The sequence below is a fragment of the Paenibacillus sp. L3-i20 genome (assembly GCF_022180385.2).
Classification (GTDB): domain Bacteria; phylum Bacillota; class Bacilli; order Paenibacillales; family Paenibacillaceae; genus Pristimantibacillus.
In genome coordinates this window covers 627843-685513 of record NZ_BQME02000001.1, presented here as the reverse complement: position 1 = coordinate 685513, position 57671 = coordinate 627843, and the positions used below count along the sequence as shown (strand labels likewise).

Here is a 57671-nt window from a genome sequence, read left to right as displayed (position 1 = left end):
TTAGGTTTAGTGATATCCGTAATGTAAACGCGGGAGTTACTAATTTGATAAATATACCGTCCGTCTGTCTTGGCCCAATCTGCTTCATCAACACCATTTACTTGAATATTTGTTTTGGAGAAGTCATCCGGTGGGGAAGGTTCCATGGAAGGGGTATCTTCGACTGAAGTCGTACTATTGGTTATCCCTGTTAAAGAACCTTTTTCATAATAAGTATTAGCATTGAAATCTTCAAGCAACTCTACCAGTTTGTCGGCAGAGCCAATTGCAGGCAACTCTTTCGGTTCATTAATTGAAATGATTCGTTTAGTCCCATCCCAGCTAACGACTGTTCCCAATGCTTCAGTGATGGCTCTTAGGGGAACCATCGTCACACTATTTACAGTTCGTGGAGCAATAGTGAGATTTATTGATTTACCATTAGCTTTCATTGACTTGGAGCCTATCGTCAGCTCTGCACATCGCTCATTACGAATGATCTTAACGATTTTTACTCCTTTTCCGGACTCCGAATAAGTAACTTTGGCTTTCAAGGCTTCGGTGATCTCTCTGAGGGGAACTAAAGTTGTGCCATTCTCGATAATAGGTAACGTTTTTAAAGGTAATGTGATGCCTTTAATTTGAACAACAATCTCTGCTTGTGCTTTAACTGAACGCTCGAAGGTTACATTCAAAGCAGGCAATAAACAAAGCGTCATTGTTAAAATTGCAGCTATGATCGTTTTTTTCTTCATAGTTAATTGCGCTCCTTTACTCATTATTTACAAGACGAAAGTCGAACTTGACTATAGAGCGATGAGTTAAATTGTTGGGTATTACTGTTTAAACGCAAACGATATGGAAATTGTTTCAATTTTGATGAAATGAAATAAAGCGTCGTTTTTGAGCAAATATATATTCAAAAATGGGCTTGACCTAGAGAATGTATCATTCAATCTGGCTGCTGGGGTTCTCCGACGGTGCTAATGGAGGTAGTGATTGGAGTAACAGGGCGAGGTAAACTAATACAACCATGGCTTAATGATGGAGGAGGAAACATCCTTCAAGCAACGTTAACTATACTCCTTCTTGTTGGCATCGTTTGGCTCAATTATTTGATGGTACGGCGTGTGCCGATCAAGCGTAAACTAGTGTAATCAATTAAAGATAGTTTCTCATAAACCTTTGCTTTTTTTTGCAAAGGTTTTTTTGCGATTTTTGTTGCTATTCTTTCATTCATAGCGGAAAATAGAAATAGGTAAAATTTGACGAACATTGTCGAATTTTAGGTAAATTAAATCGCGAATAGTTAGTCAGAGGTGTTGGGAATGAGTAGAAAGCGAAGCTATATATTTAGCTTAGTCCTTATTGTACTCTTTTTTACCGGAGTAGTTTTATGGACGCAGTCTGCGCAAGCGGAAAGCACGAAGAATACAAAGTCAACGGAAACGATATCAGAATGGCAAATGTTATGGGAGACGAAGGATGAGGAACTCAGTATAACAGAAGTAAGCGCTTCATCCCAAGATAAGAGATGGTTTACAGTAAAAGCAAACGGGAAATATCCCATTGTTCCAGAGGGAGTAACTTCCGCATGGCTTAAACTCCAGTTACCTGAGATGACTCAGATGCGTCCTGCAATTGTATTGGATAAGTTATATTCAAATGATATTGTGATGTATGTTGAGCAATCGAAAATATATGAATTACATAGAAGTTATGCTTATGATCGGAATCAAATAGTAGTACCTTTTTCATTTTCCGAATCAAATAAGACTATTTATATGAAAATGAAGAGTAGCTTTGGGAGAATTGGTCTACATAATGAAGTAATTGTGGGCGAGTACTATGAACTTTTTAAGAAGGACACAAAGAATGAATTACTTGATGTTGTAATTGGTTCTTCATTGATCTGCATATCATTTTTTATGCTTATTAGTATACTTTTTTTGAATCGTTCCTTTCTACCAGGATGGACCTCATTATTTCTTGTAATGTTGTCTATAGGATTAATGATACTTAGTGATTCCTCACTTGCAGATAGATACTTTTCTGAATATGGCAACTTATTTTATTATCTGTTTGATGTAGCTTCAACAATATTATTGCCATCGCTATTTATATTTTTCGAAAAAATATTCGGTAAAGGACCTTACGGTATAATATCTAAGCTTAATAAGATACAACTATTTCTAGTCCCAATTAGTTTAATGTTATTGTTGTTAAGCACGATGATTGATTCAGTAGGTTATTTTTATCCAAAGTTTAGCATTATTTATTTAGGGTCAATGATAGTAATCGGAAATATTTTACTCATTATTTCTTTAATTTATTATTGTTGGCGTGGTAATAGAGAGGCTTTAATTATGGCTTTTGGTCTTGGGATATTTGCATTTGTGGGTTTAACTGAGGTGATATGGTATTTTATGAGTGATAAGTTGCATAGAATGTACTTTTGGAAGTTTGGAGTTATTCTTTTTTTAGCTTCTTTAATTATTTTGTTAGTTCGACGAATTATGAGAAATTATGAACAAGCGTTAAAGTACTCAAAACAAATAGAAATATTTAACAATGAACTTGAGCGTTCAGAAAAAATTGAAATGATTAGTCATCTTGCAGCATCCATCGCCCATGAGGTAAGAAATCCTTTACAAGTTACAAGAGGTTTTCTGCAAATATTAGGAAAGAATTTGAAAGAAGAAAAATCTATAAGCTACACATTATTAGCTATTGAAGAGTTGGATAGGGCATCTGAGATCATTACAGATTTCTTAACTTTTGCCAAACCTGATTTGGAAGAAATGATGCAGTTGGATATTTCAACCGAGATTTTGCAAATCGAGGCTATATTAGCCCCGCTAGCAACGATGCAAGGAGGAAGTATTCGTGTGAAAACCGAGGATGGGCTGGAAGTAAAGGGGAATTCATCGAAATTTAAACAAGCACTAATTAATATTATCAAAAATAGTATAGAAGCTTTTCGGGAAGATGGAGTAGTAACGATTACTGTTCACAAAAATGTAGAGAAAAATGGGGTAACAATTAGAATTAAAGATAATGGAGAAGGTATTGACGAACTGGACCTGAAACATTTAGGTGAACCATACTATTCAAAGAAGACTAAAGGTACAGGATTGGGGTTAATGGTAACTTTTAGAATTATTGAAGCAATGCAAGGGAGAGTTACAATTAATAGCATTATTGGCCAGGGTACAGAAGTATGTATTGATCTTCCAGTGTATAATTCATAAAGTAACAAGAAACCGTTCATCTATCTTAGAAGAACGGTTTCTTTAGTTATTTATTAAATCCAGCGTGAGCCTTGTATTATAGTATTGTGCAATTGAGATGGATTTTGGGGCAAGACGAGATAATATTTTTCAGAGTTTTCTTCAAGCACCTCGATTTCAATATGATCCGGAACGTCGACTCCAAAGGCATCTCTAATAGCTGCTTTTGGATCAGTAAGTAGTTGATGCTTGAAGTAGTCGTCTGCCCATGCTCTCTCAATTATTTGATTTTTAAGTTCTTGTTCATTTAACATAATGGTCACCCTTCCGAATATGTATACGATTTCCAATATAGTCTATCATTAAAATTCGACATTTTCTACTACTATTTTACTATATTCAACAATATATAGGTCTAAAGATAGTAGTTCTAATGACGTGTTATTTTGAAAACATATAATTTAATCCTCCACCAAGCAGCTTTCGCTTATTGTCATCAATTTGTTCTGCTATTTTCTGCAAACTATCTACCATGTAGAAATGGTATTCAATTAATGGTTTAATCGATACTTGCAGATTAATTAATTGAACATGGGTCTGCTCAGCGATTTCGGCAAATGATTTCATACAGCCGAGAACGTAGATTTGAATGTCAACTTTATCTTTGGTCAACATTTCGATAGTTGTTTCTTCACTAATTCGAGAAGCGATCATTGCAAGCAAGCCATTATAGCTGCCATCCTCCATGTCCTGTTTCCAATCTGCCCAATCATCCAACATTTGCAACGTCGTCAAGACTAAATCAACAGCGGTTTCTAAAGCTTTGATTCTCTCAGTTTGTCCAGTAAGAAGTAAAGCGCCAGTACTGGAAATTTTAACAGGTCCTGCTTTACCTGCTGTACGGATGGGATCGTTTATAAAAAAGTTGCGATCACCTTCATTCACAACACTGTCCGCCCAAGTGGTTAAGTAGCGCTCATAGTAGCTCCAGAAAGGGCTATTAGAAGGGAAAAGATCCATCAGGTTATTAAACATATGTAAGTAAAAGAGATTCCCTAATGCTAGCAGCTGCTTATGATTTGAATGATCCTTATCATCCATGACATCATCTTGAATAAAAAAGTAAAGCATGCCATATATATTGACTAGCACAATTTTTTCACACTGCGTGTCTGATAGGTCGGTTGCTTCTTTCATCCAATAGGGGAGTAGAGTACATATAAAGTCAGTATCGTTATTATGCATCACAGGATTAAAAGCTTGTGCATATTGAAGTCCTATTTCGTTAAGCGGAGGAGGAAACCCAGCTATGTGCTCCTTGGCATGATTAAATACGAGCTCGAGTTGATCCTTGTAACGTGTATACCATTCCATCGTGCACAACACTCCAATGAGAGAATATATTAGATTAAACTGAACTTCGATTATAATTAGACTATAGCATGAGAACCGATTTTTCATTGTAAAACTTAACAATTTAGGTAGATAGTTTAGCAATTCTTTTGCTCATATAGGTTGAGTAAACTATAAAAATCCAGTAGAATGAAGATGGGATGATTGTTGTTCATTTTTTATACACAACTTCTATTTGTTGAATCAATGTATTACTGGACTAAAGTAGGGGAATCATCCAGTACTTGAGAAGGTATGAAAAATGGTTCTTTTACATTAAAGTTAATACTAATTGAGAGTTCTTGGATAGCGGAGGTTATAAAGCATGAGTAGGGATAAAGAGATATATGTGCTATTAACAGATACCGGAACTGTCCTAACTAAAATTATTAGATCCTTCACAAAGGATCCACTCAACCATGCTTCGATTGCATTTGATCAGGATTTGAACGAGGTGTACAGCTTCGGACGCAAAAATCCTAGCAATCCTTTTTTTGCAGGTTTCGTTAGAGAGGACATTCGCGGTGATTTTTTCGAAGAATCAATGTGCGCCCTATACAAAATAAAGGTTTGTCAGACTACCTACAATAGCATCCGATTACAAATTAAACATTTCGAGCAATATCAGGATCTGTACAAATATAATTTGGTTGGCATGCTCGGTGTCGTATTCAATATTGAATGGGAACGCAGATACTCGTACTTTTGCTCTCAGTTCGTAGCAACCGTATTCGACCGAAGTGGAGTTAGTCTCGTTGAGAAGTCTCCCTTGCTTGTCACACCTGGTGACTTGCAGAATACACCAGAGCTTGAGTTAGTATACCACGGCAAGTTACACTCGTATGCAGGTTGTGAGCCAATTACGGCAAGCACTTTCCGGACAGCATAAACAAAGGGATCTCTTTCCATTAGAGGTCTTTTTTGTTGTTTTATTTATTTACTTTCTCCCCACTTCTTATAGCAATTTGGCAATTGGGTAGACTATTTAAGTCGTTTGTGAGAATCTGTATATAGGAGGGATTGCTCATGAAAGGTCAAGGAATGCTTATATCTGCTTTTGTATTCGCGTTAGTTATCGCGATTTTTGCTGTTATTAATGTGGAATCGGTTCAAGTTAACTTCCTATTTGCAAAAACAACGACGCCACTTATTCTTGTTATTCTCGTATCGACACTTTTAGGTGGACTTACAGTTGGGTTATTCGGTATGATTCGGATCTACAAACTGCAGAAAACGGTGAAAACACTTGAAAAACAAGTTGCTGACGGGTCCATCGAGGCAGAAGCGTTTGAAGCATCTTATTCAGAAATTAATGCCAATAGGAATTATGCGGAGATACCTTCTGAAGAAGTAAGTAATGAATTAATTGAGGATACAAAAAAAGACGGATAAGGGTAAGCAGATGAAATATATGTACACGTACGCTAGACATGAAGATGAGGCTCAATTATGTGATATGGAGCTTCGCAGCTTATTCGGTAATAATTCGACTATAAGTGGAAAAGTTATTGAAAGTACAGAGGGAAGGGCGATTTCAATTAATCGCAGCCCATTTTTCAAAAGAAAATTAACGACAGTTTTAGAAACATCATCTTTGTCCGAGTTGGAAGCGTTATTGCCCGTTTATGATTTGGAAGGCGATTCGTTTAAAGTTGCTTATACCGATGGCGATGAATCATTTACTTATGAAGAGCAGCGTCAACTGGAACGGACGGTAGGAGCATCTCTGATTGGTCAAGCGGATATGCGGGAGCCCCGTCGTCGTCTCGGTCTAATGCGATTCCAAGGGCAATGGCTATTCGGTCCATGTGAAGATAATGAAGCGTTATGGCTCAAACATCAGCGCAAGCCGCAAAATTATTCAACAGCGCTGCCTACGCGGGCAGCTCGTGCACTTGTTAATATTGCAGCAGGTCCGAATCCTGCTGGCAAGACGATGATTGACCCTTGCTGCGGCATGGGAACGGTGCTAATTGAAGCTTTATCCATGAATATTAATATAGAAGGCATGGATATGAATCCATTGGCAGCAAAAGGAGCTCGAATCAACCTAGCTCACTATGGTTACCCAAATGTTGTGCAGCTTGGCGACATGAGATTGCTGACAGGTAAGTATGATACAGCAATCGTCGATTTGCCCTATAATTTATGTTCAGTATTAGAGGGGGATGAACAGCTTGAGATGCTTCGTGCAATTAAACGAATAGCGGAAAAAGCTGTAATTATAACGACCGAAAATATCGATCAACAACTGAAATTAGCCCATTTTGAGCTGAAGGATTACGGTGAGCTTCGTAAAGCCTCTTTTACACGGTATATAAGTGTAGTAGAATAAAGATGATGTGGAACATAAAGTGAGGTGAACCTATGTCTACGAATGAACAGAACCAATCAGAAGAGCAGCCGAAGAAGCTGACTCAAGCAGAGCGTGCTAAGCAGTTGCTAGCTCAGAAAAAACAAGGCCAATCTGGCGGAGCGCCAGGCCAAAAAAACTTCTCAACCGGGACTCAGGAACTGCGGAGTCAAAATACGAAAAAAGTTAACAACCAACGCAAAAAAATGGGTGTATAACATCAGAGTGTACACTTGCTTGCAACTGTACATCATTCGAAGGATAGAACGTCAGATGCGGTCAATGACTGCATTTGGCGTTCTTTTTTTAAAGAAAAAATGACGGTGTGAATGGGTTGGGAATGAACATTTACATTAGCATTCCAGACGCTCATGGAATAGGATATAGCCTAAAGTGAGGTATGCCCTTTTGTGAGGATATCACACAATTGTGGTCGTAACTGTCATCTGAAATGGCGTATGAGATGACGCGAGTCCCCGCATAATGAGGGTAACGACTTCACCATAGTCATTTTAGATGGAGGGATACACAATGGCAGTCAAGACAACTACGCTAAACGTATATTTGTTAGCAGGCGTCAAGACAACGACAGGTTCCTTCAATGCTTGTAAGGAAAAGCTGGAGGAACAACTTACATCCGAAGGTATTCAGCCAGCAATTCATGTCTTATACCCGTATGGGGACGCTAGTCGTAATTGGGTCAGACAAGTTTTTGAAGTGAAGACGGACCTCTCTAACCGAATGAAGGCAGGTCGAATTGGTGGTCGCAATGTATGGCAGCAGATTAAAGATAATGTCACCTCTGATCGGACGCTTTTAATTGGACACAGCGGGGGTGGAGCGGCAGCGTATCAGGCAGCCAAAATGCTGGAGGAAGAAGGTGTGCTGCGCGACTTTCGTATCGTTCAGGTTGGTTCTCCGCGCATGCCAATTCATCCAAGATTACAGGAGAAGGTTAGTTACTTTCATTCCATCGATAGCTTGGGTAAGATGAATGACCCAATAAGTCGAATCGGAAGCTGGGGTGGTTGGAATAGAGCAGGCCGAATGTTGCCGCAATGGAACAGCTATAAATATGCTCCCGGTTATGTGGAAGGTATTCCAACGGTTGGAGGTCATGCGGACTATTTCCGAAATACGGAGCCTTATATGGATACAGAGGCGGTATGTAATTTGGACAAAACGATTGGCCGTGTTCGTGCATGGTTGAAAGGGTGGCTCTAATCCTTTAAACTTGAAGTAAGCTAAGGCTTACGAAGTAAGTTTGCTGCGCAAACTTTTGAAGGAGGAGAGTTACCCATGGCAAACACCCATACTTTTTCTAAGGGTGAAGAAATAGCAAATGCAATAACACACGGTATTGGGGCGCTGCTAAGTGTAGCCGCATTAGTACTGCTTATTGTGTTCGCTTCAATAAAAGGAACGGCCTTACATGTTGTCAGTTTCACCATTTACGGATCAGCGATGCTGCTCTTATATTCTGCTTCTACGCTTGTCCACAGCTTTCCCAAAGGAAAGGCCAAGCGAGTGTTTGAATCGCTGGACCATTCATTTATTTATGTGTTTATTGCAGGCACTTATACACCAATTTTGTTTCATATCGTTCAGGGTGCGTTAGGGTGGGTATTGTTTGGCATCGTTTGGGGAGTTGCTGTTGTTGGTGTCATATTCAAATCAATATTCCCGTCTAAATATTTGTTTACCTCAACCATTCTCTATATTGCAATGGGCTGGATCATTGTATTCGCATGGAAGCCACTAACTGCACATCTTGCACCAGGCGGCTTGACTCTGCTTGTTACTGGAGGCATTCTATACACGGTTGGAACTATTTTTTATATGTGGCGAAGCTTCCCTTATCACCATGCGGTATGGCATTTGTTTGTACTAGGTGGTTCAATCGTTCATTTCTTTGTTATTATCCAGTACATACTTCCTGCTTAATCATAAGTTTAAGGATCAATGACTGGACACCAGCCCGGAGGCTCGGCGCATAATGCGGCTGCGACTTCGGGCTGTTCTTTTGCCAAGTCGTTAAAATAATTTGATAACAGATGATTTCCAGATACAGAGCCCATACGGAAAGAACGCAGTACTTCCCCTTTTACATGCAAATAAAAGTAATTCCCCTTCGTTTTTGGTGATTGGTAAACAAGCGGTGGAAGATGAGGGACAATATCAAATTCGTTTTGGAAACGCCAGTGAGTAGGGACGGAATAATTATAAACTTTTGCGAAATTGGGATCACCGACTCGAGGCGCACCGAAGGTATAGACAATAGGTGCAGTGAAAGGTGTATTGCGAGCAATATCAAGGGCCGCCAGTGTAGCTAATGATCCGCCAAGGCTATGACCAGTAATAAATAAAGGTCGCTCAGCATCTAATTGCCCGAGTAACGAATGAACGGCATCTCGAGCAGACATGTAGATATCAGTAAAACCTTTATGGGTTTGACCAGCATTTCTGACCGGACGGTACGGGGTCTGTTGAGCAATGAAGTCAGACACCCAGTCCACAGCGGAGCCGCTGCCTCTGAATGCGAGTATAATGCTTTGTTCTGAAGCGATGACGAAACCGAATCGCTCTGGTCGATTGTCATAAGCCTTTGCACTAAATTCGCCAATTAAGCTATAAGTGCGGGGGACTAGAAATAAGCCGTCATCTTTATTGTTGAATTGAATATAAGTTTGTCCACAAACGGCAGCCAAAAAAATGGCAGTTTGTAAATCGGGCTTTTGCCCTTTGAAGTAACTTTCCCCAGCCATCATTATTTCCCTCCGATCAATTACATCTGACACTGATGTAATAATGTATGAGAGAGGCTTGGGATGGGTACCAGCGGAATAACATAATTCAGCAACATACATGGGGAATTTTATGGCTGAAACATAAAAAACGTTCCCGATTTCGCAGCAGCAAACGCTACATACGTTTTTTACGGGAACGCAACAATTGATGCGAACTGCCAGTACTATCTTCTGGTTTGGAGCTTCCTAATGAATGCTTTTTACGTTTACTATGACGAGCTGAACGTCCTTCTTGCTCTAATGGTTCTGAGAACAGTAATGGCCCACTTCGTCTGTTTAGTAAATCGCCAGTCCAACCCTTTTTCCAGAGCCAGATATAAATGCCGATTGTAATTAACGTTATTCCTATTACCATCGCTGTGAATCCCCATCGATGCTTTTGGAAAGGCAGCCAGTCGAAGTTACTCCCCATTAGAGTACCCGCAATCGTTGCAGGAAGGAACAGAACAGTGAAGATGGTTAATGTCTTCATTATATCGTTGCCGCGGAAGCTTGAGATTGCATCATCCATGGAGATTAATGTATCGATCTCAAGTGCATAATGCTTCAGAAGAGTATCGATCCGCTCCAGCTTATAACTAATTTTCACGAAAGCATCTTTATCGGTAATTTCTTCCCCAAATGATTCTTTTGCAGCTCCGTGTACTTCTCGAATGGGGATAAATAAGTGGCTCCAATGCAGCAAGTCATATCTTCGCTCGAATATAACATCAATCAAGCCAGTCCGATTCTGAATTCGCATCGTTTTTTCTAATTCGCCGAGTCTACGCTCGAAGCCGTCTAAGCCTGAATGGAACGGTTCAAGCATAACACTAATCATTATAAAAAATGCTTCAGGCGCAATTTGGCAGCCATCATATTTTGGCGTGTGTGAACCGTTCTGCAAACGCAGCGGAATGCGCATATCTTCATGCATCGTAATGAGTCGTTTACTAGATAACCAGAAGTGGAACGACTGAACGTCTGATTGCTCTTCAGACACTTGTATCATTAATGTCCCGCACAAAATAGGTCCAATGCCTGGGAAATCATCTACGGAGATATGGTTGGTACGTCTTCCCGCACATTCATCAATCCAAGTGGCACATTCAACAAATTGTTGCTTGAGCTGGGCAATTTGTTCTTCGGCAAGCGCCTGCTGGTCGCTTTCTTGTGATTGTTTCACTTTGCGCTTTGAGGATATCGCTTCTTCAGCCCTCTGCACCGATTTCCTGCTTGGCAGAGGTTTCTGCTCTTGGGGCAGATGACTTGCCTGTTGTACGACATGCCAAGTCCAGCCTGCGGGATATCGCAGCATATGTTGAATCATCTTCCCCTCACCTCTTGTCCGAAATTCCTCACATATACTCATCATCATACCCTGAATATAAGGCGGTGTACAACCTTTCATGAGTTATCCGACCTTATTTGTCAAAACTTTCCTTCATTCGACATTTTCGATTGATATCATAGTTGAATGGGCATACCAATGTTATGGCATTAAACAAGATCCAAGCGGCGGGGGTATCATTATATTATGGCCAAAAAAATTGGTTTGTTTGACAGTGAGCAGCAAGTAGTAGATGTAATTAATCAATTAGAGCAAGGAGGATTTACGGGAGGGGAGATAAAAGTATTGACCAAAGATATGAGTCACTCCAGACGAATTGAGTCGGAAACTGATATTCATGCTGATGAAATGCATGAGCTAGCAAATACCTATAGCAGTGATGGCGACGACAGCTATGTTGGGGTTGGAACAACAAATATGTATGGTGCTGCGAATGTAGTTGGTGGATATGGACTTGCAAGCTTCGGAGGTTCTCCGGCAGTAGGCGGTATTTATTCGTTTGGTTCGTCGTTCCCGTTTTTAAACTTCAATGAATTAAGCGCTTATCGCGCTTTAGGATTGGAGAAGGATGAAGCGGAACTATGTCACAGTGGGGTGGAGAATGGGGCTGTTGCTGTCATCGTAGAGACGGATGAGAGCAAATCGCTAATGGATAAGGATGACGGCGCTGATCTATCGAGACTAAGCGTCGCAGAAGGAATTTTCCGAACGTACGGGGCAACACGTATTGCGGATGGGAAGTAAGGGAATGGAAAAGTAAGTGATAGCATAGTTGATACAATAATTATGTCATGTCCAAACATAAGTTGGACGTATCGGATGTAAACGACAAAAAGCCTGGAATGGTCTTCTAATGGACCATATCCATGGCTTTTAGCATCCGTTACTTTTCAGCGAGCGATGCTCTAGACAAAGAAACGATTTCGGTTAACGGATGTTCTCCCCCTTTCCCCTGAATGATATCCAGTAAAAGATGAGCAGCTAACATGCTGTAAACTGTACCATTCCCGCCATAACCAAGGCTGTAGTATACGTTAGCCCACTTTGGATCTTCTCCGATGAAGGGAAGATTATCTTGCGACTCTCCGAAAGTTGCATTCCAGTCATATTCGTACGTCGATTTGGCATCCGGAAATAAAGCAAGAAGCTTCTCCATTAGTTTGTTGCTTCTTCGCTTGAGTGTTTGCTTGCTATGTACAGGATGTTCTGTCTCTTCATCAAGGCCACCCACAACGATACGATCATCTATTGTCGTTCTAAGGTACAAGTAAGGCCTTGCCGTTTCCCACAGCATAAATCGTTTGTGCCAGCTCTCTAGATGAGGCTGAACGTCTGTGACGATGACGTAGGAGCGATTCAGATTAGCTTTAATAAGTCGTCCCCTTAATTCCTCAGGCTCATATCCTACAGCATAAATGACATGTTGAGCTTCAATTGTATAGCCTTGTGAGGTATGTAGGAGGTGAATTCCGTCGCTTTGCGTATCATGGTTATTGATGTCGGTTCCTTCAAATATACGTGCGCCGGAGGCAGCAGTTGCTTCAGCGAGAGCGTTAACGAATTGATACGGATTAACCTCTGCATCACCGTGTGTGACAATACCACCTGGTTTGCTGAATGGGAAGTGATGAGCGATTTCTTCTTGGGACCAATACTCGACATCGAATCCACAAGTGGAAAGCGCCTCATACTCCCTTTTTAACTTAGGCAAATCCTGCTCGGTGGAAGCAAAGTAGAGACTGCTTCTATTTCTAAAGCCTACATCGACTGGCAAACTTTGCGCAGCAGCAGCTAACTGCGCTACAGCCCCTTTGCAGCACTTGTAAAACGTTTCTGCTGGGCCTCGCCCGATTTGTTTCATTAAGTCAACGAGCATAACGTCATTACAAAATTGCAGTAGCCCTGTATTAGCGGATGTACTGCCTTCAGCTATTTTTCCTCGTTCCAATAGCAAAGTATCTACACCATTAGCTGCAAAGACATGGGCGCAAGTTACTCCTGACATGCCTCCGCCTACAATCGCAACGGTTGTTTTACAATTTTCCGTTATCGTCCCATAATTTTTTGTTTTGGATAACGTCGTTGGCCAATAGAGTCGGCCAGTATGAAGTTCCTTCATATGATCCCTCCTGATGATAGTATGCCCATCATTTCAGAAAGAAAAGGTTAATTACTTAAAGATTTCCGGTATTCGGAAGGTGACATTCCGTATGTATGTCGAAATTGCGTCGAGATACGTGAAAGATAGGCGCGATTATACCCTAACGAATCCGCCATATGTTCGATCGATACAATCTGGGTATATTGACTGTTTAGGTAATTTACGACGCGTTGATATACATATTCGTTTCCATGTACAAATAAGCTCTCTGTCCCTGATCTAATCATCATCACCTGCTTTTCAAATGGATATCGGCTCTATGATCACTGAATTAGTTTCATCATAGTATGGACAATAACACTTAGTGAAGTCACATAAGTACATATTGAGGACACTTTCAGCCATTCCGTTTTGAAGCTCATTAAACTATACTGGTGCTATGGGCAACGACTACTATTTTAATAGAGGGAACGTGATCGCACATGGCTGAAATAGAGGCATTGGTACAGAAGTTTATCAATCTTTATGGCGGTGAAGAAGCGGGAATTGCAATATTTCATGCTCCTGGTCGTGTCAATTTGATCGGGGAACATACGGACTACAATGGTGGATATGTGCTTCCAGCAGCGTTGACATTCGGTACTACGCTATTAATTCGCAAACGTGAAGATAAGAGGCTGGGGCTCGCAAGTACAAATTTTACTACGTTCAATCATTTTTCTATAGATTCCGTGATGTATGATCATGCAGATGATTGGATGAACTATCCAAAAGGTATAGTGAATGAGCTGCATCGACAACATATTGTTTTCAATTGTGGTTATGACTTGCTTTATCATGGTGAAATTCCGAATGGAGCAGGTCTATCATCCTCTGCATCGATAGAAGTTGTTACGGCATATGCTCTTCTTTCCATGGAGGATCTGCCTAAGGATAAAGAGAAAATTGCGCTGCTTTCTCAAAGATCGGAAAATGAGTTTAACGGCGTAAAGTGCGGCATTATGGATCAGTTTGCAGTAGCAAATGGCAAAAAAGATCATGTTATTCTGCTCATGTGTGATACATTGGAATATAATCTCATTCCATTTCAATCCCACGGTTATAAGTTAATTATTAGTAACACGGGTAAACGCCGAGGATTAGTGGACTCTAAATACAATGAACGTCGCAGCGAGTGTGAACAGGCTGTTAATGATCTTAGATCCCTTTATCCAGAGCTTAAGCTGCTGGGTGAGCTTACTTTGGAGCAGTTTAATAGCTCTAAGGGACTGATAAGAGATGATGTCGTACGTATGCGAGCTCAGCATGTTTTGGAAGAAAATGAGCGGGTTATACAAGCAGCAGCTGCGCTTAACGTTAACGATATGTTAAAGTTCGGGAACTTGATGAATGATTCTCATGATTCCTTAAGAGATCTCTATGAGGTAACAGGTCAAGAGTTAGATGCAATGGTGGAAGCTGCCCGGCAAGTGTCTGGCGTATTGGGTTCACGTATGACGGAAGCAGGCTTTGGAGGTTGTACAGTTTCACTCGTTCATGAGGATGCTGTCCAGACGTTCATTCAAGAAGTTGGCCAAAGCTATAAAGCAAAGACTGGCCTAACAGGAGATTTTTATGTGTGCAGCATTGGTAACGGCGTCGAACGATTGGTGTAAACAAGTTTAATAGGTATACAAATTGAGAGGAGAATATAATATGGCGGTTTTAGTTACTGGCGGTGCAGGATACATCGGTTCCCATACAATAGCAGCACTCCAAGAACGTGGTGAAGAGGTTATTATCGTTGATAATTTACAACAGGGACACAAGGAAGCATTGCTTGGAGGCAAGCTGTATGTTGGTGATTTGCGTGATGGAGAGTTTTTGGATGTTGTGTTCAAGGAAAATGATATAGACGCTGTTATCCACTTTGCTGCTAATTCATTAGTAGGCGAAAGCATGAAGCTACCGGGTAAATATTATCACAACAATGTGTATGGTACGTTATGCCTGCTTGAGAAGATGAATGAACACGGTACTCGCAAAATTGTCTTTTCCTCTACGGCAGCTACATATGGAGAGCCGGAAAATGTGCCGATAGATGAATTTGACAGAACGTTGCCTACGAATGCCTACGGTGAGACGAAGCTGGCGATGGAGAAGATGATGAAATGGTTCGACTCCGCTCATGGAATTTCATATATTTCGCTGCGCTACTTCAATGCGGCGGGAGCACATGAAAGCGGTCGTATCGGTGAGGATCATAGTCCAGAGACACATCTGATTCCTATCGTATTAGAAGCTGCCTTAGGCAAAAGACCTCATATTTCTGTGTTCGGCGATGATTACAGTACTGCTGACGGAACATGTATACGAGATTATGTTCATGTTAGTGATTTAGCAGATGCACATATACTTGCAGTCGATAAGCTTCGGGGTGGAAGCAGCAGCTCCATATACAATCTTGGCAATGGAAGGGGTTACTCTGTGAAGGAAGTGATCGATATCGCTCGCTCCGTCACTGGAAGAGACATTAAAGCTGTTATTGAACCACGCCGCGAAGGAGATCCAGCTGTGTTAGTGGCATCTTCCGAACGTGCAAGAAATGAGCTTGGTTGGAAGCCGTCTCGCAGTGGGCTTGAGGATATTATCAAGAGTGCTTGGAAATGGCATGAAGCGAACCCAAATGGATATCAGAAATAGCATCTAGGCGAGCAGGAGGCGGAGTAACCGATGACAAATGAAGAGCGTAAGGTGCCATCCCTTGAGGAAGTACTTCTATTAATCGAAAGATTGCTGCCATTTGCCCATCAGCGAGAGCTGCTTCACGAAAGTGATATGACATCAACTCGTAATTCGCTGCTTGATCTCTTCAAACTTGCGGAGCCTCATAGAGAGGAACTCAATCATGAAGAGCTTGATAGCGCCGTCCCCCTGCTCGAACAGCTTCTTGATTATGGCTATGTGATTGGTCTTATTCCGAGTCAAACGGTGCTGCAACGTGATTTGCTTGATTCACGCATTATGGGGCTACTGCTGCCTCGCTAGAAATAACAATTAATCTCTCAAAACCGGAGAAAGACCCAGCGGAAATAGCCGCACTCAAACGATTACCCTCTTCCAATTACCCTCGTTGTTTGTTGTGTGCGGACAATGTAGGCTATACAGGATCAATGAATCACCCTGCGAGACAAAATTTGCAGTTAATACCACTAGAGCTGCAAGGAGAGCGTTGGTTCTTTCAACATTCGCCTTATGTTTATTATAACGAGCATAGTATCGTGCTTAAGGGTGAGCATGAACCTATGAAAATAACGCATTCTACTTTTGCAAAACTGCTAGATTTCATCGAACAGTTTCCACATTACTTTGTTGGTTCTAACGCTGATTTTCCTATCGTTGGAGGTTCAATCTTGAGCCATGATCACTTTCAAGCGGGTCGCCATAGCTTTCCATGCTGAAGCGAATATTTTGGCCCCTACGGTGATGAGTCTTGCTGTGCTTCCAGGTAGATTAAATGAGGAATTAGATGAGATTGCAGTTTACTTAACTCCCAATTATTCAGAGAGCATTGAAGTGCTTAGTGACACCTCTCATCAGCTTCATAAACATAAGAAATGGGTATTAACCTTAGTGGATCATTACGGACATTCTCATTCATTTTCCGAAGCCAAAACGATAGTGCTACAGGAGACTGGTGCAAAGTTTCTCGAGGTGTTGATGGATGCAGCTGTTTTCAAAAGGACGACAGAAGGTAAAGCAGCATTTAGAATGTTTTTACTTTCAATAGGTTTACGTAAAGTCTAACGTTCTTTGTTGTATTTTGATTAACATTATGGTATTTTTTATATAATAAATATTGTTTTTAGAATAATTATTTATTACATTGTGAATGACCATATTGGAGGGATTGAAATGCCGGAGAAAATGCTGCCGCTCGATGACTTTCTGCAACTCAGTACGGATGAACAGGTAGAGAAGTTAAAGCGTTGGAAGATGGATTACACACTTAAAGATATTCGTGAAGCTTGGAACTTCAAGCATTCTGCACAATATTACATGCTACTTAAGAAGCTTCGTATTTATGAGCGTGTAGTTAACAAATCGGATAAATTCCACCCAGCCCAAGAGCAATTGCAACATCGTCCAGGCATGCTGGAGGAGCGGGGTTGGAGAGCGCAGATTGGTCATATTGGTCAACCCATTAAGCTGCCGTCAGACAGTTTTGATTACCATTTGAATCTGACGCTCAGCGGGCCTGAATTGGCAGAAAAATTAGAGCGTCTTGCCCATTTCTTAAAGGGTGAACGCAATGAAATTACGATCAAGCTTTCCATTGAGTCAGTAGAGCCTGAAGAAGTTCAGGAATCAGAGGAATAAATAAAATAGTGCAGCAAAAAACCGAAATCGGATTAATTACTGATTTCGGTTTTTTATGTCGAATTATGATAATAAATGTATCAATATGGAAATTAATATGAACTAAGTAAATTGATAATACTTGACCTCATATTATTTTAAACGAAGTTTCCCAAGCTCGGATACAAGCGCTTCAACTTCACTGATGCTGAAATTTGGTTTGGAAGCAACTAAGTCGTATATATCTTTAAGATCTTCATACTGGCGAATGTTGAAATGAGAGGCTTGCATAGCTGCACCTGATGCCATTCTTAGCTTCGTTTTAATGGCTTCAATCATAAATTCAACATTCTCTTGTGTTACTTGTTGTAAATCATTCAATTGAAATTCCTCCTTCGTCCTCGGATCGCTCTCGTCATTGTACCATGACACAAGGGGCAAGGCTACAAATTGAAGCGGCTACAAAAATTCGATACAATAAATGATTAGAAGATGGAAGCAATTCGGCATCATAGAGAAGGGGAAGGTGCAGACTACGGTACATAGCATAGAAGTTCACTCAGAGATGCAATTAGAAACATTTTTCGCAAAAGTTTCAGAAGCTTGTCCAAATCCAGAACGTATTGTATTTGTATGTGTGGGTACAGACCGCTCCACGGGTGATGCATTTGGGCCGCTTGTTGGTACGATGTTGGTTGAGCTCGGATGGGGGAGAGTTATAGGGACATTACAGGAGCCATGTGATGCATATGCTGTGGAAGCTGCACTTAAAGCTGTCAGTAGACTTCAAGTGGAAGAGGAGTTAATTGTTATAGCAATTGATGCTTGCCTTGGAAAGCCCCAATCAGTAGGGGGTTTTATTACAAAGTGGGGTCCATTGCAACCTGGTGAAGCAACTGGCAGAAGGTTGCCTTTTATCGGTAATTATAGTATTGCCGGTGTTGTGAATACGAATGGTCCAAAAGCATATTGGATGCTCCAAACGACGTCGCTGCATGTAGTGATGGGAATGGCTAAGCATGTTGTTTCAGCTATACATGATGCGTGGTATAGGAATAAATAAACAGAATCCTATTTAATTAATGGAGGTAGATGAATGATGAGTACAGACGGAAGAGATAATGGAGTAACAATTGCTACTGATGTATTGCAACTTGGGAATGGAGTTGAGATCTCTTATTATGATTCGAAGGAGGATCATGGTTCGCAAACTACTTTAGTGCTACTTCACGGCTATTGCGGTAGCTCGGCATATTGGGATAAGGTTGTAACAGAACTTTCATCAACAGTAAGAGTTATAGCGCCTGATGCAAGAGGTCACGGTAACAGTGCTGCACCATTAGATGATACCTATGCTATGGAATTGTTTGCGGAAGATTTATCTCTGTTGCTGGATGCTTTAAGTGTGTCTAATGTGATTGTTCTGGGTCATTCTTTAGGCGGATATATTACGCTTGCATTTGCTGAGAAACATAGTAGTAAGCTTGCGGCATTCGGGCTAATACATTCAACACCTCTGCCAGACGGAGAAGCCGCAAAAGCGAATAGAGACAAAGCAGTTGCTGCACTAGGACAAGATGGTGTGGCTACTTTTGTTGACGGACTTATTCCAAAGTTATTCGCTGCGGATCGTCTCGATGGTCTTGAGCCTGAGCTTAAGAGGGGTAAAGAAATAGGCTACGCAACTTCACTTCATGGCGCTATCGCGACAGCAAGAGGGATGAAGACACGGATTGACCGCAGTGCAATTATAAATGATTCAAAGCTGCCTATTCTGTTAGTTGCTGGTGCAAAGGATAATGTTATTCCTACCGTTAGTACATTCGTAGCGGAGAACAGCGAGACTAGAAAAGTAGAACTAGCGGAAGCTGGGCATATGAGTATGATGGAATGTGCTACACAACTTTCAGGGGAAATTGCCTCATTTGTAAGATCGGTATAGGGAAAAGTGTAGCTGGAGAGGAGCGAAGCACATGTTCCAACGAGATTACTTCATGGGTATGATTCAAGATATGACAGCGGCATTGGCCCAAGTTTTTGGACTACGAAAGGAAAGAAAAACGGAAGAGGCATTTCTTGTCATTGATGAGCTTCTTGATAAGCACTTTCGACTTAGTAGTAATTTAATACGTTCGTTATCGGATGATGACTTGATGAAGGTAATGTCGACGAACGGTATTGTTGAAACGGATCATCTGCAAGCAATCGCTGTATTAATGAAGCAGGAAGCACTCCTTCATGGTGATGTCGGCAGAGAGAAGGAATGCTTCGATTCATATGTAAGATCACTGAGACTATTTGTACGATTATCACTATTAGATGCTGAGCCTACGATTGTGGAGCCGAGAACTCAGATAGCAGAATTACTGGAGTTGCTAAGTCCCTATGAATTGCCCGCTCCAACAAAAAAACTTTTGATGGAATGGTACGAAGCAGAAGGCAAATATGATCAGACAGAAAATATGATGCATGAGCTGCTTGAAGCGAATGAACTTACAGCAGCTGATGCGGTCAATACATACAAACGTTTGCTTTGCCATAGCGATGATTTATTGACAGCAGGAGGTTTACCGCGAGAAGAAATTGAACAAGGTCTTGCAGATATTAAGGGATTATTGAAGGAGTGACAAAGTAAGGATGGAAAAATGGCAGCAAGATATACAGCAATGGATCAATAGCGAGCAATTTGTTCAAGCAACGCTTAGCCAGCCTAGACGAAAGGATGGAGACCAACCAGCAAAGATGATTATTCGTCCTGTCCAGCTAAAAGATGGAGCGCATTATCAGTTTGAATCTCACTTTGCTAATAAGGTGCTTCATCAAAATGTAAGAGTCGAGGAGGCTGCTGGCCAACTGCTGGAGTTGTTAGGTCAACAGTACCGACAAGCATTGGTGAAAACTCGGGATGCCGACGTTCAGCTTCTTTTTAACAAAAAAGGTGGGGCTGCTGTAAGGACAAGTCCCTCCAGTGGCGGTGCTGCAAGGCAAGCTAACACCGAACATAATCGCCAGAAGAATAGAATATTAGAAGAAGGCAAGCCGGCTCCCTTTCTTGTTGAGCTCGGTATTATGACGCCAGAAGGGCGCGTACATGCCAAGAAGCAGGATAAGTACCGCCAAATTAACCGATTTCTTGAGATGGTTACCGATGTGCTCGATGCTCTGCCTACAGATCGTGAAATAAAGATCGTCGATTTTGGCTGCGGCAAATCGTATCTGACTTTTGCGTTATATCATTTGTTAGCGGTGGAGCAAGGGCGCGATATTTCTGTTGTAGGTCTTGATTTGAAGGAGGATGTTATCGCCTTCTGTTCCTCACTGGCAGAAAAACTGGCATATGATAAGCTTCGTTTCCTTGTAGGAGATATTGCTGACTACAATGAACTTGATTCTGTCGATATGGTAGTTACCCTGCATGCTTGCGATACAGCTACAGATGCTGCGCTCGCGAAGGCGGTAGGCTGGGGTGCATCAGTCATTATGTCGGTCCCTTGTTGTCAGCATGAGCTATTTCGCCAAATTAGCAACGACACATTAACGCCATTACTGTCACAAGGTTTGCTTAAGGAACGGTTTTCTGCCCTTATTACAGATGCAGCCCGAGGTAACTTGTTAGAAGTATTAGGTTATAAGGTGAACATGCTTGAATTTGTAGATCCCGAACACACGCCCAAAAACTTGCTAATCAGAGCAGTGTCATCTAGGCATAAAGAACTATCCATTAATAAGTGGGAACAGTACGAAAGTTTCAGAAACTTTTTACATATATCTCCAGCACTAGAGCGGATGTTATCTGATCGATGGCCTTCTGGGGACATAAATATAGAAGGAACTAAAAAATAGCTAATTGTCGATAGGCATAACTTTTGCTACAATGGAAGAAGATGGCTACACAATGAATGGGTGAAACGTATTGGAATGGATGATTTGGCTAGATTTTAGTATGTTTTTGGTGCTGTTGGGATTGTTTCTCTACGTATTTTCTTCAAGCTCCGTAACGGTTCTTCACCGAATCTATCTCTTACTACATGTCGTCTTCATGCTGTGGCCACTATTCCAATTTGCCTCGCAGACAACGGCTTTTGTTCCGTATAGGCTATTCTACCTATCTGCTTCGTACATAGTTCTTTCGTTGCTAGGTATCGGTTGGTTTTCTTTTATTTTGTTTTTGACCGGCCATTATTATGTCATTCGCAAAAGTCGCTTATTTTTGTTATCGATCCCTGCGTTCATTTCGATTACTGTTGTTTTATGGAACCCTCAAGGAATGTTCTTATCGGTTAATCCGATGCTCGAGCCATTGAAGCAGTTGCAGCATGGACCCCTCTATTGGGTTATGATCATTCAATTAATTATGTATATATCCGTGTCTCTTATTATTTTGTTGTATAAGATGAAGCGGAGAGATGACTCCATTCGCCATCGAAAGATGGTCCGGACGGCACTCAATGGTGTTTTTGTACTCACCTTTTTCGCAGTTTCAGATTTCTTTGTAAACGTTATCTATATTGAACATTTTACACGCTATATTCCGTTAGTATCGATAGGGATGACTGTAACAGCTGCATATATTGTTCATGCTATAAGCCGCAATAAAGTATTTGATATTATTCAGATCGTGCAAAGGGACGTCATGAATACAATGTCGATGGGCATAATCGTGATGGATGAAAATGATATGATCATCGAAGTTAATAAGGTCATAAAGCCGATTATCCGTCTGAGAATAGGTGATTTCTTTAAGCCGGAGGCACTTGCTTCACAGTTCAAAAAAGATACAGCGGACCAATTGCGGATGTTTTTTGAAGCGCAGCGTGTTCGTCCAATGGAACGTCAAGAGATCGAGTTAACGATTAATCTAGCTCAGAGCATGCATATCATTGTGCAGTCGGCTCCAATTATGAACCAAAAGAGGCGTATCGTAGGACGGGTATTAACTTTCCAAGATGTTACGGAGCTCCGTATGCTTGTAGAGGAAACCAATACACAAAATGAGCTTTTACATGAACGGAATAGGGAACTGCTGATCATGCAGGATGAGCTTTCTCAAGCTAATAAAAAGCTTGAGCATATGGCGATTACGGACGGTCTGACGGGCTGCTTTAATCGCAGATATATGATGCAACAATTGGAGAGCGAAGTTGTAACAAGTTTACGACAGGGTGTACCTTTTTCAATTTTTATTTTTGATTTGGATTACTTCAAGACCATCAATGACCGCTATGGACATTTGATTGGGGATGAAGTGCTTTGCAGTACCGTAGAAGCTGTACGCAGTGCACTCAGGCTCACGGATGTTTTGGCAAGATTCGGGGGAGAGGAATTCACAGTCTATTTGCCCCAAACGAATCGAGATCAAGCGGATATTATTGCGGAACTCGTTAAAAGTACAGTAGAGAAAAATAGGGTGCCTACTGGAAATGGTGATTGTACAGTAGCCGTTACTATTAGTATGGGTGTTGTTTCTATTGAAAGACATGACTCAACTGATCTTGAAGATCCAAAATCATTCCTCAGGGAGCTAATAGCGCAGGCGGATGCAGCTCTATATGAAGCGAAGTACAACGGACGCAATCAAATTGTTAACCGGAAGCTGGCATGAGGAGACTATGCTCAGTTAGGGGCCCTCTCTTCCAATTCATTTAATATTGTTATTTACTTATAGTTTCCTTCCTCTTACATGGAAAGTATAGACTTTGTCTGCTAAAATAGAGTTATCTGGCTTCAGGTATCTAGTAATGTTTAAAGGCGGGAGCAATCTGATGAGAAAAGTGCAACTTGGTTTAGTCAAGCCTGGAGACAAGGTTGCAAAGCCGATCTTTCAAGAAAACGGTAACGTGCTGCTTGGAGAAGGTGTCGAACTGAATGAACGATATATTAATCGATTGCAGATGTTGGGCATCGATTTTTTGTTCATCGAGGACGGTAGGACGACAGATATTATCCCGGAGGACAGTATCCGAGATGAAACTCGCAAGCAAGCCGTAAATACTATTTTCCAAACGATGAATTCCTTTAAGGATGAAGTTGTTACAAAAGGGCGTACAATCGCACCCGACATGGGTCGTAACTTCCGATCCGTATTCGGGAATATTATGCAGGATTTAGCGACTAGACCTAACATGCTCGTAAATTTGACCAGTATACATTCGATGGACGCGTATATATTCCAGCATTCATTTAATGTAGCGGTGTTGTCAGGCATTATGGGTATTGCCAAAGGGTTTAATCGAAATCAACTTGAAGAGCTTGGTATAGGAGCGCTTCTTTACGATATTGGAATGACGAAAGTATCGCCAAAGCTGCTTACACATACAGGGCGTTATTCAAATGAGGAACTAGAGCAACTGCGGACTCATCCAAAAGAAGGTTTCGATATACTGCGTAAATATCATGATATTTCTATCGTGTCAGCACATTGTGCATTGCAGCATCATGAGCGATTTAATGGTTCTGGTTATCCTCGTGGATTAAAGAAGGATGAAATCCATATGTATGCTCAGATTGTTGGTTTAGCGGATACATACGATGCGCTTGTTTCACCAAGACCTCATCGCAAAAGGTATACAACGAGCGAAGCAGTTGAGTTTCTATTTGCGGCGGGCGGAACTTTTTTTGATCTGGAACTTATAAGATTGTTCTGCAATCATATTTCTGTCTACCCAGTGTCAACAACGCTACTCTTAAGTACGGGACAGGAGGTTGTTGTATCGCTTAATAACGAACTGGCCGTACATCGTCCGCGTGTTAGGGTAATTAAAGAAGCCGACGGGACTATGCCAAAGTCACCGTACGACATTGAACTAAAAAATGAGCTTCACATTACAATTGTGAAGGAATTATAAACTGTACTGTTTTATTCCGAGCTTCTCTTGTTCCGGCTACGTGCCGTTAATAAGAGAAGCTTTATTACTTTCCTTATCCTGTATTTACTTTGATTATGTACATGATTAAGGTAAAATGATTAGAAATAGATTGCTTAGACGTAAGCAAAAGGAGATCGTACTCTTGGATGAGTTCGCGAGCATACAGCATTGGACGGGCGACCGACAAGGCGCCTGCTGGCAGCAGAAGCGAGGCGTTACTTTAGGTATTGGCGATGACACAGCGTCGATCGATATTGGATCGGCAGAAGACGGAATTGCCGGACCTAAGCAACTTTTGCTTGCTGTTGATACGATGGTTGAGAAGGTTCACTTTAACGATTCAACGATGAGCGATGAGGATATTGGATACAAAGCGCTTGCGGCTAACATTAGCGACATTGCAGCCATGGGTGGTATACCACTTCATGCGTTAGTAGCCATTAGCGTCCCTCCATCTTACAATGCTGAACGTATACGGCGTGTTTATGACGGTCTCTACTTATGTGCAGATAAGTACGGAATTGCAATTATCGGAGGGGATACAACCTCTTCACCGGAGTATTTGGTCATTACAGTTACATTAACGGGCACGATAGAGAAGAATGCTGAGATTAGGCGTTCAGGTGCCAAGCCTGGAGATGTTATATTTCTGACTGGTCCAATAGGTTTGTCAGCTGCGGGCTTGAACCTTTTGCTAATGACAAAGGTTGGAACTGCAAGGTCCAACTTAATAGAGGACGAGCTTTACAGAGCGTTGTTATGCGCACATCAACGTCCGTCACCTTCCGTTAAGGCGGGAAGATTATTACTCCATTCGGGTGCATGTCACTCTCTAAATGATGTAAGCGACGGATTAGCAAGCGAAGCGTGGGAAATAGCTGAAGCATCGGGATTGCGCCTTGTGCTGTATGAGCATAGGTTGCCTAAGGCTGGAAGTATGAGTGCATATGCGTCTATAGCAGGAGTGAACCCGTTAGAGTGGATGCTCTACGGCGGCGAGGACTACGTGCTGCTAGGCACGATGAGTAGTAAACTCGCGCCAGAGGTGCGGGATACATTTCATGCGGAAGGGTTGCCCTTTTATATTATCGGTGAAACGGAAGCCGGAGAACCAGCTGTAGAACTCCTAAGTATATACAATGACGGGGATGGTAAAGTGACCGTTTCAGGAAAAGGATCTGCCGCATCACAACAAGAAATTAGGCAACCTTTGCAGAAACGTGGCTATAATCATTTTCAGAGATGAACGGGTGGATAGAATGGAACAGAAGCGAGGACAAGCCGAATGGGAAGTCCACAGTTTACAAGATACGATAACATTTGCTAGACAATTGGCAGAACTCGCCAAACCAGGTGTCGTTATTGCACTGGATGGTGATTTAGGTGCAGGCAAAACTGCTTTTTCACAAGCATTTGCTGCGGCTATAGGTGTGCAAGGAGTCGTCAATAGTCCTACATTTACGATTATTAAAGAATATGAGGGAGCTGAGCTTCCTTTTTACCATATGGACGTATATCGTTTGTCACAGGAAGAAGCGGATGAGCTTGGACTTGATGATTATTTCTATGGCTCAGGTGTAACAATCGTCGAATGGGCGAGTCTCATCGAAGATCTTCTGCCGCCAAACCGACTTGCACTATTTATTGAGAACTTAGGCGGGGAAACGAGACGGTTTCGTATAACTGGATTGGGTGAACCTTATGCCGATTGGTGCGGCCAATGGAACATGATGGAGGAGACAGAATGATGGATGAACAAAAGGAATCTGCAATTATTGCGCTTGATACTTCGACAGCAGCAATGGCTGCTGCTCTTTTGAAGGGTGAAGAAGTGGTAGCCGAAATCCAGTCAGTGGCTGAGCGGAATCATTCTGTACATGTCATTACACATTTGAAGGAATTAATGCTTCAAGCGGGAATTTCTCAGGAACAGCTAGGGGCAATAGTTGTTGGTAATGGTCCAGGTTCTTATACAGGAATGCGAATTGCAGTAACTGCAGCGAAGACGCTATCTTGGGTGTGGAATAAACCGCTAGTCGGAGTGTCCAGTTTGGAAGCTATTGCTTATGGTGCTTGGCATAAAGGAATGGGAATAGAGACAGAAAGTGAACTTTCAGAAGATTTAGTAGAGCATTGGGTGCTGCCAATTATAGATGCAAGGCGTGGACAGGTGTATAGCGCTGGGTTTTCCATTGGGCGACAATCAGGATGGACGAGATGGCTGGATGATGGCGTTCGTTTAATGAATGATTGGGTTGATGAGATTGTCGCTGCGCTTGGCGCAAATGCAAGAAAACATGAAATAGTGATCTGGCTTGTTGGAGATTTGTCGTTGCATCTGGAATCAGCGGAAAAACTACGAGAGCATGGAAATTCGCAACAAGCTGATGTTCGACTGCTGCCATATATGCTGGAGGGACGATATTTAGCCAGATTAGGCAAGAAGAAGCTAGAAGCTGGTCAATTAGAAAACACACATACCTTTACACCTAACTATACGCAGCTCACTGAAGCGGAAGTGAAGCTTAAGGCGAAGCAAGCAGGTGAAGTATAACTGTGAGCTCAGTAGTAGACAACATCATATATCGTTCGATGACGTTAGAGGATATTCCTGCGATTATTGCGATCGAACAGGAGGCTTTCACTAGTCCTTGGACGGCGGAAGCTTTCACGAATGAGCTGACGAACAATATGTTTGCTCGTTATATGGTAATGGAAGAAAGCGGCCAAGTGCTCGGATATGGCGGTATGTGGATCATTATGGATGAGGCTCATATTACGAATATCGCAATCCGTTCTGATTTGAGAGGAAACGGACTTGGGCATAAGCTGCTGGAGCAAATGCAACGAACCGCTGTTTTTTTTGAAGCTGTTAGAATGACGTTAGAAGTTAGAGTGACAAATGAGCTTGCCCAGCATTTATACCGTAAATATGGGTTCCAGTCTTCTGGCATCCGTCCTCGATATTACTCGGATAACGATGAGGACGCGTTAATTATGTGGGCAGAGCTGGATATCGAGCGGTTGAAGACAGGAGAGAGCATGTTTTGAGCATACATGGATTAGATAAGGAAAAATTGTTGGCGCATGAAGATGCGCTAATACTGGCAATTGAAACAAGCTGTGATGAAACATCTGCTTCTGTTATTCGAGGCGGCAAACATATTTTATCTAATGTTGTATCTAGTCAGATTGAGATTCACGAACGATTCGGAGGAGTTGTCCCGGAGATAGCTTCAAGAAAACATGTAGAAACAATAACGTTAATTATAGAACAAGCTGTGGAGCAATCAGGATATAAGCTGACGGACATGTCGGCTATTGCTGTTACGCAAGGTCCTGGTCTTGTTGGTGCGCTGTTAGTAGGTATTGTAGCGGCAAAGTCTTTATCGCTCGCATTAGATATCCCATTGATCGGAACACATCATATCGCAGGACATATTTATGCGAATGAGTTAGTGCATGAATTGGAATATCCATGTATGGCGCTGGTTGTATCTGGTGGACATACAGAGCTTGTATTACTTGAGAGCGAAGGAAACTTCCAAGTTATTGGACGAACAAGAGATGATGCTGTGGGCGAGGCTTATGACAAAGTAGCGAGAGCTTTGCATCTCCCGTACCCTGGTGGCCCTCATATTGATAGAATAGCAGTTGAAGCAGAGAGTTCAATTACTCTTCCAAGAGCATGGCTTGAAGCGGATAGTTATGACTTTAGCTTCAGTGGATTGAAGTCAGCTGTTCTTAGTGTAATCAATCAGTCCCGTATGAAGGGATTAGTTCTTGACGAAGGCGCATTAGCACGGGGATTTCAGGAATCAGTTATCGAAGTATTAGTTACAAAGGCACTTCGTTCCGTTAAACACTATGGAGCAAAACAATTGTTGTTATGTGGTGGAGTAGCCGCTAATAGAGGTTTACGTGCAGCTCTTACAGAGCGGTGTAATGTGGAAGGCATTTCATTACTTATTCCTCCGGGAACGCTTTGTACAGACAACGCGGCTATGATTGGTGCGGCTGCTCATCTGAAACTTAAACGTAGAATTTTTACTAATCTTGATATGAAAGCTGATCCAGGACTTTCTCTTGAGCAGTGGTCTATTTAGGGGAAAAATAAAACAATGGGTTATCTGAATTGACAGATAATTATTGAAAGCATATAATAAGCAACAATACTTAAAAATCTCATAAAGAACAAACGCAATGAACAGGAATAGTAAAGCTAATCAGGTATTGCCTGAAGCGGGTAACTGCTGTAAGGTACAGAGAGCTGCGGGACGGTGCAACGCAGTCGAAGATTCGTTTGAAACTCGCCTGGGAGCGGAGTGATGGAAGCTTACAATGTCCGATGCCAATCGATGGTAGGACAGCGACAGTTACATGATTACGGTTAACCTTCGTGAAAGGGTTCATAAGTATCGGCATCCGGAGCTGGTCTTATGGTTAAGGTGGGCATACCTGTACGTTCGTTTTTGGTTCGTTGGGATGTCAACAAGGGTGGTACCGCGCGGGTCTTTATAGCCTGTCGTCTCTTGAATATAGAGATGACAGGCTTTTTTTGTTGTAAAAAAGTAGATGAAATTGACAACTGAATAGGCAACAAACGCTGAGAACAGGAGCAAGTAGAGTAAAGGTGGAAATAACGAAAGTGGTCGACACATCGCAAATGCGATTAGAGATCAAATTTCGTACAGAGAGCTGCGGGATGGTGCGACGCAGTCGAAGCCAATATTTGAAACTCGCCTGGGAGCGGATCGAGGGAACGGTGAACACATCCTGCGCAGATGATGTCGCCTTGTACTTCGTTACAGTTAACCTCTGTAATCGGGTCATAAGCGGGCTATTTTTTGCAAACGAATTTCTCGGATTTGAGAAATAAGTGAATTGCATATGAAATTAGCCAAGTAGAGTGGTACCACGGCATAAGCGTAAGCTTGTCGTCTCTTATTTTAGAGATGGCGAGCTTTTTTTGTACAAAAAAATTAGCATGCAAAAACTAGGAGGTAGTTTATGATGACAACTGAAACTAATAATGCAATGAATAAAATTCAAATTTTTGATACAACACTTCGAGATGGCGAGCAGTCTCCAGGTGCTTCTATTGCACCAGAGAGGAAAATTATTATTGCCCGCCAATTGGCTAAGCTTGGCATTGACGTTATCGAGCCGGGCTTTCCAGTATCCAGTCCTGGAGAGTTTGCCGCTGTTCAGCAAATTTCAAGGGAGTTGCAAGGGGTAGAAATAGCCGGTTTTGCAAGGGCGGTTAAAGGTGATATTGATGCGGCAGTTAGAGCAACTGAGGATGCAGCGCGCAGACGTCTTCATCTGTTTATCTCATCGTCGGATATTCATTTGAATCACCAGCTACGTAAATCACGGGATGAAGTGATACAAATTGCCCGTGACATGGTTGCTTATGGTAAACAGTTTGTGGAAGAGATTGAATTTTCGGCGATGGATTCCACGCGCTCTGGACGTGATTTTGTCATTCAACTCGTAGAAGCAGTCATTGCTGAAGGGGCAACGATTATTAATTTACCGGATACTCTAGGGTATGCTTTGCCGCATGAAGTAATCGATCTTTTCCAAGCAGTTCGAAAGGAAGCAAGAGGCGGCGACACGGTTCGATACAGCGCTCATTGTCATAATGATTTGGGGCTGGCAGTTGCCAACAGCATAGCTGCTATCCAAGGTGGGGCTACACAAATTGAAGTAACAGTGAATGGCATAGGCGAACGTGCAGGAAATTGTTCACTAGAAGAGCTAGTCATGGCAATCGAAACACGCAAGGATGCCCTGCATGTAGGGACGAATATTAATATCGGAGAAATTTATGAAACATCTCGGTTAGTAAGTAGAACGATGAACTTCCCAATCGCCTATAACAAGCCTATTGTTGGTCGTAATGCATTCCAGCATGAATCTGGTATTCATCAGGATGGTTTGCTTAAAAATCGTAACACGTACGAGATTATGGACCCGGAAGCAATGGGAATATCCCGAAGCATGATTATTTTGGGCAAACATTCTGGAAGTCACGCGATTAAGCATCGCTTGTCAGAATACGGGGTAGTTATGACTGCTGAGCAATTGAGAGATGTTTATAATCAATTCAAAGAATTGGCTGACAGACAAAAAATCGTTACGGATGATGAACTTATTCGCATAGCAGGCGATTTGACCAAAACTCAGCCTAATCCATTGGAACTTATAGATTTGAATGTTCATGCTGGTACACAGAGGTCGAGAAGCGCAACTGTTACAATTCGTGAAAATAGTTCTGGGGCAGAGAAGTCTTATATGGCTATCGGAGAGGGGCCTCTGGAAGCAGTTATTCAAGCTATTGGGCAAGCGATCCCACAATCGGTGGAGTTTGAAGATTTGGAGCTGCATTCCCTGTCTACTGGTGAAGATGCTCATGGGGAAGCTGTGGTAAGCATTATTTACAAAGGGAAAAGATTCCGTGGATCTTCGATTCACAAAGATATAGTATTGGCAGCTGCACAAGCTTATATCTCAGCATGTAATCAAGCAATGATGACAGTGGAAATCGTATAATTTCTCCTATAAGGGGAGAAAGAGCTCCATTTCCAGGATTGTGCACAAAGTTATGCACATACCTACATTTCCCTGTGTATAAATGTAAAAAATGCATATAGAATAAGGGTTTATGGAGATTATAGCCAAAATGTAAACGTGGATAGTTTTTTCACATACACACTGTGGATAGTGTGTACAACGTGGATAATTATCCACGTTCTTTATTGCGAATAAGTAATGACATAATAAGTCGTAAGTTTTCTGTATTCATTCGTTATATACATCGACAGAATTTACTAACAATTTAAGCCTTAATGTGGATAAGTCTGTGTATAACTCGATAATGACTATTAATATGTAGTGGATTCTATTGTTTAGGGCAAAATTGTCATATTGTTAATAAGTTTCTTGCTGTTGGAACGCAATTTTTATTGCGCAAATTACTAGTAATTTTTTCGGTGTAATCATCTGAGGGATACGATATCGTAAAAGAACTAATACGATCACGGAGGTAACCCGAGTGGATAGGCAAGCAATTATTCAGGTAGAGACTATAAGTAAGCATTACGGCGCGAATAATGCATTAAGAAAAGTATCCTTTCAGGTGAACCAAGGCGAACTATTTGGTATTACGGGTTCAGACGGAGCTGGGAAAACAACACTGTTGAAGTTATTGAAGGGCCAAGGTGTTCCCGACGAAGGTTTCATAATGGTATTAGATTACGATGTATATTCAGAGATTGAGAAGCTGCGGCAGCATTCGAAGTTATTTATGCACAGCACCTCTCACATCGATAAAATTACAGTGCGTGAAGCGCTAGAGGTATTTCAGAAACTTAATGAAAGCTCCGATAATGTTAATGCCGTCTTAAAATGTTTTGGGTTATTGCCATATGTAGATAGCATCGTCAAAAATTTATCAGTCGAATTGAGGCAGCGAACTTTATTAGCAACTTCGATGATCTATAATCCATCTATTATCTTTTTGGACGAGCCGACTACAGGACTTGATCCAGAAGCCAAAAGAGAATATTGGAGCTTACTTTCCGAGTTAAAAGTGCAAGGGAAAACAATCATTATTATTTCTCATGATATGTCAGAGATTCAATGTCACTGTGATCGAGTTGGAGTGATGAAGGAAGGAAGACTTGTCGTATGCGATTCTCCAAAAAAACTAATAGATCAGCTTCCAAGAGTAGGCCATACAATGGAGGCTGTATATATGTTTTATGCTGTAGGGTCGGAGGGAGGTTTTGAATCTTAATTCGGATAGTCATGAAGTAGGTGGTAACAAACTGTCCTCTGAGCGTCAGAGTATTTTGAAAAAAAGGATGGAAATGATCGCTCTAATTCTTATGAAAAGAAACGAAGGGATGCTTAAAAAAGGTAATAAAAAAGATGCTCCCATTATTAAATCATAGTATAATTGTCCTATTGTTGTACACATCGGAGGATTACCAATGATTGAACGTAATACGAGTATAGGCATTGAGATGCATCGATTGATTAGCAGATGGTTTACTGCTGAGCCTTTAGCGAAATATGCAATTGATTTTGTAGAAGAAAAGCTTAGAGATACATTGTCTTTTGGTGAGCTTACTTATATTCATTACCATATGTTTGATGGAAAAGGAGCTAATATTGATCAGGCAGTAGCAGCAGTCGAACTTTTTATTCTAGCTTCTGATATATTGGACGATTTAGAAGATGGTGATTCCCCCTCGAGAACATGGATGAAAATATCACAGTCCTTAACCCTTCATATTGCTACAGCTATGATTACTTTATCTCAACAAGCATTGCTTGAAAGTGTCTCCGACGAGGCACTTCGAGGACGAATAGCATCTATGATGAATGAGCAACTACTGAAGTCTGCGAACGGACAGATGATTGATTTAGAGAACAATATTAGCGATGATGAGTCCTATTTATATATGGTAGAGCAGAAGTCTGCATCTTTAATCGTGTGGGCATGTATGACAGGCGTCATGTTGACAGGGCATTCATGGAATGAGAAAGTAGCAGAATATGCTTCTCAGCTTGGTATAGCTTCTCAGATTCGTAATGACACTAGAGATTTATTGCGCTGGGATGAGAAAAGTGACTTCCTAAATCGTAAACGAACGTTATTAACGATTTATTTGTTGGAAGGTATAGATGAACAGGGCCAATGGATTGCAGATTATTTTTCTGAGCGGATTACGGAGTCGAGTATTCAAGGTAAAGAGAAGATATTCTATGATATCTGTGAAAACTCAGGTGCTGCATTGTACGGCTCTGTTATAAGCAGAATGCACTATAATAGGTTTGAAGAGCTATTATTAGAGATGAATATAGATGATAAATGGAAGAAAAAGTTGCTGAATATGTTGAAGTAACTGTAAAAATAGCGAAATCACGCAAAGTGTATTTCGGTAAATACGAATTATGTTTGCGTTTGCAGTCTAATGGAATATTGATATAGTATAAATGTACTAGGTAGATATTCACATTAATAATAGAGATGGAGGAGTTAAAATGCTAAAGGAAGTAATTCGTCAATTGGCAAACAGCAAAGAAAATATGTCTACGGTGATGGGTGGTCAATTGCAACTCGCTGGAGTCACTGTAGCAGAACAAAAGGCGCTGTTTGGAGAATTGAAAGATAAAAACGAAAAAAATAATGGATATTCATTCTTCTGGCAATAGCAGTTTGAAAGGTGAGGATTACATGAAAACTACTCCGCCACATCGCTTAAGTGTAATCCTCATTTCTTTACTCACTATCATTGTTTTACTCTACTTAACGTTTGTTATTGTTAGTGTTCCACCAATTGGGGCGGAGCTGCACAAGAGATCGGATGGCACCTACTTTGTTCTTTCTGTAGAACCTGCTAGTCATGCTAAAGTTAAAAGTATTGATGTTGGTGATCAAATAGTCGAAGTAAACGGAGCGCCAGTTGGAAAATATATTAATATATTGAAATATAATACGATTGAAAATGCGGATAATGTGCTTGTTATACATAAGAATGGGGAAAGAGAAATAATTTCTTTCTCAAAAGGTTGGTCAAATAATCGTTCAACTACAGAGATGATGATTCAACTTTATATTCCGGGTATATCTCTTCTAATCTTTTTTGCGTTTTCCGCTTTTTTATATGTGAAACGTAAGGATGATCAAGCTGCTATAATGTTAATTTTTTTCTTTATGGCAATAGGAATTGCTTATTATAGTTCGGCAGCTTCGTATCGTAGTGATCCGGTAGGATTATCAATTGTGTACATAGTTATTCCCATCATACCTCTCATATTCATGAATTTCATGAATATCTATCTCCGTCGTTTCGGTGTACAGTTTATTAATAAGAGACTATTAATTAAATTATTTATAATAGTTAGCCCGATAAGTGTAATAAGCGTATTATACATTTGGACAAATATATTTGATATCGAAGTTAGAAGGTATATAATCGCAGCCTATAGCGGAGTTGTGCTGATGGGTAATTTAGTATGTGTTTATTTGTTAATGACTCAATATATAAGGAATAGGCGCACAAGATTAAAATCATTGTCCAAGATCACGCTTATTTCACATCTAATCGCATTTTCCCCGTTTGCAATGTTGAACTTGATGCCTTTGCTTTTTACCGATCATCAAATTATTCCGGGTGCATTTACTGCGTTATTTTTATTTATATTGCCAGTCGTTTACTTCTACTTAGCGATGTCTAATCAATTGTTTGACATTGATTTTATTTTGACTCGTTTTAAATATTATGTGGCTCTTTCGTTGATACCAGCTACATTAGTCGCATCTGCATTGTCACTTATACTTCTCAAATTGAATAGAAGTGCTTTTTCAGAATGGCTAGTTGTATTTATAGTCATTTTTATTGGGATGATCTTATTCTTATATGTAAAAGAGCAAATTGATCAGCGGTTTCGCCCGCGATTATTTAAGGCAATGTACAGCTATCAAGATAGTTTGGATCGCTTCTCCCGCAGTATTGCAAAGGTAATGAAACAGGCTGATTTAGAAGGGGTTCTGAAACAAGAGATTAATGCACTATTGCCTGTTACTCGAATATCCTTTCTTATCGTGGACCAACTAGAAGAGACGGTTTATCCAATGGGCAACAGTCTAGAGGAGAGAATTACAGAAGATTTTCTTCTTGGTATTGTCACGACATTCAAACTGGGTGAATTAATTGATCTTCCTTACGGGCTGGGACTAATTATTGGAAAACAACGTTCAAGATATCATATTCTATGGATAGGCTTGAAGATGAATCATACACGCTTTAATTCCGACGAAATTAGATGGCTGAAGACAATGGCGAATTACTCTAGTATTGTATTTGAAAACCTCTATTTAATCGAAGGTTTAATTGAAGACTTGGAGTCGGAGGTTAAAAAGGAGCAAACGACTTCTCCATGGGTACTGCGAATGTTATTTTGCCTATCGGAGAATGAACGGCGGAAGTTAGCTGCAGATCTTCATGATTCTGCACTCCAAGATCAATTAATATGGTATCGTAAAATAGAGGCATTAATGATAGATTTTCCTATCTCAGGTAAGCTTGAGAAAGAGCTTGATGATATTAAAGAAGGTTTACTTGATGTAATTCATCAGATTCGTGAAACGTGCAACGAGCTGCGACCTCCATTGCTGAAAGAAATGGGCGTCGTTGAAGCTGTTGAATCTATAATTGAGCATACACAAATGAGAGTCAACTTCGAGGTGCAGTTCCGTCCACATTTATTTAATGGGCATTTGGATGAAGAAAGAATTACCGCTATTTATCGGATTGTTCAGGAGCTATTGCGTAACGCAAATAAACATGCCTCTGCAAAGCTTGTGCAGCTTGATCTTGAGCTTCGAGAAGAAACACTATTTTTCCGTTATCAGGATGACGGTATTGGCATGGAAATGAGACATATGGTAGAGTCGTTTGAACATATGGGTCTGTCAGGAATTAAAGAACGAGTAGCCAGTCTTGAAGGAGATATTTCATTCTACTCTGAGCCTGGAAAGGGTTTGGAGGTCATTATTCTTATGCCGATAACCATGTCCAATGGAAGATCGGAAAGGGGATTATTACGTGATTCGTATCTTATTAGTTGATGATCATCCTTCTGTTGGAGAAGGTACTAAAACAATGATCGAGCAAGATAACGAGATGGTAGTAACGGTTGCTTTGTCTGCTCTGGAGGCGCTTAGTAAAGTTCAAACAGAACCATTTGATCTTATTTTATGCGATTTGAATATGCCAGGTATAAGCGGTTTGGAGTTAACGAAACGTCTCATACACTCTGATCCGGAATGGAAAGTCATTATTTATTCTGGATATGAAATTGGGTCGCACTTTAATCTCTTGGTGGAATGTGGTGTTTCGGGATTCATCTCCAAGACGGCTTCTAGAGAGCAATTGCACAACTCTATACGTTGTGCTCTGCGAGGGGAGGCGGTAATCCCAATTTCTCTATTAAAGCAGCTCCGAAGAAACGAGGTTGCTATCTCTAGGGCAGAGCTGTCGGTTCAGGATGTTTCGATCAATGAAAAGGAAATGAACATTCTTAACGAAGTAGCTGGAGGTATTAGCAACAAGGAGTTAGCTGCTAATCTTCATGTCAGTCAACGAAATGTAGAATATCAGCTTACCAAAATATTTGAGAAGCTCAATGTGAGATCTAGATCAGAGGCGATAAAAGAAGCGAAGAGGCTTGGGTTAATAAGTTTGGAGCAGTATTAATGATAGACAATATATGAAGAGGGGGATGTCCGGAAGTCATTTTAGACTTATTGGACACCCCCTCTTTATTTATTACATAAGTTGCTCCCATTGCTCATATGCCGAAGATAGGAAGGATTTACGTTTTTCAATTTCTTCTTGAAGCTCTTGAATGCGAATATAGTCGTTAAATACGGCGGGATCTGCTAACTGCTCTTCTAGTTCAGTGATAGCTGTCTCTAATGTCGATATTTCGTCTTCTAATTGTTCGAGCTTACGCTTTCGGTTACGTTCCTCTCGTTTGGCTTGTTTTTCAGCTTCATAAGAGCCCGGAGAAGGAGCATCGGTCGTTTGATTCGGTTTTTTTTGAGTGCTTTTCTCCTCTAACGATTCGATTAATGCTTCTTCTATTTCACGTTTTTTGTCCAACATTTCGTCATAATTGCCCAGGAAATGCTGCGTGCCTTCTGGCCCTAGTTCGACAATTCGTTCAGCCATCTTATTTAAGAAATAACGGTCATGGGAGATGAAGAATAATGTGCCTTCGTAATCGAGCAGCGCTGCTTCGAGAACTTCTTTACTGAATAAATCCAAATGGTTGGTAGGCTCATCCAAAATAAGTACGTTAGCTTGCGCCAGCATTAGCTTGGCTAATGATACACGTGCTTTTTCTCCACCACTAAGTGACGATATTCGTTTCAAGACATCTTCTCCACTAAATAAGAAGTTGCCCAACACTGTTCGAATTCTGGCTTCCTCCATATGGGGATATGTACCCCATACTTCCTCAAGGACGGTATTTTGGCCGGTAAGCCGAGTATGCTCTTGATCATAGTAACCAAGCTTAACGTTTGTCCCGAATTGAATGGTTCCTGTAGCTGGCTCTAGTTGACCGACTAGCGCTTTCAGTAGTGTTGATTTGCCTATCCCGTTAGGACCAATAAGAGCTACAGTTTCACCACGAGTTAATTGAAAGTTAACGTTGTTAAATAACGGCGCATTACGACCCGGGAAAGTAACAGAAAGCTGGCTTACATTTAAAACGTCCTTGCCTGTCATTCGCTCTATTTCAAAGGTGAAGTTCGCTTTTTTGAGATCGCCTAGCGGTCTGTCCATTTTGTCCATCTTATCAAGCGCTTTACGTCTGCTTTGGGCACGTTTCGTTGTTGAAGCTCGTACAAGGTTACGCTGAATAAACTCTTCCATTCGTTGAATTTCATCTTGTTGCTTCTCAAAATGTTTTAACGTAATTTCGTATTCAGCTTCCTTCAGCTCCAAGTAACGACTATAGTTACCAGTGTAGCGTTTAGCAACATGACGTTCGATCTCAACAATTGTATTTGTTAAGGCATCCAAAAAGTAGCGGTCATGAGAAACAACAACGATAGCTCCAGGATAGCCGCGCAAATAAGATTCTAGCCATGTTAACGTCTCAATATCAAGATAGTTGGTCGGCTCATCCAGCATTAATAAGTCGGGTGATTGCAACAAAATTCTTGCTAAAGCAAGACGTGTTTTTTGTCCGCCGCTTAGTGTGGAAATTTGTGTGTTAACATCAAAATGGCCAAATCCCATACCATGAAGAACACTATTGATCTTCGTATTGATTTCGAAGCCGCCTTGCTCACGGAACCAGTCTGAACGTTGCGCGTATCTCTCAAGCGTGGCGGCGTACTTCTTTTCATCACTGTGATGTTCAGGGTCTGCAATTTTGTTTTCTAACTCACGGAGTTCTTTTTCAGTTTCTATAAGGGTTGCGAATACTGCTCTCATTTCTTCTATTATCGAGCGATCTGATTGCAGTCCGCTGTTTTGTGCCAAATAACCTAATCTAGTTTCTTTAGATTTATGGATATCACCAGAGTCGGCTGATATTTCTCCAGCAATAATTTTTAGTAGTGTAGATTTACCGGCACCATTTACTCCAACGAGACCTATACGGTCTTTCTCTAGAACTTGCATTGATATATGAGATAACACGGCGCTAACGCCATAATTTTTTGAAATATTGGAAACCTGCAATAACATATCGAAATCTACGCCCCTTCATTGCATCGATGATTTCCTTCTAGTTTACCACAAACTAGCGCTTCCATTGGCGAAAGTTGTATAACAATGGTACACTACATGTAAGTTTATTTGATGACGGGAAGAAGGATGGATGAGAGGTTATGGCTACTGGAAACGGGATAACTAATAAAGCCGCCTTTCGTACTAGACTGTCAATGTTAAGAAACGCAATAGATGTAGATACTCGGTCAAAATGGTCATCAAGCGCTTGCAGACATTTAGCTAATTTGGTGGAGGAACGAAGCATTAAATCCATCTTGGTCTATGTGTCTTTTCGAAGTGAATTGGACTTAAGAGATTTTGTAACTTGGTGTTGGCAGAATGGGCTGGATGTTATAGTGCCCAAATGCATTGAGGCAGATCATTCTATGACGTTGCACAGACTAAGAGACTGGAATGAGCTAAAGAAAGACTCTTTTGGCATACTAGAACCTGATCCTGATCTTTCTCCTGCGCTCCAACAATCTTTTATGCTTGATATGATTGTCGTGCCTGGATTAGCGTTCGATCTTCAAGGTGGTCGAATGGGCTATGGCGGTGGATATTATGATCGATTGGCAGAATCGTTATTGGAATCATCTAACTACAGGGATAAAAAACTGTTATGGATCGGTGCTTCGTTCGAAGCTCAACTTGTAGAACATGTGCCTTCTGAGGTTCATGATTTGCGATTGGACGGCGTAATTACGGAGAAATCGACCTATATGTACATAAATTGATTTAAGAGAAATGAAAGGGCGAACCATATGGAGTTAACGCACTTCAATGAACAGGGCAGAGCCCGAATGGTCGACATTTCCGATAAGGAAGTTACGTCAAGGGAAGCGACAGCTCATACTACAGTATCGATGGATAGCTCGACACTGACTCGCATTAAAGAAGGTAAGATTGGCAAAGGTGATGTACTTGCTGTTGCTCAGGTTGCAGGTATTATGGCAGCCAAAAAAACATCAGAGTGGATTCCAATGTGCCATCCACTACCGCTTACAGGCATCAACATTGTTTTCAGCGATAATGGTTTGGATGAGCTTTATATAGAAGGAACAGTTAAGACAAAGGGTAAAACAGGGGTCGAAATGGAAGCGTTAACGGCAGTGTCTGCTACCGCTCTGACGGTATATGACATGTGCAAAGCGTTGCAAAAGGACATGGTCATCGGGCCGACGCAGCTATTAGCGAAATCTGGCGGCAAAAATGGGGATTATCAACGTCCAACAACCCCTTGATCGAAATAGAGATAGGAGGAATGGGAGATGCAGTGGAAGGTTGCGCTACTAACAGCTAGCGACAAAGGCTCGCGCGGTGAACGCGAGGATACGTCTGCACAAGTTATTCGAGAGCTTATCGAGGAAGAGCTAGGCGGCGTAATTGTGGATTACAGAATAGTACCCGATGAGCAAGACGAAATTATGGCAGCATTGATCGAGATGACGGAATATTTTCAAGCGGATCTCGTGCTGACAACGGGTGGCACTGGACTTGCTCCACGTGATATAACACCAGAAGCTACGCTCAGAGTAATTGATCGACAGGTTCCTGGACTCGCTGAAGCGATGCGTATGGGGGCATTGCAGAAGACGCGACGTGCAATGTTATCACGCGGCGTATGTGGAATACGAGGTAGCTCGCTTATCGTTAACTTACCAGGCAGTCCGAAGGGAGTTCATGAAAGCCTTATGGCTATTATGGATCAGCTGCCCCATGCGCTAGGTATTTTGTCTGGCCAATTTGGAGAGCATAACGGATGATTATGGAAGATGAAACCGATAATATCATTAGGATTGGGATATCAACTAAACTAAAGGAAGTACCCGTTCATGATGCTGTCGGATTACGATTAGCACATGATTTGACACGTATTATTCCTGGGCAATTTAAAGGAAGGTTGTTCAACCGGGGGCATCTCATTAAAGAAGAGGATATTCCTAGTCTGCTTGATATCGGCAAAGAGCATATTTACGTTATGGAACTAGGCGACGAAGATTTACACGAGGATGATGCAGCTATTCGTATGGCAGAAGCGCTTGCGAGTAGTGATCTCAATCTCACTCTTCCTCATGAAGGAAAAGTAAGTTTGAAGTCATCTATAATGGGACTAGCTCAAATTGATCAAAGCATCGTTGAGGCCATTAATGAGCTTGGAGAGATTGCTTTAGCTACTGTGAAAAACAATGCTGTCGTTCAAGTTGGCGGACTGTTGGCAGCAACAAGAGCCATTCCACTTGTTGTACCGAAGAGGAAGGTTGAAGAGGTAGAACGCCTTGCTAGAGCATTTCGTGAGAAGCATGATGGCGCCGCGCCTATTCATATTCGTTCTTTGCGCAAGTTTAAAGTGGGGTTGCTGACAACAGGAAGCGAAGTGTTTAACGGTAGAATTCAAGATAAGTTTGGACCAGCAGTTGCATTGAAACTGAGTGCTTTGGGGTCTGAGGTTGCTGAACAGCGTTTCGCTCCAGATGATCGACAAATAATTGTCAAGGAAATACACTATTTGCTTGATCAAGGGTATGATATGATACTCGTAACGGGTGGGATGTCGGTTGATCCAGATGATCGTACACCAGGAGCTATTAAAGCTGCGGGTGCCGATATTGTCAGCTATGGAACACCAATGTTACCCGGCTCAATGCTTCTTATGGGCTACATAGGCGAAGTGCCGATTATGGGCTTGCCAGGTTGTGTCATGCATGATCCTTATACGTCCTTCGATGTGTTATTGCCAAGAATACTCGCTGGTGATATCATCGTTCGCAAAGATATTGTGGAGCTTGGTTATGGCGGCTTACTTGGCTGTTAACAACTAAATTCCAAGCTTGGACATGCTTTATACATTCAATGATTGATAATGAGATTAGGAGGCAAAGAAATGGGTGGATTAGGTGCATCAGGTGTTATCCTGCTTGTTCTTATAGCCTTGTTGCTGTTTGGTCCAAAAAAACTGCCGGAACTCGGCCGGGCATTCGGAAAAACGCTACGCGAGTTCAAATCAGGTGCTCGTGAAATGATGGACGATGACGATTACAAGGATAAAGACAAAAGTCGTATTGAAGTGAACCGGACAGAAAATAACGAGAAGGAAAATAAGCGGTTGCCGGATTAATCGGGCCCGCTTTTTTCTTGCAGGTATAGATTATTAGGAAGGAGGCGGCATATAGACAATGTCGATGGACAACAAGAAGCAGGAAACGGCTGGCAGCAAAGGGTTCATTCGGGAAGATGGGTTGATGCCGCTGTTCGAGCATTTAGGGGAATTTCGAAAACGTCTTATCTACGTCATTATTGTACTGACTATAGGTCTTATACTTGGATTAACTGTCGCACAACCGGTGTATGATTTTCTAATGACGCAACCTCCAGCAGACGATACACTTTCCTTACATACGTTCTCGTTATGGGATGGTATTGGCATGTATATGAAAATTGCATTCGTAATTGCGTTAGTGATTACACTGCCTTTTACCACATTCCAATTATGGTCGTTTGTAAAACCAGCACTTAGGAAACATGAGCAACGTTCGACGCTAAAGTATGTACCATTTGCACTTATAATGTTTTTAATCGGTTTGTCATTTGCTTATTTTGTCGTATTTCCGCTAGCGTATGATTTTACTCGTGCCATTGCGGCAAAATTGGATTTGACGGAAACGTATGGCATTATCCAATATTTTTCATTTATGTTTAGCATATTAATACCGATTTCACTATTATTCGAACTACCGTTATTAATTATGTTCCTGACAGCTATCCGGATCGTCAACCCAATAAGATTGCGTAAAATGCGGCGTCTTGCCTACTTCATTATGGCAGCAATTGGGGTAATGATTACACCACCGGACTTTATTTCGGACGTGCTTGTTATCATTCCGCTTATTATTTTGTACGAAGCGAGTGTGTTCTTCTCCGGAATTATTTACAAGAAGCAGCAAGTTGCTGATGAAAAGTGGGATGAGGAACAGGATGAAGAATAAGTCTAAGGGACTAATTGAAGTGTAAGTTGTAGGTTAGGAATATAACAATTTCATACGTACATCGTTATATAAAAGGTGAGCTGTCGTTTCTAATGAAACGGCAGCTTTTTTTGTGCTTGACAAGAGGAGTGTATCAAGAACATAATTTAAACAGTTGTTTTAAACGATTGTTTAATTTAGTGAAATGGAGTGGTTTAAATGGGATCAGCATTAAAAGCGTTTATGAAACGTCCAACAACATGGGTTGGTATTATAACGGCATTGATGTTTCAAATTATTTTTTCGGTCATTTGGATGACAGGTTATAATGGAGTGACGGATCGTGTAGATACATTGCGAATTGCAATCGTAACGGAAGATGCCGGTATGGGAAAAGAGATAGCCGCAAACTTGGTAAAGGGACTGCCTTTCGACATGGTTCAGTTGGATTCTCTAGAATCGGCGAAAGAAGAGCTGAATGAACGGAAATTACAGATGATTGTTCATATCCCTAGCGATTTTTCTAAACAAGTCGCAATGATTGAAGGCCAAGCAAGCTTACAATACTATATCAATGAATCGAACCCTGCTTTAATCAAAAGCATTATGAGCGGCGCCGCGGCGCAAATTACGGCAGAAGTAAACAAGAATGCTGTTTCCATGGGTATTATGCAAACAATCACTGCTATGAACGTACCAGTGGAACAGGCTGTAGCTACTTCGGAAAGTTTGTCTGAACGGGTAAGGTCTGAATTCCAATCATCTAATATTGTTCAAGGGATGAACAATCAAATGGTGCCGATGATGATGGTGCTTGCATCTTATGTTGGGGCAATGATAATGGGAATGAATTTGGAGCAATCCTCTATAGCAGTCGCAGGAAGCATCAGTAAATGGAGGAGATTCGGTGCAAGGAGCTTCATAAATATAATTTCTGCTATCGTGGTTGCTTTAGTTGGTTCGACGTTACTTCTTGCATTAGGCGGGCAAGTTGAAGAAGGGTTCTTACAACTATGGGGATTCCAACTGCTGTTTGTTCTAACGTTTATGTTTGTTTCACAAATGTTCTTGTATGTGCTGGGAATGGCGGGTATGCTCTTTAATATTATGCTGCTTTCTGTACAACTTGTAGCGTCAGGTGCGATAGTTCCCCGTGAGTTACTGTCAGATTTCTACACGAGCCTCGGAACGGGTTTGCCAGCAACTTACGCTGTAGACGGTACGATGAATATTTTGTTCGGAGGACCTAGTGTTGGAGCCGATGCGGGGATGCTTATCTTAATTAGTTGCATAGCGGTTGCTATAAGTGCAGGTGCTGTAGCTGTAAAAGGTCAATACGTTCGTGAGGCACAAGCGATTATAGCCAATCATAAAGAATAACATTCATAAGAAACAGCATGGAGGACGTTCATGAAGATTGCTGACGATACAGATATTAAAATTCGAATTTTGCTTGCGGCGAAGAAGTTAATTGCAAAACAGGGATATGACGGAACGACCATTAGACAAATTTGCGATGAGGCAAGCGCTAATGTAGCGCTGGTCTCCTATCATTTTGGCGGAAAAGAAAATTTGTACAATGCGCTTTTTGAAACATTTATTCCTAACGATAGAATTTCTAGTGTCGATAGAGAGCTGCATCCTGTTCTTGGAGTTAAGCTTATTATTCGCGAAGTCTCTATGTTCCGGTTCTCTGACCCAGAGATCATTAGTATTATTCAACAAGAGATCGTTATGAATTCACCTCGTATTGAATTAATTAGACAACATGTTATGCCGATGTGGAGATTACTTCAAAAGTGGGTAGGTGAGGGACGGGAGCAAGGGTATTTTCACTTTCGTTCCCTTGATACTACTTTTATGTCGATTGTAGGTGCGTTGCTGTTCCATAGGCATCAGAAATATTGGATAGAGATCAATGTTGAAAAGCTGCCAGACATAGAATCATTGATCGAAGATTTGACCGATTTTATTATGAATGGTTTGCATTATAGGGACGAGTAATCGCTTTAGAGGTGCACATAAGCTTTTCTTTTTCTTAAGTAGCGCAAAAATACTGAAAAATAAAACCAAGCACTTGAAATCGACCGTGAAAATAGGTATGATAAAAACAGTTGTTAGCACTATCCGCTTATGAGTGCTAACGAAATGTTAATAAGCGACAATTATCGAGGGAGGCTATTTTCAATGATTAAACCTTTGGGTGAACGCGTATTGATCGAACCAATCGCGAAAGAAGAAACAACTGCGAGCGGCATCGTGCTGCCGGATACGGCTAAAGAAAAGCCGCAAGAAGGAAAAGTTATAGCTGTTGGTAGTGGATCGCTTAAAGACGGCGTTCGCGTTGCATTGGAAGTAAAAGAAGGCGACCGCGTTCTATTCTCCAAATACGCAGGCACAGAAATCAAATACGAAGGTAAAGAGTATTTGATTATGAAAGAAAGCGACATTCACGCGATTTTCGAATAATAAAGTAAATTCGTATACAAATACTTAAACATATTTTTGGGAGGTTACCGATCATGGCTAAAGAAATTAAATTTAGTGAAGACGCTCGTCGCGCAATGTTGCGCGGTGTTGATGCACTTGCAAATGCAGTGAAGGTTACACTTGGTCCAAAAGGACGTAACGTTGTTTTGGAGAAAAAATTTGGTAGCCCATTGATCACTAACGATGGTGTTTCCATTGCAAAAGAAATCGAGCTTGAAGATGCGTTTGAAAACATGGGCGCACAGCTTGTAAAAGAAGTTGCAACAAAAACTAATGATGTTGCCGGTGACGGTACAACAACAGCTACAGTTCTTGCTCAAGCGATGATCCGCGAAGGCTTGAAAAACGTTACTGCAGGCGCTAACCCTATGGTTATCCGCAAAGGTATCGAGAAAGCAGTTAAAGCTGCTGTAGATGAGCTTAAAGCTATCTCCAAACCAATCGAAGGTAAACAATCGATTGCACAAGTTGCTTCCATCTCCTCCGCTGACGAGGAAGTTGGTCAATTGATCGCTGAAGCAATGGAGAAAGTTGGCAATGACGGCGTTATCACTGTTGAGGAGTCCAAAGGCTTCGTAACTGAGCTTGAAGTGGTTGAAGGTATGCAATTCGACCGTGGATACATCTCCCCGTACATGATTACTGACACAGATAAGATGGAAGCGGTTCTTGACAACCCTTACGTTCTTATTACAGATAAAAAAATTACAAACATTCAAGAAATTCTTCCGGTACTTGAGAAAGTTGTTCAATCCGGCAAGCAACTTCTTATCATTGCTGAGGATGTAGAAGGCGAAGCTCAAGCAACTCTAGTTGTGAACAAGCTACGCGGTACATTCACATGTGTGGCTGTTAAAGCTCCAGGCTTCGGCGACCGTCGTAAAGCAATGCTACAAGATATCGCTGCTCTAACTGGTGGTCAAGTGATCACTGAAGAGCTTGGACTTGAGCTAAAATCAACAACTGTTGAACAGCTTGGTTCCGCTCGTCAAATCCGTATTACAAAAGAAAACACAATCATCGTTGATGGCGCTGGCGACTCCGCTGACATCGTTGCTCGTGTTAACCAAATCCGTGCACAATTAGAAGATACAACTTCTGATTTCGACCGTGAGAAATTGCAAGAGCGTCTAGCTAAACTAGCTGGCGGCGTTGCAGTTATCAAAGTTGGCGCAGCTACTGAAACAGAATTGAAAGAGCGCAAACTTCGCATTGAAGATGCTCTTAACTCCACTCGTGCTGCTGTTGAAGAAGGTATCGTATCCGGTGGTGGTACTGCACTTATCAACGTATACAAAGCTGTTGAAGCTGTAGTTGCTGAAGGCGACGAGCAAACAGGCGTTAACATCGTTCTTCGTTCCCTTGAGGAGCCAATTCGCACAATCGCTGCGAACGCAGGCCAAGAAGGTTCTGTAATCGTTGAGCGTCTGAAAAACGAAGCTGTAGGCGTTGGTTACAATGCTGCAACTGGCAAATGGGTGAACATGTTCGAAGCAGGTATCGTTGACCCTGCTAAAGTAACTCGTTCCGCACTACAAAACGCAGCTTCCGTAGCAGCTATGTTCTTGACTACAGAAGCAGTTGTTGCTGACAAACCAGAACCTAAAGGTGCTGGCGGCGGCATGCCTGATATGGGCGGTATGGGTGGCATGGGCGGCATGATGTAATTCATCCCCCAAAATCTTATAATAGCAAGGTTTACGGGCTCCTTCGGGAGCCCGTTTTCTATTTAAATCGTCAAGGACCTTCTCATACCATTCCGAAGTAATTTTTCTGATAAGCGAATTCCCGATGTGGCACCCGCTGTTGGAACGATTCAGGTCACGTTTCTAGTTAGTGCGATTCTCAAAGTAATTAGGAAAACAATATGAAAGTAAACTACATGTGAATGCTGCGGAGGGGAAATAATTTCTAGGAATCAAAATATATGAAGAATTTTACATCGAATAAATATAAGTTCTATTAATACTGTGCGGCAGCCGATCATAATGACCAGTTGCTTTTTATTGAAAAGGCAGCTTATTGGCGGCATTATGTAATGAAATCACTATCGTAGTAATTCGATGATGAAGGACCGCGCTTAAGCGGTAGATATCATCGCCGATGGAGCACAAAAATGCTCTATGCGGTAATCAGGCTGAGAAGTCAGTAGCATCAAGTGTTTCCTTTCAAGGAAACACTGCTTGACCAAATCGTGCAAAAATGAGAGACCTCTCAAGAGTTCATTGAACTTTTGGGAGGTCTCTCATTATTTTTAATCATGTACAAATCGATATGATTCAATCTAATTCTTGATCTAAAACAGCTTGTACTAAACGACGTACTTCATCTGTTGACTTGCTATCCATTAATTGAATTCTAAGTTCGTTTGCACCTCTAAATCCACGAACATAGATTTTGAAAAAGCGAAGAAGTGGTTTAAATGAACGTGGCTGCGTTTCAGTTGAATATTTATCGTGAAGATCCAACTGTAAAAGAAGTAAATTGAGAAATTCCTTCGCACTATGTTCTTTAGGTTCTTTTTCAAAAGCAAATGGATTGGTGAAAATGCCACGGCCAATCATGACTCCATCAACGCCGTATTGTTCTACTAATTTTAATCCTGTTGCGCGGTCTGGAATATCTCCATTAATGGTTAACAACGTATTTGGAGCAATTTCATCACGCAATTTTTTTATTTCAGGGATTAGTTCCCAGTGTGCTTCTACCTTGCTCATTTCTTTTTTTGTACGAAGGTGAATGGAAAGATTCGCAATATCTTGTTTCAATATATGTCCTAACCAATCGCGCCACTCGTCAACTTCAAAGTAACCCAATCTTGTTTTAACACTAACTGGCAATCCACCTGCTTTTGCTGCTTGAATAATTTCTGCTGCAAGGTCAGGATGTTGGATTAATCCAGCACCTTTCCCATTGGATGCAACGTTTTGTACGGGGCATCCCATGTTTAAATCGATACCGCGAAAACCAAGTTTTTTCATATCAATACTCATCTGTGCAAAAAGTGCAGGTTTATTGCCCCAAATATGAGCGACAATCGGTTGCTCATCTTCTGTGAACGTCAAGCGACCACGTACACTGTCTTTTCCTACAGGGTGACAATAACTTTCTGTGCTTGTGAATTCTGTGAAAAACACGTCAGGTTTTGCAGCTTCACTAATGACATGACGAAATACAACATCTGTGACATCTTCCATTGGTGCTAATATAAAAAACGGCTTTGGTAAATCAAGCCAAAAATTTTGTTCGTTACTCATAATATCTCCTCTTGTTGCAACATTTAAAAACGATATAAGCTATAGTAAAGTTCTTTACCCATCATACATAATATCATTTTTTTTCGTTTGATGCACAGAATCGATTGTGTGAGCGTGCAACCTGTCGACTTGTTCCCGCATACGACACATAAGATTGGATAATTGCTTGACCACTTTTATGCGATATATTTCATCGCCGACTGAGAAAAGCTAAACAAAGACAAGAAGAATATAGCAAGGATGGCGGATGATTTAGAGGAAAAAGGTTTTATAGAGCGTATCCGTGACCCTAACAATAGTCGTGCGAACGAAATCTGGCAATTTCACTGGTTTGTAACCAGAGGTGAAATCAAATCTATTTCAATATGACTCATAGGAAGACTGCTTTCTGCGAATTGTTGTGTGGTAACTCAATTCTACAAAAATGGTCTTCCTTTTCTGTTCTTACTGTAAATACTTAAACAGCTCGTACCCGCTTCTTCATCACCATCTGCTTCAATGCATGAGCATTCACAAGCAGCGTACCCGCAATAATCGTCATAATCCCAATGAGTGTGATCCAAGAGACGGATTCACGATAGAACAGTACGCCTATTCCAACTGCAATAGGCGGGGAAACATAGAGCCAAGTGGTAGGGAAAACAGGATTCGTTTTGGCTACAAGCCAGTAAAATAACGTATGCCCAATCATGGAACCGATCACGATGAGATACAGCATGGAGCCTGCCGCCTCGAATGAGAAGAGGAAATTAAGTCGAACATCCTCGGTGAATAGAGATAAAATAAGCAATATCGCACCGCCGTACATCATTTGTGCGGCGTTCATTGCGATGGGAGACATTTCGGACATGTTGTTCATTACCTTTTTGGAATAAAGAGCGCCGATTGCATAACAGAACTTTCCGAACAATATGGCTATACACCCTATAATCCACAGCTTTGAAAAATTAACGGATTGATTAGGCAGTAAGAGCAGCAGTACGCCGCTAAAGCCGATGAACACGCCGTATAAGGAATAGGCATGAGCTTTTTGACGAAGAAATATCATTTGCAATAATAGAATCATAATTGGACCAGTAGCAGACAGAACTGCTGCGAGTCCAGAAGAGATATATTGCTCAGCCCAATACAAGGTAGAGAAGGTTCCAAAAGTCATTGCAACCCCGATAAACAACATTTCTTTACGCAAAAGTAGGGAGAAGCTTGCTTTCCGTCTCCATACCATCCAAAGGAACAAGATAACACCAGCTACAAAAAAACGCAGCCCAGCTGAGAAAAAGGGAGGTGCTCCGGCATCTACACCGATTTTGATAGCTAAGAAGGTTGTACCAAAGATTAGACAAATACATACATAAGCCACTAAAATCATCGTCATTTCCCCTGTTCGTGAAGTATTTCGTTAATCATACAGGGAGTGTGGCAGAACAGATTCTAAAGGGCAGAACAGATAGATATCGTTATCGTGTACAATAATGGGAATAGGTTGTATCGGGAAGGTGATATAGACATATGAAAAAAGTGATCGATTCTCGGCAAAATCATCCGTTGTTCCGTCAAGTATATGATTATATGTTGAACCGCATAGATCGGGGAGAGTGGACAGTTCACACGAAATTGCCTTCGATACGTTTGCTTGCAGAGGAAATTAACGTACATCGACTGACGGTGTTTAAAGCATATAGAAGTTTGACTGAGGATGGAAAAATATATGTTAAGGACAAGTCTGGATATTTTGTATCAGAAGAGGGTTTTTGTTCGAGAGAGATTCAAGAAGGGAACAACTGTACTAACAATGCTGTTCCAACAACATTGTCCGAAATTCACCGCATACCAGCCAAGTACCAGTTCTCACAGGCGCTTATTGATCCCAATTTGCTGCCGAACATATACTTATCTGATTATGTAAAAAAGGTGTTTGATCTGTATCCTAAAGTGATGGGGACATATGCCAATATTCAAGGGGATGATGAGCTTCGAGAGTCGCTGTGCCAGCATTACAGAGAAAATCATCGATTACAGTTGTCATCAGATGAGCTGTTAATTACAACAGGAGCTCAACAAGCTATTAGTATGATCGCCCAAGTCATGCTTGGACCAATGGATACGGTATTAATCGAACGGCCGACATACAGCAAAGCGATAGAAATTTTTCGCAGACAAGGTGCTCGGCTAATAGCGGTGTCAATTAAGCAGGTAGGGTACGACTTGGCTGAGCTGGAAACGGTTATGCGAACGTATAAACCTCGTATGTTTTATATGAATCCGACCCACCACAATCCTACGGGTTATACGGTTCCTGCATGGCAACGCAAGTTATTGGTGGAGCTTGCGGAAAAGTACAGATGCTTGCTCGTGGAGGATGATCCTTTTCGTGACATCTACTTTAACAACCCGCCACCTCCGCCGCTATTCGCCTATGACACCGAAGGTTGGGTGATCTATATTAACAGCTTTAGCAAATATATTGCACCTGGACTACGAATTTGTGCAATTGCTTGCCGAAATCCATTAATGGAGCAGCTAATTAAAGCGAAGTCATTGGCGGATAATGGAACTCCGTTGCTTAATCAGAAAATATTTCTACATTACTATACTTCTCAGCGGCTGCAACAGCATCTGGGCAAGCTGCGCATCGCGCTTCAAGTTCATAAAGAGATTATGGAGGAAGAACTGACGCAGGCAGGCTGGGAGTGGAGCGCACCAGAGGGAGGACTTAATTTGTGGGTCAAGCTGCCAGAAGATATGTCGGCGGAAACGCTGTTTAGAGCGAGCAGAGAGCAGTCAATTTCGTTTGTTCCCGGAGAAATTTGTGATCCGCTAGGTGAACAGAAATCGTGGATTCGGCTCAGCTACTCCTTCGCTAATGAGATATTATTGCGGGAAGGGATGCAGCGATTGACGGCGTTGTCGCGGACTTTGTAATCGGAATAATTTATTGGAGCGCCTTTTTTGATCTATCTGCTTGTAAATGTAAAAAAGAGTGCATAGTTTGAGTAAAAGGGGTCTCAAAGTAGAGTTATCTACTAGAGGCCTATTTTGTATACATTTAAACGGCGTTAACTGGATCTAATTGGATAATTCAACGATAAGTTTAAAAATAGTACATGAGATGAATATGTTTATGCATGGACAGATTTCCAGCATATACGTTACCTTATTAATAATGGTTATCATTCTTAATTAGAAAGTGGAGGAATACAGAAATGGTATTCAGTAGTCAATCTTCCCGTCTTAAAACATCAGGGGTCCTTTCCCTTATCGTGGCATTGATGTTGGTTCTCTCAGCTTGCGGCAACTCAGGATCGGGTAAAGAGAATGGCGCAACCAGCGGGGCATCCAAAGAAAATAATGCTAAGGCATCGGCCGAGACATCTGCAACTCGTACGGTTAAAGATGCATATGGAGATGTAACAGTTCCAACTAGTCCTTCGAAAATTGTTGTACTTGATATTGGTGCACTTGATAATCTGTTGGCGTTAGGAATTATTCCGATTGGAGCTCCATCGATTTTGGCGGCAGGTGATCCATATCCCGCTTATTTGCCAGGGACTGATGGAATAAAGAACATTGGGTCTGTTAACGAACCTAATTTGGAAGCGATAGATGCTTTAAAACCAGATTTAATTATCGGCAATAAGGATACGCATGATGCGATATACGCACAATTAGGCGGAATTGCTCCTGCATTGTTTGTAGAAACTTTAGGGGTAACGTGGAAATCTAATTTACAACTCCATGCAGAAGCAGTAAACAAACAAGCAGAAGGTAAAAAGTTGCTTGATGCATATCAGGAAAGAATAGATAAATTAAAAAATGATTTAACTGATAAAGGCGGGAAAGAAGTGTCCCTATTCCGTCCACGTGCAGATAAGATTCAAATTTATATGAAGGCTACATTTGCGGGTACGATTATGACAGATGCCGGAATTAATCGCCCAGCACCTCAAAATAAAGATGAATTTTCAAAAGATATTACAGAAGAGCAGATGTCTGAACTAGATGGAGATGTCATACTCTGGTTTGATAGAGATCCGGATGCGTTTGCCAAAATAGAAAAAAGCCCGTTATGGGCTACTCTTAATGGAGTAAAAAATAATAGTGTAAATTCCGTCGATTGGGAATATTGGATGAGCGGACTGGGGATTCAAGCAGTAAATAAAGTAGTGGATGATCTAAATACTTTCCTTCTAAAATAAGTAAAGATTGGGTCGTCCACAAGACGGCCCAATTTTTGTTCGTTTATTTTATACATATTCGCTGGAGGTATGGAAATTGAAGGCCAGATTGATGGGATTGATCGTTCTTTTTATTCTAGTAGCTGTTGCGCTTGTATCTAGCATTTCCTTTGGCATTGTCCAGGTTCCATTCACATCTGCATTAAATGCAATCTGGTCATTTGATGGAACATATGACCAGTTAATTATCCGAACAGTCAGGGTACCAAGAGCACTTATCGCAGCAGCAGTAGGCGGAGCACTTGCAGTGGCTGGATGCTTGATGCAGGCGTTAAGCAGGAACGCACTTGCTGGTCCCGAAATATTTGGGGTAAATAGTGGTGCTGCTCTAGCAGTAGTTATTGTGTCTATTGTAATGAATTCCACCGCACTTTCCGTTTTTACTTGGTCGGCAATTGTAGGTGCTGGAATAGCAGGTGCGTCTGTGTTCCTGCTTGGTTCAATTGGCAGAGAATCGTTGACGCCTATAAAGCTTGTATTGGCGGGAGCGACCATTAATCTATTGCTTACATCGATTACACAAGGGATACTCATTTTGAATGAGCAATCTTTGGATACAATGCGTTTTTGGCTTGCTGGTTCTGTTACGGGCAGAGATATTCAATTGTTTATAGCCGTTTTTCCTTACATACTATTTGGCTTAATTTGTGCGTTCTGTCTCAGCAAACATTTAAATATTATCGTTCTCGGGGAGCACATGGCTCAAGGGCTTGGTGAGCGTGTGTTTCTTATTAAAGTTCTTTGTATCATCGTCATTGTGATTCTAGCGGGCAGTTCGGTTGCTATTGCTGGTCCGATTGGATTTATAGGTCTTGCCATTCCTCATATTGCTCGTTCTTTAGTTGGATTGAATTATCGATGGATTATTCCGTATGCTGCTTTACTCGGCGCACTTCTTTTATTATTAGCAGACATTGGTTCACGATTTGTACTCCCTGCACAGGAAATTCCCGTTGGAGTTGTAACAGCATTTTTTGGAGCTCCATTTTTAATTTATTTGGCACAGAGACGGGGGAGATCGCTATAATACCCTTAATCCAAAGTAGGCGCTTTGTATGGATCGTTTCCGTTCTGTTAGTTATGAATGTGTTCGTATTCCTATTGAATACGTAATCGGAGAAAGAAATATTCCTGTTATAGATGCGATCTTGACTGCGTTTAGTGTGGGCAATGATGAGTATGCTTTTACCATTCGCCATTTACGGTTGCCAAGAGTTCTGGTCGGTTTTTTGGCAGGGTGCGGATTAGCTTTGTCGGGGACGATATTGCAAGTTATTACGCGTAATCCATTAGCTTCTCCGGGTGTCATTGGGCTTAATGCAGGGGCCGCAGCCGCAGTAGTGGCCGTTCTAGTGCTTGTCCCAACGTTTTCAATGAGCCATCTGCCTTGGGTTGCATTTGGTGGTGCCTTGGTGACTGCACTTGTCATCTACAATTTATCTTGGAAAAAGGGTAGCTCTACTGAACGAGTTTTATTAGTTGGAATCGGCATATCTGCGATGGCTGGAGCTCTAATTACCTATTTGTTGACGATAGGCCAAGTATTTAAAGTTTCACAAGCATTTGTTTGGATGGCTGGCAGTTTATATGGACGGACATGGGACAATTTTTGGCCGCTTTTACCTTGGATTAGTCTTTTATTTGTGTTGTTGCTACTATTTACACGCCATCTTGATTTACTGCAATTAAGTGATGTCATGGCTGTTGGGATAGGATTGCGATTGGAATTAATACGTTTTTCTCTCCTGCTCTTTAGTGTCGGATTAGCGGGTTCCGCAGTATCAATGGCAGGTACGATATCATTTGTTGGATTAATGGCGCCGCATATGGCTTCACATTTAGTTGGCAACAGAAGTTTAAAGCGGCTGCCTGTTGCGGCGCTCTTAGGTGGATTAATTGTTATGAGTGCTGATTTATTGGGAAGAACTATATTTTCCCCATTCGAAATACCAGTAGGGCTAATTACAGCGTTGCTTGGAGCACCTTATATGATTACTTTGCTGATTCGACGTAGAGTCATATAATAAGAGAGATAGACATTGTAGTTTTATGGAAGGCAGGTGCTTGTTTACCTAATGTTGCCTCATGCTATCCAGACTCATACACAATCGCTATACCTTTTTTCATCGGTACGAAAAAGAAAGTTTGCAGGTAAGTCAGGTGTTCGAATGTACCGAATTCCGGTTTATTTATTATGTTTTATTACTGAAGGTGAAGGCATCGTATTGCTCGACGGTATGTTGTGTAATATTCGCCCGTTTGAACTATATTTACTAGTGCCAGGAATGGTTGTGGAAGTATCCGAACGTTCGGATGGCTTTAAATATTACGGAGTATTTTTTCAACCTATAACGTTAGTGAAGACAAAAGGGAGTATGGTAATGTCGAGTTCGATCTCTCTTTCAGGTCCATTCCTTCCAGGCCGTATTGCGATCTCCCAGCCACAACAAATATTGCAGCGGATTGTACATATGTATGACAACAGTAGAAATGAACGAGCGAAAGACAGTTTATCGCTTCGTTTACAACTGGAGCAATTAATTCTTTCCATTATTGAAGCTGAGCCAGAGTCGATCGAACGAAGTGATGAGCGTATCGATCGGAGCATTGACTATATGAAACAACATTATATCGATAAAATAAGCATTGGGAAGCTCGCCGAAGTAGCGGGCATGTCGCCTGTTGCTTATTCCCGTTTGTTCATTAATATTATCGGATCTACGCCAGTTGAATATTTAGGTTCCATTCGAATGAATAAGGCGAAGCAATTGTTGAGCAATAGCCAAAATCGTGTCAAAGAGGTTGCCGCCAATGTCGGATTTCGAAGCGAGTTCTACTTCAGTAGAATGTTTCAGCGTACGGTTGGAGTATCGCCTACCCTATATATGAAACGAAAAACATGTAGAGTAGCGGTAGCTTCCTCGCTAGGATTTCAGCAGTATTTGAACGCAATAGGTATTGAGCCTGTATGTGTACTTGATTTATTTCATTATCCGGGAGTAAGTGAAAAGGAGTACGGGGAACATTCCCGTAGTCAAATAGATGAGTTGATTAAGTCTAATCCTGATCTTATTATTGCAGATGATTATCATACGGAATTTAGAGAATTATTTAAAGAAATTGCAGCTCTCGTATTTCTCGATTTATCAGCATGGGATTGGAAGAGGAATTTTATTAAAGTAGCGGAGCTTCTTGGTCAGGAGAGTATGGCTGATCAAACGATCACTCGACTGGAAATGCGGACAGTGGAGGTTAAGCACGCTCTGCAACAAAAGTTTGAGAAACGAAGTGTAACGATTATACAAGTCAGTCATCGAGCGATCGGAATACAGGGGACAGCGGGTCATCCTTTAAATGAATTGATTTACGGTGATCTCGCTTTAAAGCCTGGCGCTCCAGAAATGGGGGATATATGGAGACAGGAGATGTCGCCTGAAACTCTGCCGCTTCTAGAAACGGAGTATCTTTTTATTCATAAACATCATGTGCTAGCCGGCAGCGATAGTATGTTCCAGCGATTAGTACAAACAGATATGTGGAGCAGTATTCCTGCTGTACAGCAGGATCATGTTAGAATCATTCACAATTGGTTTGCAATGAGCTGGACGCCATTAGGCCGACAAGTGATTATGGATGAACTTATGAAACTATGAGGGACTGTTTACTTATTTTATCTCAGCTTATGGGCGATCTACGCAAAACATAGTGAATTCGTGATCGCCAGTTGATGTAGTTCGACATACTAAAATGTAATCATTTATTTTTTCTGCTTAGAAAGATGCGTCTGAAGCTCTGCTTTTTTATCCGCTAGTTGTTTAGATTGTTGAAGCTGTCGTTTATTAATCTCGCTTAGCTCTTCATTTAGCTTTTCAATGCGAGTCATTTTGTTGCTTAGATCGCTTGGTAAAGTACTTTTTTGGCTATCTTTTTGCAATTGTTTTAGTTTAGCTAGAGCTCCATCCTTCTTTTTGGAATCGGCTTTGCTGTTTTTTTCAAGCTGTTCAATTTCTCTTTTTAACCGACTTATAATCGATGAAACAAAACTAATAGACATTCGGACACCTCTTTAGGAATAGTGTCACTATTCTACTACATAACACCTATATTAGCGAGAATAACGAGCTGTATAGAGTGATTTACCAAATATTTAAGAAATGAATGACAAGCGGAAAAATATGGGCTATGATTGTCAGGATAATTGAATAGATGAAACAGGTGCCAATTGCGAAAAATGTCACATAAAGTCATATGATTTTATATGAATTGATGTCAGTTCAGTCGTAGAGTTGGTTAAAAGGGAAGTGAGTGCAAATCTCACGCGGTCCCGCCGCTGTATAAGAGGAGTTTTTGCTAGATGCCACTGGGAAACCGGGAAGGCTGCAGAAATGATGATACTTGAGCCAGAATACCTGCCTGTTTTGCTACACCATTAATTCTACGTAGGATAGGAAGGTGTTTATTTGTACATGCATATTTGCTGTATGTTCGTTTAAACCTCTTTGCCGTTCCGCGGTAAGAGGTTTTTTTGTTGCCATCATGTATTAAGACATTACTAGAACGAGAGGAAGATTATATTCATGAAAAAGAATAGATTTATAGCTTGGTTGCTCATTGTTAGTGTGTTTCTTTCGCTGTTTTCAACTAATTTAACCCCTGTACTTGCAGATGGTGCACTAACAGTCGTACCTCAAGTGGAAACACCTGCTGAGGTTCCAGTAGTACCTCCAACTGAACTCCCAGCTGAACCTCCAGTAGAAGTTCCAGTAGTACCACCAACTGAAACTCCAGTGGAACCTCCGATTGAAATTCCAGGAGAACCACCTGTTGAAAAACCAATAGTTCCAGTCGAATCACCTGCTCCTAAGCCATTAACTGGCCAAGTAACGGTAACGGTTGAGAAGTTCACCCTAGGACAAGGATATGTAGTAGAGCCAATTAAAGCTCCGATTTACCAAGGTGACAATGGCGCTGCCGTCTTGGCGAGAGCGCTAGGAGAAGGCAACTTTAAGAACGGCGGTAGCA

62 protein-coding genes, 1 pseudogene and 1 riboswitch (2 of these 64 cut by a window edge) are annotated in these 57671 nt (G+C 41.4%); of the genes and pseudogenes, 51 read left to right on the top strand and 12 right to left on the bottom strand.

Annotated elements, in window-relative coordinates; all coding sequences use genetic code 11:
- Positions 1-734, bottom strand: the 5' end (the start) of a protein-coding gene (locus MFF31_RS03415) for a beta-propeller domain-containing protein (protein ID WP_238186720.1). The gene continues 1714 nt to the left of window position 1, outside the view; 734 of the gene's 2448 nt are visible here — the first part of the coding sequence; its start codon is at positions 732-734; its stop codon lies off the left edge, out of view.
- Between the two features lie 231 nt (positions 735-965).
- Here MFF31_RS03415 and MFF31_RS03410 point away from each other — a divergent pair, with 231 nt between their 5' ends.
- Both MFF31_RS03410 and MFF31_RS03405 read left to right on the top strand, forming a co-directional pair.
- The gene (locus MFF31_RS03410) at positions 966-1136 is read left to right on the top strand and encodes a hypothetical protein (protein ID WP_248565388.1); all 171 of its coding nucleotides are present in this window, start codon (positions 966-968) and stop codon (positions 1134-1136) included.
- A gap of 171 nt (positions 1137-1307) precedes the next feature.
- Entirely contained in the window at positions 1308-3230 is a 1923-nt protein-coding gene (locus tag MFF31_RS03405) for a sensor histidine kinase (protein WP_238186718.1), read from the top strand.
- A 53-nt stretch (positions 3231-3283) separates the two neighbouring features.
- Here MFF31_RS03405 and MFF31_RS03400 read toward each other — a convergent pair whose 3' ends face one another.
- Complete coding sequence (locus MFF31_RS03400) at positions 3284-3523, bottom strand: NHLP leader peptide family RiPP precursor (RefSeq protein WP_238186717.1); 240 nt, start codon at positions 3521-3523, stop codon at positions 3284-3286.
- Positions 3524-3650: 127 nt separating this feature from the next.
- A complete protein-coding gene (locus MFF31_RS03395) occupies positions 3651-4583 on the bottom strand; it encodes a hypothetical protein (protein ID WP_238186716.1) in 933 nt (310 codons plus the stop codon).
- Between the two features lie 343 nt (positions 4584-4926).
- Between MFF31_RS03395 and MFF31_RS03390 the strand changes: the two genes are divergently transcribed.
- From MFF31_RS03390 to trhA, 6 genes are all read left to right on the top strand, one after another.
- Complete coding sequence (locus MFF31_RS03390; protein ID WP_238186715.1) at positions 4927-5490, top strand: C40 family peptidase; 564 nt, start codon at positions 4927-4929, stop codon at positions 5488-5490.
- 137 nt (positions 5491-5627) lie between these two features.
- The gene (locus MFF31_RS03385; protein ID WP_238186714.1) at positions 5628-5993 is read left to right on the top strand and encodes a LapA family protein; all 366 of its coding nucleotides are present in this window, start codon (positions 5628-5630) and stop codon (positions 5991-5993) included.
- The gene (locus tag MFF31_RS03380) at positions 5968-6936 is read left to right on the top strand and encodes a TRM11 family SAM-dependent methyltransferase (protein ID WP_248565387.1); all 969 of its coding nucleotides are present in this window, start codon (positions 5968-5970) and stop codon (positions 6934-6936) included. Before MFF31_RS03385 ends, MFF31_RS03380 begins: the two co-directional genes overlap by 26 nt.
- Before the next feature lie 32 nt (positions 6937-6968).
- Entirely contained in the window at positions 6969-7172 is a 204-nt protein-coding gene (locus MFF31_RS03375) for a hypothetical protein (RefSeq protein WP_238186712.1), read from the top strand.
- Between the two features lie 313 nt (positions 7173-7485).
- Entirely contained in the window at positions 7486-8178 is a 693-nt protein-coding gene (locus tag MFF31_RS03370; protein WP_238186711.1) for a hypothetical protein, read from the top strand.
- Between the two features lie 75 nt (positions 8179-8253).
- Complete coding sequence (gene trhA, locus MFF31_RS03365) at positions 8254-8898, top strand: PAQR family membrane homeostasis protein TrhA (protein WP_238186710.1); 645 nt, start codon at positions 8254-8256, stop codon at positions 8896-8898.
- Between the two features lie 8 nt (positions 8899-8906).
- Here the strand turns inward: trhA and MFF31_RS03360 are convergent, their stop codons facing one another.
- Positions 8907-9752, bottom strand: coding sequence for a lipase family protein (locus MFF31_RS03360; RefSeq protein WP_248565386.1), 846 nt, complete (start codon positions 9750-9752; stop codon positions 8907-8909).
- Positions 9753-9876: 124 nt separating this feature from the next.
- A complete protein-coding gene (locus MFF31_RS03355) occupies positions 9877-11070 on the bottom strand; it encodes a CorA family divalent cation transporter (RefSeq protein ID WP_238186708.1) in 1194 nt (397 codons plus the stop codon).
- Positions 11071-11277: 207 nt separating this feature from the next.
- On the opposite strand from MFF31_RS03355, the gene MFF31_RS03350 reads away from it, so the two are divergent.
- Positions 11278-11835, top strand: a complete 558-nt coding sequence (locus tag MFF31_RS03350; protein ID WP_238186707.1) for a general stress protein — start codon at positions 11278-11280, stop codon at positions 11833-11835.
- A 139-nt stretch (positions 11836-11974) separates the two neighbouring features.
- Here MFF31_RS03350 and MFF31_RS03345 read toward each other — a convergent pair whose 3' ends face one another.
- Together MFF31_RS03345 and MFF31_RS03340 are read right to left on the bottom strand one after the other, a co-directional pair.
- Positions 11975-13210: an NAD(P)/FAD-dependent oxidoreductase gene (locus MFF31_RS03345; protein WP_238186706.1), complete on the bottom strand. Its 1236-nt coding sequence runs from the start codon at positions 13208-13210 to the stop codon at positions 11975-11977.
- 47 nt (positions 13211-13257) lie between these two features.
- Complete coding sequence (locus MFF31_RS03340; protein WP_309296675.1) at positions 13258-13479, bottom strand: helix-turn-helix transcriptional regulator; 222 nt, start codon at positions 13477-13479, stop codon at positions 13258-13260.
- A 195-nt stretch (positions 13480-13674) separates the two neighbouring features.
- On the opposite strand from MFF31_RS03340, the gene MFF31_RS03335 reads away from it, so the two are divergent.
- From MFF31_RS03335 to MFF31_RS03320, 6 genes are all read left to right on the top strand, one after another.
- Positions 13675-14847 (top strand): galactokinase, encoded by a 1173-nt coding sequence (locus tag MFF31_RS03335; protein ID WP_238186705.1) that lies wholly within the window; start codon positions 13675-13677, stop codon positions 14845-14847.
- A 40-nt stretch (positions 14848-14887) separates the two neighbouring features.
- A complete protein-coding gene (gene galE, locus MFF31_RS03330; RefSeq protein ID WP_238186704.1) occupies positions 14888-15874 on the top strand; it encodes a UDP-glucose 4-epimerase GalE in 987 nt (328 codons plus the stop codon).
- Positions 15875-15904: 30 nt separating this feature from the next.
- Positions 15905-16219 carry a hypothetical protein gene (locus MFF31_RS25290; RefSeq protein WP_309296657.1) on the top strand — a complete coding sequence of 105 codons (315 nt, stop codon included), beginning with the start codon at positions 15905-15907 and terminating at the stop codon, positions 16217-16219.
- 2 nt (positions 16220-16221) lie between these two features.
- Positions 16222-16632, top strand: coding sequence for a hypothetical protein (locus MFF31_RS25285; RefSeq protein WP_309296674.1), 411 nt, complete (start codon positions 16222-16224; stop codon positions 16630-16632).
- A complete protein-coding gene (locus tag MFF31_RS25280) occupies positions 16592-16978 on the top strand; it encodes a hypothetical protein (protein WP_309296656.1) in 387 nt (128 codons plus the stop codon). The genes MFF31_RS25285 and MFF31_RS25280 overlap by 41 nt, the downstream gene beginning before the upstream one ends.
- A 108-nt stretch (positions 16979-17086) precedes the next feature.
- Complete coding sequence (locus MFF31_RS03320; protein ID WP_238186703.1) at positions 17087-17551, top strand: hypothetical protein; 465 nt, start codon at positions 17087-17089, stop codon at positions 17549-17551.
- 132 nt (positions 17552-17683) lie between these two features.
- Here MFF31_RS03320 and MFF31_RS03315 read toward each other — a convergent pair whose 3' ends face one another.
- Positions 17684-17911, bottom strand: a complete 228-nt coding sequence (locus tag MFF31_RS03315) for a DUF1128 domain-containing protein (protein WP_282570412.1) — start codon at positions 17909-17911, stop codon at positions 17684-17686.
- 100 nt (positions 17912-18011) lie between these two features.
- On the opposite strand from MFF31_RS03315, the gene yyaC reads away from it, so the two are divergent.
- The 19 genes from yyaC to MFF31_RS03220 all read left to right on the top strand — a co-directional run bounded on the left by yyaC (position 18012) and on the right by MFF31_RS03220 (position 36671).
- Positions 18012-18593: a spore protease YyaC gene (gene yyaC, locus MFF31_RS03310; protein ID WP_238186702.1), complete on the top strand. Its 582-nt coding sequence runs from the start codon at positions 18012-18014 to the stop codon at positions 18591-18593.
- Between the two features lie 33 nt (positions 18594-18626).
- Entirely contained in the window at positions 18627-19472 is an 846-nt protein-coding gene (locus tag MFF31_RS03305) for an alpha/beta fold hydrolase (RefSeq protein ID WP_238186701.1), read from the top strand.
- 31 nt (positions 19473-19503) lie between these two features.
- Entirely contained in the window at positions 19504-20157 is a 654-nt protein-coding gene (locus tag MFF31_RS03300; protein ID WP_238186700.1) for a DUF6483 family protein, read from the top strand.
- 10 nt (positions 20158-20167) lie between these two features.
- Complete coding sequence (locus MFF31_RS03295; RefSeq protein ID WP_238186699.1) at positions 20168-21373, top strand: class I SAM-dependent methyltransferase; 1206 nt, start codon at positions 20168-20170, stop codon at positions 21371-21373.
- Between the two features lie 79 nt (positions 21374-21452).
- The gene (locus tag MFF31_RS03290) at positions 21453-23132 is read left to right on the top strand and encodes a histidine kinase N-terminal 7TM domain-containing diguanylate cyclase (protein ID WP_238188469.1); all 1680 of its coding nucleotides are present in this window, start codon (positions 21453-21455) and stop codon (positions 23130-23132) included.
- Between the two features lie 160 nt (positions 23133-23292).
- On the top strand, positions 23293-24375 hold the full coding sequence (locus MFF31_RS03285; protein ID WP_238186698.1) for an HD-GYP domain-containing protein: 1083 nt from the start codon (positions 23293-23295) through the stop codon (positions 24373-24375).
- Between the two features lie 163 nt (positions 24376-24538).
- Positions 24539-25642, top strand: a complete 1104-nt coding sequence (gene thiL, locus MFF31_RS03280; RefSeq protein WP_238186697.1) for a thiamine-phosphate kinase — start codon at positions 24539-24541, stop codon at positions 25640-25642.
- 13 nt (positions 25643-25655) lie between these two features.
- The gene (gene tsaE, locus MFF31_RS03275; RefSeq protein WP_238186696.1) at positions 25656-26144 is read left to right on the top strand and encodes a tRNA (adenosine(37)-N6)-threonylcarbamoyltransferase complex ATPase subunit type 1 TsaE; all 489 of its coding nucleotides are present in this window, start codon (positions 25656-25658) and stop codon (positions 26142-26144) included.
- Positions 26141-26950 carry a tRNA (adenosine(37)-N6)-threonylcarbamoyltransferase complex dimerization subunit type 1 TsaB gene (gene tsaB, locus MFF31_RS03270; protein WP_238186695.1) on the top strand — a complete coding sequence of 270 codons (810 nt, stop codon included), beginning with the start codon at positions 26141-26143 and terminating at the stop codon, positions 26948-26950. Before tsaE ends, tsaB begins: the two co-directional genes overlap by 4 nt.
- A gap of 2 nt (positions 26951-26952) precedes the next feature.
- Complete coding sequence (gene rimI / locus MFF31_RS03265) at positions 26953-27447, top strand: ribosomal protein S18-alanine N-acetyltransferase (RefSeq protein WP_375541268.1); 495 nt, start codon at positions 26953-26955, stop codon at positions 27445-27447.
- Positions 27444-28502, top strand: a complete 1059-nt coding sequence (gene tsaD, locus MFF31_RS03260; protein ID WP_375541267.1) for a tRNA (adenosine(37)-N6)-threonylcarbamoyltransferase complex transferase subunit TsaD — start codon at positions 27444-27446, stop codon at positions 28500-28502. Before rimI ends, tsaD begins: the two co-directional genes overlap by 4 nt.
- 527 nt (positions 28503-29029) lie before the next feature.
- Positions 29030-29275: a hypothetical protein gene (locus MFF31_RS03255; RefSeq protein ID WP_238186694.1), complete on the top strand. Its 246-nt coding sequence runs from the start codon at positions 29030-29032 to the stop codon at positions 29273-29275.
- Between the two features lie 158 nt (positions 29276-29433).
- Positions 29434-30954 (top strand): 2-isopropylmalate synthase, encoded by a 1521-nt coding sequence (locus MFF31_RS03250; RefSeq protein WP_375541297.1) that lies wholly within the window; start codon positions 29434-29436, stop codon positions 30952-30954.
- Between the two features lie 502 nt (positions 30955-31456).
- Entirely contained in the window at positions 31457-32200 is a 744-nt protein-coding gene (locus MFF31_RS03245) for an ABC transporter ATP-binding protein (protein WP_238186693.1), read from the top strand.
- A complete protein-coding gene (locus tag MFF31_RS03240; RefSeq protein WP_238186692.1) occupies positions 32190-32357 on the top strand; it encodes a hypothetical protein in 168 nt (55 codons plus the stop codon). The genes MFF31_RS03245 and MFF31_RS03240 overlap by 11 nt, the downstream gene beginning before the upstream one ends.
- A 39-nt stretch (positions 32358-32396) precedes the next feature.
- Positions 32397-33314 carry a polyprenyl synthetase family protein gene (locus MFF31_RS03235; RefSeq protein WP_238186691.1) on the top strand — a complete coding sequence of 306 codons (918 nt, stop codon included), beginning with the start codon at positions 32397-32399 and terminating at the stop codon, positions 33312-33314.
- A gap of 139 nt (positions 33315-33453) precedes the next feature.
- Positions 33454-33624: a competence pheromone ComX gene (comX, locus tag MFF31_RS03230; protein ID WP_238186690.1), complete on the top strand. Its 171-nt coding sequence runs from the start codon at positions 33454-33456 to the stop codon at positions 33622-33624.
- A gap of 22 nt (positions 33625-33646) precedes the next feature.
- A complete protein-coding gene (locus MFF31_RS03225; protein WP_238186689.1) occupies positions 33647-36043 on the top strand; it encodes an ATP-binding protein in 2397 nt (798 codons plus the stop codon).
- A complete protein-coding gene (locus tag MFF31_RS03220; protein ID WP_238186688.1) occupies positions 36021-36671 on the top strand; it encodes a response regulator transcription factor in 651 nt (216 codons plus the stop codon). Before MFF31_RS03225 ends, MFF31_RS03220 begins: the two co-directional genes overlap by 23 nt.
- 72 nt (positions 36672-36743) lie before the next feature.
- On the opposite strand, the gene MFF31_RS03215 is transcribed toward MFF31_RS03220, so the two are convergent.
- Entirely contained in the window at positions 36744-38678 is a 1935-nt protein-coding gene (locus tag MFF31_RS03215; protein ID WP_238186687.1) for an ABC-F family ATP-binding cassette domain-containing protein, read from the bottom strand.
- Between the two features lie 143 nt (positions 38679-38821).
- On the opposite strand from MFF31_RS03215, the gene MFF31_RS03210 reads away from it, so the two are divergent.
- The 10 genes from MFF31_RS03210 to groL all read left to right on the top strand — a co-directional run bounded on the left by MFF31_RS03210 (position 38822) and on the right by groL (position 46824).
- Entirely contained in the window at positions 38822-39439 is a 618-nt protein-coding gene (locus MFF31_RS03210; protein ID WP_238186686.1) for a 5-formyltetrahydrofolate cyclo-ligase, read from the top strand.
- Positions 39440-39466: 27 nt separating this feature from the next.
- Positions 39467-39946 carry a cyclic pyranopterin monophosphate synthase MoaC gene (moaC, locus tag MFF31_RS03205; RefSeq protein WP_238186685.1) on the top strand — a complete coding sequence of 160 codons (480 nt, stop codon included), beginning with the start codon at positions 39467-39469 and terminating at the stop codon, positions 39944-39946.
- Between the two features lie 27 nt (positions 39947-39973).
- Positions 39974-40468, top strand: coding sequence for a MogA/MoaB family molybdenum cofactor biosynthesis protein (locus MFF31_RS03200; protein ID WP_238186684.1), 495 nt, complete (start codon positions 39974-39976; stop codon positions 40466-40468).
- On the top strand, positions 40465-41517 hold the full coding sequence (locus MFF31_RS03195) for a molybdopterin-binding protein (protein ID WP_238186683.1): 1053 nt from the start codon (positions 40465-40467) through the stop codon (positions 41515-41517). The genes MFF31_RS03200 and MFF31_RS03195 overlap by 4 nt, the downstream gene beginning before the upstream one ends.
- 69 nt (positions 41518-41586) lie before the next feature.
- Positions 41587-41820, top strand: a complete 234-nt coding sequence (gene tatA, locus MFF31_RS03190; RefSeq protein WP_238186682.1) for a twin-arginine translocase TatA/TatE family subunit — start codon at positions 41587-41589, stop codon at positions 41818-41820.
- Between the two features lie 64 nt (positions 41821-41884).
- A complete protein-coding gene (gene tatC, locus MFF31_RS03185) occupies positions 41885-42688 on the top strand; it encodes a twin-arginine translocase subunit TatC (protein WP_238188465.1) in 804 nt (267 codons plus the stop codon).
- Between the two features lie 198 nt (positions 42689-42886).
- Positions 42887-44047, top strand: coding sequence for a YhgE/Pip domain-containing protein (locus tag MFF31_RS03180; RefSeq protein ID WP_238186681.1), 1161 nt, complete (start codon positions 42887-42889; stop codon positions 44045-44047).
- 30 nt (positions 44048-44077) lie between these two features.
- On the top strand, positions 44078-44671 hold the full coding sequence (locus tag MFF31_RS03175; protein ID WP_238186680.1) for a TetR/AcrR family transcriptional regulator: 594 nt from the start codon (positions 44078-44080) through the stop codon (positions 44669-44671).
- 183 nt (positions 44672-44854) lie between these two features.
- A complete protein-coding gene (gene groES, locus MFF31_RS03170) occupies positions 44855-45136 on the top strand; it encodes a co-chaperone GroES (protein WP_238186679.1) in 282 nt (93 codons plus the stop codon).
- Between the two features lie 53 nt (positions 45137-45189).
- Complete coding sequence (groL, locus tag MFF31_RS03165; protein WP_238186678.1) at positions 45190-46824, top strand: chaperonin GroEL; 1635 nt, start codon at positions 45190-45192, stop codon at positions 46822-46824.
- A 612-nt stretch (positions 46825-47436) separates the two neighbouring features.
- Here groL and MFF31_RS03160 read toward each other — a convergent pair.
- The gene (locus tag MFF31_RS03160) at positions 47437-48414 is read right to left on the bottom strand and encodes a tRNA dihydrouridine synthase (protein ID WP_238186677.1); all 978 of its coding nucleotides are present in this window, start codon (positions 48412-48414) and stop codon (positions 47437-47439) included.
- Positions 48415-48630: 216 nt separating this feature from the next.
- On the opposite strand from MFF31_RS03160, the pseudogene MFF31_RS25145 reads away from it, so the two are divergent.
- A pseudogene (locus MFF31_RS25145) lies at positions 48631-48783 on the top strand (MarR family transcriptional regulator); the annotation flags it as partial.
- Positions 48784-48871: 88 nt separating this feature from the next.
- Here MFF31_RS25145 and MFF31_RS03155 read toward each other — a convergent pair.
- Entirely contained in the window at positions 48872-49783 is a 912-nt protein-coding gene (locus tag MFF31_RS03155) for a DMT family transporter (RefSeq protein ID WP_238186676.1), read from the bottom strand.
- Positions 49784-49923: 140 nt separating this feature from the next.
- On the opposite strand from MFF31_RS03155, the gene MFF31_RS03150 reads away from it, so the two are divergent.
- The 5 genes from MFF31_RS03150 (at position 49924) to MFF31_RS03130 (ending at position 56302) form a co-directional block, all read left to right on the top strand.
- On the top strand, positions 49924-51336 hold the full coding sequence (locus MFF31_RS03150; RefSeq protein ID WP_238186675.1) for an aminotransferase-like domain-containing protein: 1413 nt from the start codon (positions 49924-49926) through the stop codon (positions 51334-51336).
- A 281-nt stretch (positions 51337-51617) separates the two neighbouring features.
- A complete protein-coding gene (locus tag MFF31_RS03145; RefSeq protein ID WP_238186674.1) occupies positions 51618-52610 on the top strand; it encodes an ABC transporter substrate-binding protein in 993 nt (330 codons plus the stop codon).
- Between the two features lie 76 nt (positions 52611-52686).
- Positions 52687-53676 carry a FecCD family ABC transporter permease gene (locus MFF31_RS03140; protein ID WP_238186673.1) on the top strand — a complete coding sequence of 330 codons (990 nt, stop codon included), beginning with the start codon at positions 52687-52689 and terminating at the stop codon, positions 53674-53676.
- Between the two features lie 28 nt (positions 53677-53704).
- A complete protein-coding gene (locus tag MFF31_RS03135) occupies positions 53705-54673 on the top strand; it encodes a FecCD family ABC transporter permease (protein WP_238186672.1) in 969 nt (322 codons plus the stop codon).
- Between the two features lie 51 nt (positions 54674-54724).
- A complete protein-coding gene (locus tag MFF31_RS03130) occupies positions 54725-56302 on the top strand; it encodes a helix-turn-helix domain-containing protein (RefSeq protein ID WP_238186671.1) in 1578 nt (525 codons plus the stop codon).
- Positions 56303-56406: 104 nt separating this feature from the next.
- Here the strand turns inward: MFF31_RS03130 and MFF31_RS03125 are convergent, their stop codons facing one another.
- Positions 56407-56703, bottom strand: a complete 297-nt coding sequence (locus tag MFF31_RS03125; RefSeq protein WP_238186670.1) for a hypothetical protein — start codon at positions 56701-56703, stop codon at positions 56407-56409.
- Between the two features lie 193 nt (positions 56704-56896).
- Positions 56897-57080: riboswitch (cobalamin riboswitch) on the top strand.
- Positions 57081-57226: 146 nt separating this feature from the next.
- Here MFF31_RS03125 and MFF31_RS03120 point away from each other — a divergent pair.
- A protein-coding gene (locus tag MFF31_RS03120) for an S-layer homology domain-containing protein (protein ID WP_238186669.1) crosses the window boundary here: on the top strand, positions 57227-57671 show its 5' end (the start). Its footprint extends 4865 nt past the window's final position; 445 of the gene's 5310 nt are visible here — the first part of the coding sequence; the start codon lies at positions 57227-57229; its stop codon lies off the right edge, out of view.

Coding starts and splice junctions, on each gene's coding strand:
- MFF31_RS03410 (WP_248565388.1), top strand. CDS start 966: ATGGAGGTAGTGATTGGAGTAACAGGGCGAGGTAAACTAATACAACCA.
- MFF31_RS03405 (WP_238186718.1), top strand. CDS start 1,308: ATGAGTAGAAAGCGAAGCTATATATTTAGCTTAGTCCTTATTGTACTC.
- MFF31_RS03400 (WP_238186717.1), bottom strand. CDS start 3,523: ATGTTAAATGAACAAGAACTTAAAAATCAAATAATTGAGAGAGCATGG.
- MFF31_RS03395 (WP_238186716.1), bottom strand. CDS start 4,583: ATGGAATGGTATACACGTTACAAGGATCAACTCGAGCTCGTATTTAAT.
- MFF31_RS03390 (WP_238186715.1), top strand. CDS start 4,927: ATGAGTAGGGATAAAGAGATATATGTGCTATTAACAGATACCGGAACT.
- MFF31_RS03385 (WP_238186714.1), top strand. CDS start 5,628: ATGAAAGGTCAAGGAATGCTTATATCTGCTTTTGTATTCGCGTTAGTT.
- MFF31_RS03375 (WP_238186712.1), top strand. CDS start 6,969: ATGTCTACGAATGAACAGAACCAATCAGAAGAGCAGCCGAAGAAGCTG.
- MFF31_RS03370 (WP_238186711.1), top strand. CDS start 7,486: ATGGCAGTCAAGACAACTACGCTAAACGTATATTTGTTAGCAGGCGTC.
- trhA (WP_238186710.1), top strand. CDS start 8,254: ATGGCAAACACCCATACTTTTTCTAAGGGTGAAGAAATAGCAAATGCA.
- MFF31_RS03355 (WP_238186708.1), bottom strand. CDS start 11,070: ATGATTCAACATATGCTGCGATATCCCGCAGGCTGGACTTGGCATGTC.
- MFF31_RS03350 (WP_238186707.1), top strand. CDS start 11,278: ATGGCCAAAAAAATTGGTTTGTTTGACAGTGAGCAGCAAGTAGTAGAT.
- MFF31_RS03345 (WP_238186706.1), bottom strand. CDS start 13,210: ATGAAGGAACTTCATACTGGCCGACTCTATTGGCCAACGACGTTATCC.
- MFF31_RS03340 (WP_309296675.1), bottom strand. CDS start 13,479: ATGATTAGATCAGGGACAGAGAGCTTATTTGTACATGGAAACGAATAT.
- MFF31_RS03335 (WP_238186705.1), top strand. CDS start 13,675: ATGGCTGAAATAGAGGCATTGGTACAGAAGTTTATCAATCTTTATGGC.
- galE (WP_238186704.1), top strand. CDS start 14,888: ATGGCGGTTTTAGTTACTGGCGGTGCAGGATACATCGGTTCCCATACA.
- MFF31_RS25290 (WP_309296657.1), top strand. CDS start 15,905: ATGACAAATGAAGAGCGTAAGGTGCCATCCCTTGAGGAAGTACTTCTA.
- MFF31_RS25280 (WP_309296656.1), top strand. CDS start 16,592: ATGATCACTTTCAAGCGGGTCGCCATAGCTTTCCATGCTGAAGCGAAT.
- MFF31_RS03320 (WP_238186703.1), top strand. CDS start 17,087: ATGCCGGAGAAAATGCTGCCGCTCGATGACTTTCTGCAACTCAGTACG.
- yyaC (WP_238186702.1), top strand. CDS start 18,012: ATGATTAGAAGATGGAAGCAATTCGGCATCATAGAGAAGGGGAAGGTG.
- MFF31_RS03305 (WP_238186701.1), top strand. CDS start 18,627: ATGATGAGTACAGACGGAAGAGATAATGGAGTAACAATTGCTACTGAT.
- MFF31_RS03300 (WP_238186700.1), top strand. CDS start 19,504: ATGTTCCAACGAGATTACTTCATGGGTATGATTCAAGATATGACAGCG.
- MFF31_RS03295 (WP_238186699.1), top strand. CDS start 20,168: ATGGAAAAATGGCAGCAAGATATACAGCAATGGATCAATAGCGAGCAA.
- MFF31_RS03290 (WP_238188469.1), top strand. CDS start 21,453: ATGATTTGGCTAGATTTTAGTATGTTTTTGGTGCTGTTGGGATTGTTT.
- MFF31_RS03285 (WP_238186698.1), top strand. CDS start 23,293: ATGAGAAAAGTGCAACTTGGTTTAGTCAAGCCTGGAGACAAGGTTGCA.
- tsaE (WP_238186696.1), top strand. CDS start 25,656: ATGGAACAGAAGCGAGGACAAGCCGAATGGGAAGTCCACAGTTTACAA.
- tsaB (WP_238186695.1), top strand. CDS start 26,141: ATGATGGATGAACAAAAGGAATCTGCAATTATTGCGCTTGATACTTCG.
- MFF31_RS03250 (WP_375541297.1), top strand. CDS start 29,434: ATGAATAAAATTCAAATTTTTGATACAACACTTCGAGATGGCGAGCAG.
- MFF31_RS03235 (WP_238186691.1), top strand. CDS start 32,397: ATGATTGAACGTAATACGAGTATAGGCATTGAGATGCATCGATTGATT.
- comX (WP_238186690.1), top strand. CDS start 33,454: ATGCTAAAGGAAGTAATTCGTCAATTGGCAAACAGCAAAGAAAATATG.
- MFF31_RS03225 (WP_238186689.1), top strand. CDS start 33,647: ATGAAAACTACTCCGCCACATCGCTTAAGTGTAATCCTCATTTCTTTA.
- MFF31_RS03215 (WP_238186687.1), bottom strand. CDS start 38,678: ATGTTATTGCAGGTTTCCAATATTTCAAAAAATTATGGCGTTAGCGCC.
- MFF31_RS03210 (WP_238186686.1), top strand. CDS start 38,822: ATGGCTACTGGAAACGGGATAACTAATAAAGCCGCCTTTCGTACTAGA.
- moaC (WP_238186685.1), top strand. CDS start 39,467: ATGGAGTTAACGCACTTCAATGAACAGGGCAGAGCCCGAATGGTCGAC.
- MFF31_RS03200 (WP_238186684.1), top strand. CDS start 39,974: ATGCAGTGGAAGGTTGCGCTACTAACAGCTAGCGACAAAGGCTCGCGC.
- MFF31_RS03195 (WP_238186683.1), top strand. CDS start 40,465: ATGATTATGGAAGATGAAACCGATAATATCATTAGGATTGGGATATCA.
- tatA (WP_238186682.1), top strand. CDS start 41,587: ATGGGTGGATTAGGTGCATCAGGTGTTATCCTGCTTGTTCTTATAGCC.
- tatC (WP_238188465.1), top strand. CDS start 41,885: ATGGACAACAAGAAGCAGGAAACGGCTGGCAGCAAAGGGTTCATTCGG.
- MFF31_RS03180 (WP_238186681.1), top strand. CDS start 42,887: ATGGGATCAGCATTAAAAGCGTTTATGAAACGTCCAACAACATGGGTT.
- MFF31_RS03175 (WP_238186680.1), top strand. CDS start 44,078: ATGAAGATTGCTGACGATACAGATATTAAAATTCGAATTTTGCTTGCG.
- groES (WP_238186679.1), top strand. CDS start 44,855: ATGATTAAACCTTTGGGTGAACGCGTATTGATCGAACCAATCGCGAAA.
- groL (WP_238186678.1), top strand. CDS start 45,190: ATGGCTAAAGAAATTAAATTTAGTGAAGACGCTCGTCGCGCAATGTTG.
- MFF31_RS03160 (WP_238186677.1), bottom strand. CDS start 48,414: ATGAGTAACGAACAAAATTTTTGGCTTGATTTACCAAAGCCGTTTTTT.
- MFF31_RS03155 (WP_238186676.1), bottom strand. CDS start 49,783: ATGATTTTAGTGGCTTATGTATGTATTTGTCTAATCTTTGGTACAACC.
- MFF31_RS03150 (WP_238186675.1), top strand. CDS start 49,924: ATGAAAAAAGTGATCGATTCTCGGCAAAATCATCCGTTGTTCCGTCAA.
- MFF31_RS03145 (WP_238186674.1), top strand. CDS start 51,618: ATGGTATTCAGTAGTCAATCTTCCCGTCTTAAAACATCAGGGGTCCTT.
- MFF31_RS03135 (WP_238186672.1), top strand. CDS start 53,705: ATGGATCGTTTCCGTTCTGTTAGTTATGAATGTGTTCGTATTCCTATT.
- MFF31_RS03130 (WP_238186671.1), top strand. CDS start 54,725: ATGTTGCCTCATGCTATCCAGACTCATACACAATCGCTATACCTTTTT.
- MFF31_RS03125 (WP_238186670.1), bottom strand. CDS start 56,703: ATGTCTATTAGTTTTGTTTCATCGATTATAAGTCGGTTAAAAAGAGAA.